The 57,490-nt window shown below is 72.4% G+C and carries 51 protein-coding genes (2 of these 51 cut by a window edge); 34 read left to right on the top strand and 17 right to left on the bottom strand.

The features are described from left to right. Window positions 1-871, bottom strand: the 5' portion of a protein-coding gene (locus AC1RSJ_RS03285; protein WP_493116908.1) for a class I SAM-dependent methyltransferase. It extends 305 nt beyond the left edge of the window; 871 of the gene's 1,176 nt are visible here — the first part of the coding sequence; it begins with the start codon at window positions 869-871; the stop codon falls past the left edge of the window. A gap of 128 nt (window positions 872-999) precedes the next feature. On the opposite strand from AC1RSJ_RS03285, the gene groES reads away from it, so the two are divergent. The 18 genes from groES (at window position 1,000) to AC1RSJ_RS03375 (ending at window position 21,682) form a co-directional block, all read left to right on the top strand. Then, window positions 1,000-1,296, top strand: coding sequence for a co-chaperone GroES (gene groES, locus AC1RSJ_RS03290; protein ID WP_493116909.1), 297 nt, complete (start codon window positions 1,000-1,002; stop codon window positions 1,294-1,296). A 142-nt stretch (window positions 1,297-1,438) separates the two neighbouring features. Further along, window positions 1,439-2,356, top strand: coding sequence for an EamA family transporter RarD (rarD, locus tag AC1RSJ_RS03295; protein ID WP_493116910.1), 918 nt, complete (start codon window positions 1,439-1,441; stop codon window positions 2,354-2,356). A gap of 149 nt (window positions 2,357-2,505) precedes the next feature. Continuing rightward, a complete protein-coding gene (locus tag AC1RSJ_RS03300) occupies window positions 2,506-3,837 on the top strand; it encodes an ABC transporter substrate-binding protein (RefSeq protein ID WP_493116911.1) in 1,332 nt (443 codons plus the stop codon). A gap of 92 nt (window positions 3,838-3,929) precedes the next feature. Further along, window positions 3,930-5,270, top strand: coding sequence for a branched-chain amino acid ABC transporter permease (locus AC1RSJ_RS03305; RefSeq protein WP_493116912.1), 1,341 nt, complete (start codon window positions 3,930-3,932; stop codon window positions 5,268-5,270). Window positions 5,271-5,286: 16 nt separating this feature from the next. Beyond that, window positions 5,287-6,273 carry a branched-chain amino acid ABC transporter permease gene (locus AC1RSJ_RS03310; protein ID WP_493116913.1) on the top strand — a complete coding sequence of 329 codons (987 nt, stop codon included), beginning with the start codon at window positions 5,287-5,289 and terminating at the stop codon, window positions 6,271-6,273. Continuing rightward, window positions 6,270-7,268: an ABC transporter ATP-binding protein gene (locus AC1RSJ_RS03315; RefSeq protein ID WP_493116914.1), complete on the top strand. Its 999-nt coding sequence runs from the start codon at window positions 6,270-6,272 to the stop codon at window positions 7,266-7,268. The genes AC1RSJ_RS03310 and AC1RSJ_RS03315 overlap by 4 nt, the downstream gene beginning before the upstream one ends. A 2-nt stretch (window positions 7,269-7,270) precedes the next feature. Further along, window positions 7,271-8,017, top strand: a complete 747-nt coding sequence (locus AC1RSJ_RS03320) for an ABC transporter ATP-binding protein (protein WP_493116915.1) — start codon at window positions 7,271-7,273, stop codon at window positions 8,015-8,017. A gap of 125 nt (window positions 8,018-8,142) precedes the next feature. Then, on the top strand, window positions 8,143-9,645 hold the full coding sequence (guaB, locus tag AC1RSJ_RS03325) for an IMP dehydrogenase (protein WP_493116916.1): 1,503 nt from the start codon (window positions 8,143-8,145) through the stop codon (window positions 9,643-9,645). Between the two features lie 92 nt (window positions 9,646-9,737). Continuing rightward, window positions 9,738-11,426: an ABC-F family ATP-binding cassette domain-containing protein gene (locus tag AC1RSJ_RS03330; protein WP_493116917.1), complete on the top strand. Its 1,689-nt coding sequence runs from the start codon at window positions 9,738-9,740 to the stop codon at window positions 11,424-11,426. 45 nt (window positions 11,427-11,471) lie between these two features. Then, complete coding sequence (locus AC1RSJ_RS03335) at window positions 11,472-12,590, top strand: carboxypeptidase-like regulatory domain-containing protein (protein ID WP_493116918.1); 1,119 nt, start codon at window positions 11,472-11,474, stop codon at window positions 12,588-12,590. Between the two features lie 88 nt (window positions 12,591-12,678). Next, a complete protein-coding gene (locus tag AC1RSJ_RS03340; RefSeq protein WP_493116919.1) occupies window positions 12,679-13,803 on the top strand; it encodes a GuaB3 family IMP dehydrogenase-related protein in 1,125 nt (374 codons plus the stop codon). 190 nt (window positions 13,804-13,993) lie between these two features. Then, window positions 13,994-15,751, top strand: a complete 1,758-nt coding sequence (locus AC1RSJ_RS03345) for a glycerol-3-phosphate dehydrogenase/oxidase (protein ID WP_493117215.1) — start codon at window positions 13,994-13,996, stop codon at window positions 15,749-15,751. Window positions 15,752-15,936: 185 nt separating this feature from the next. Next, on the top strand, window positions 15,937-16,482 hold the full coding sequence (locus AC1RSJ_RS03350; RefSeq protein WP_493116920.1) for a cation:proton antiporter regulatory subunit: 546 nt from the start codon (window positions 15,937-15,939) through the stop codon (window positions 16,480-16,482). A gap of 2 nt (window positions 16,483-16,484) precedes the next feature. Continuing rightward, the gene (locus AC1RSJ_RS03355; RefSeq protein WP_493116921.1) at window positions 16,485-17,984 is read left to right on the top strand and encodes a cation:proton antiporter; all 1,500 of its coding nucleotides are present in this window, start codon (window positions 16,485-16,487) and stop codon (window positions 17,982-17,984) included. Further along, the gene (locus AC1RSJ_RS03360) at window positions 17,962-18,828 is read left to right on the top strand and encodes an SURF1 family cytochrome oxidase biogenesis protein (protein ID WP_493116922.1); all 867 of its coding nucleotides are present in this window, start codon (window positions 17,962-17,964) and stop codon (window positions 18,826-18,828) included. The genes AC1RSJ_RS03355 and AC1RSJ_RS03360 overlap by 23 nt, the downstream gene beginning before the upstream one ends. Window positions 18,829-18,832: 4 nt before the next feature. Further along, window positions 18,833-19,273, top strand: a complete 441-nt coding sequence (locus AC1RSJ_RS03365) for a DUF3817 domain-containing protein (RefSeq protein ID WP_493116923.1) — start codon at window positions 18,833-18,835, stop codon at window positions 19,271-19,273. Further along, window positions 19,270-20,844, top strand: coding sequence for a glutamine-hydrolyzing GMP synthase (guaA, locus tag AC1RSJ_RS03370; protein ID WP_493116924.1), 1,575 nt, complete (start codon window positions 19,270-19,272; stop codon window positions 20,842-20,844). The genes AC1RSJ_RS03365 and guaA overlap by 4 nt, the downstream gene beginning before the upstream one ends. A gap of 4 nt (window positions 20,845-20,848) precedes the next feature. Beyond that, the gene (locus AC1RSJ_RS03375; RefSeq protein WP_493116925.1) at window positions 20,849-21,682 is read left to right on the top strand and encodes a nucleotidyltransferase domain-containing protein; all 834 of its coding nucleotides are present in this window, start codon (window positions 20,849-20,851) and stop codon (window positions 21,680-21,682) included. Window positions 21,683-21,736: 54 nt separating this feature from the next. Here AC1RSJ_RS03375 and AC1RSJ_RS03380 read toward each other — a convergent pair whose 3' ends face one another. The 3 genes from AC1RSJ_RS03380 to AC1RSJ_RS03390 are packed head-to-tail and all read right to left on the bottom strand — an operon-like array spanning window position 21,737 to window position 24,117. Beyond that, window positions 21,737-22,540, bottom strand: coding sequence for a Bax inhibitor-1/YccA family protein (locus tag AC1RSJ_RS03380; RefSeq protein ID WP_493116926.1), 804 nt, complete (start codon window positions 22,538-22,540; stop codon window positions 21,737-21,739). Window positions 22,541-22,548: 8 nt separating this feature from the next. Next, a complete protein-coding gene (locus AC1RSJ_RS03385) occupies window positions 22,549-23,073 on the bottom strand; it encodes a hypothetical protein (RefSeq protein WP_493116927.1) in 525 nt (174 codons plus the stop codon). Between the two features lie 3 nt (window positions 23,074-23,076). Further along, on the bottom strand, window positions 23,077-24,117 hold the full coding sequence (locus AC1RSJ_RS03390) for a hypothetical protein (protein ID WP_493116928.1): 1,041 nt from the start codon (window positions 24,115-24,117) through the stop codon (window positions 23,077-23,079). 93 nt (window positions 24,118-24,210) lie between these two features. On the opposite strand from AC1RSJ_RS03390, the gene AC1RSJ_RS03395 reads away from it, so the two are divergent. Beyond that, window positions 24,211-25,200 carry a glycerophosphodiester phosphodiesterase family protein gene (locus tag AC1RSJ_RS03395; protein WP_493116929.1) on the top strand — a complete coding sequence of 330 codons (990 nt, stop codon included), beginning with the start codon at window positions 24,211-24,213 and terminating at the stop codon, window positions 25,198-25,200. Between the two features lie 211 nt (window positions 25,201-25,411). Here the strand turns inward: AC1RSJ_RS03395 and AC1RSJ_RS03400 are convergent, their stop codons facing one another. Then, window positions 25,412-26,281 carry an endonuclease domain-containing protein gene (locus AC1RSJ_RS03400; RefSeq protein ID WP_493116930.1) on the bottom strand — a complete coding sequence of 290 codons (870 nt, stop codon included), beginning with the start codon at window positions 26,279-26,281 and terminating at the stop codon, window positions 25,412-25,414. A gap of 331 nt (window positions 26,282-26,612) precedes the next feature. On the opposite strand from AC1RSJ_RS03400, the gene AC1RSJ_RS03405 reads away from it, so the two are divergent. Beyond that, entirely contained in the window at window positions 26,613-28,982 is a 2,370-nt protein-coding gene (locus AC1RSJ_RS03405) for an ATP-dependent helicase (RefSeq protein ID WP_493116931.1), read from the top strand. Window positions 28,983-28,988: 6 nt separating this feature from the next. On the opposite strand, the gene AC1RSJ_RS03410 is transcribed toward AC1RSJ_RS03405, so the two are convergent. Then, window positions 28,989-29,657: a hypothetical protein gene (locus tag AC1RSJ_RS03410; protein ID WP_493116932.1), complete on the bottom strand. Its 669-nt coding sequence runs from the start codon at window positions 29,655-29,657 to the stop codon at window positions 28,989-28,991. Window positions 29,658-29,999: 342 nt separating this feature from the next. Here AC1RSJ_RS03410 and AC1RSJ_RS03415 point away from each other — a divergent pair, with 342 nt between their 5' ends. Together AC1RSJ_RS03415 and AC1RSJ_RS03420 are read left to right on the top strand one after the other, a co-directional pair. Continuing rightward, window positions 30,000-32,033 carry a purple acid phosphatase family protein gene (locus AC1RSJ_RS03415; RefSeq protein ID WP_493116933.1) on the top strand — a complete coding sequence of 678 codons (2,034 nt, stop codon included), beginning with the start codon at window positions 30,000-30,002 and terminating at the stop codon, window positions 32,031-32,033. Between the two features lie 99 nt (window positions 32,034-32,132). Next, complete coding sequence (locus AC1RSJ_RS03420) at window positions 32,133-33,236, top strand: WxL protein peptidoglycan domain-containing protein (protein ID WP_493116934.1); 1,104 nt, start codon at window positions 32,133-32,135, stop codon at window positions 33,234-33,236. Window positions 33,237-33,248: 12 nt separating this feature from the next. Here the strand turns inward: AC1RSJ_RS03420 and AC1RSJ_RS03425 are convergent, their stop codons facing one another. Next, a complete protein-coding gene (locus tag AC1RSJ_RS03425; RefSeq protein ID WP_493116935.1) occupies window positions 33,249-34,541 on the bottom strand; it encodes an MFS transporter in 1,293 nt (430 codons plus the stop codon). A gap of 9 nt (window positions 34,542-34,550) precedes the next feature. Next, window positions 34,551-35,363, bottom strand: a complete 813-nt coding sequence (locus tag AC1RSJ_RS03430) for an oxygenase MpaB family protein (protein ID WP_493116936.1) — start codon at window positions 35,361-35,363, stop codon at window positions 34,551-34,553. A 155-nt stretch (window positions 35,364-35,518) separates the two neighbouring features. On the opposite strand from AC1RSJ_RS03430, the gene sucC reads away from it, so the two are divergent. The 5 genes from sucC (at window position 35,519) to purH (ending at window position 41,379) form a co-directional block, all read left to right on the top strand. After that, complete coding sequence (sucC, locus tag AC1RSJ_RS03435) at window positions 35,519-36,682, top strand: ADP-forming succinate--CoA ligase subunit beta (RefSeq protein ID WP_493116937.1); 1,164 nt, start codon at window positions 35,519-35,521, stop codon at window positions 36,680-36,682. 33 nt (window positions 36,683-36,715) lie between these two features. Beyond that, window positions 36,716-37,615 (top strand): succinate--CoA ligase subunit alpha, encoded by a 900-nt coding sequence (sucD, locus tag AC1RSJ_RS03440; protein WP_493116938.1) that lies wholly within the window; start codon window positions 36,716-36,718, stop codon window positions 37,613-37,615. Window positions 37,616-37,774: 159 nt separating this feature from the next. Then, window positions 37,775-39,178, top strand: coding sequence for a cell division protein PerM (locus tag AC1RSJ_RS03445; protein ID WP_493116939.1), 1,404 nt, complete (start codon window positions 37,775-37,777; stop codon window positions 39,176-39,178). A 9-nt stretch (window positions 39,179-39,187) separates the two neighbouring features. Beyond that, on the top strand, window positions 39,188-39,775 hold the full coding sequence (gene purN / locus AC1RSJ_RS03450; RefSeq protein WP_493116940.1) for a phosphoribosylglycinamide formyltransferase: 588 nt from the start codon (window positions 39,188-39,190) through the stop codon (window positions 39,773-39,775). Then, window positions 39,772-41,379: a bifunctional phosphoribosylaminoimidazolecarboxamide formyltransferase/IMP cyclohydrolase gene (purH, locus tag AC1RSJ_RS03455; protein WP_493116941.1), complete on the top strand. Its 1,608-nt coding sequence runs from the start codon at window positions 39,772-39,774 to the stop codon at window positions 41,377-41,379. Before purN ends, purH begins: the two co-directional genes overlap by 4 nt. A 33-nt stretch (window positions 41,380-41,412) precedes the next feature. On the opposite strand, the gene AC1RSJ_RS03460 is transcribed toward purH, so the two are convergent. Beyond that, entirely contained in the window at window positions 41,413-42,387 is a 975-nt protein-coding gene (locus AC1RSJ_RS03460; RefSeq protein WP_493116942.1) for an ATP-grasp domain-containing protein, read from the bottom strand. Window positions 42,388-42,792: 405 nt separating this feature from the next. On the opposite strand from AC1RSJ_RS03460, the gene AC1RSJ_RS03465 reads away from it, so the two are divergent. The 5 genes from AC1RSJ_RS03465 to AC1RSJ_RS03485 all read left to right on the top strand — a co-directional run bounded on the left by AC1RSJ_RS03465 (window position 42,793) and on the right by AC1RSJ_RS03485 (window position 49,864). Next, window positions 42,793-43,461: a response regulator transcription factor gene (locus AC1RSJ_RS03465; protein WP_493116943.1), complete on the top strand. Its 669-nt coding sequence runs from the start codon at window positions 42,793-42,795 to the stop codon at window positions 43,459-43,461. Then, entirely contained in the window at window positions 43,458-45,335 is a 1,878-nt protein-coding gene (locus AC1RSJ_RS03470; protein WP_493116944.1) for a sensor histidine kinase, read from the top strand. The genes AC1RSJ_RS03465 and AC1RSJ_RS03470 overlap by 4 nt, the downstream gene beginning before the upstream one ends. 330 nt (window positions 45,336-45,665) lie before the next feature. Then, window positions 45,666-47,507: an ABC transporter ATP-binding protein gene (locus AC1RSJ_RS03475; RefSeq protein WP_493116945.1), complete on the top strand. Its 1,842-nt coding sequence runs from the start codon at window positions 45,666-45,668 to the stop codon at window positions 47,505-47,507. Continuing rightward, entirely contained in the window at window positions 47,504-49,312 is a 1,809-nt protein-coding gene (locus tag AC1RSJ_RS03480; protein WP_493116946.1) for an ABC transporter ATP-binding protein, read from the top strand. Before AC1RSJ_RS03475 ends, AC1RSJ_RS03480 begins: the two co-directional genes overlap by 4 nt. A gap of 99 nt (window positions 49,313-49,411) precedes the next feature. After that, complete coding sequence (locus tag AC1RSJ_RS03485) at window positions 49,412-49,864, top strand: VOC family protein (protein WP_493116947.1); 453 nt, start codon at window positions 49,412-49,414, stop codon at window positions 49,862-49,864. Between the two features lie 36 nt (window positions 49,865-49,900). Here AC1RSJ_RS03485 and AC1RSJ_RS03490 read toward each other — a convergent pair whose 3' ends face one another. Together AC1RSJ_RS03490 and AC1RSJ_RS03495 are read right to left on the bottom strand one after the other, a co-directional pair. Further along, entirely contained in the window at window positions 49,901-50,212 is a 312-nt protein-coding gene (locus tag AC1RSJ_RS03490) for an MGMT family protein (RefSeq protein ID WP_493116948.1), read from the bottom strand. A gap of 23 nt (window positions 50,213-50,235) precedes the next feature. Beyond that, the gene (locus AC1RSJ_RS03495) at window positions 50,236-50,691 is read right to left on the bottom strand and encodes a GNAT family N-acetyltransferase (protein ID WP_493116949.1); all 456 of its coding nucleotides are present in this window, start codon (window positions 50,689-50,691) and stop codon (window positions 50,236-50,238) included. A gap of 173 nt (window positions 50,692-50,864) precedes the next feature. Between AC1RSJ_RS03495 and AC1RSJ_RS03500 the strand changes: the two genes are divergently transcribed. Beyond that, window positions 50,865-52,079 (top strand): NADP-dependent isocitrate dehydrogenase, encoded by a 1,215-nt coding sequence (locus AC1RSJ_RS03500; protein WP_493117216.1) that lies wholly within the window; start codon window positions 50,865-50,867, stop codon window positions 52,077-52,079. Between the two features lie 66 nt (window positions 52,080-52,145). Here the strand turns inward: AC1RSJ_RS03500 and AC1RSJ_RS03505 are convergent, their stop codons facing one another. The 6 genes from AC1RSJ_RS03505 to AC1RSJ_RS03530 form a co-directional block, all read right to left on the bottom strand. Further along, window positions 52,146-52,721 carry a YdeI/OmpD-associated family protein gene (locus tag AC1RSJ_RS03505; protein ID WP_493116950.1) on the bottom strand — a complete coding sequence of 192 codons (576 nt, stop codon included), beginning with the start codon at window positions 52,719-52,721 and terminating at the stop codon, window positions 52,146-52,148. A gap of 69 nt (window positions 52,722-52,790) precedes the next feature. Beyond that, complete coding sequence (locus AC1RSJ_RS03510; protein ID WP_493116951.1) at window positions 52,791-53,213, bottom strand: hypothetical protein; 423 nt, start codon at window positions 53,211-53,213, stop codon at window positions 52,791-52,793. 167 nt (window positions 53,214-53,380) lie between these two features. Then, window positions 53,381-53,797, bottom strand: a complete 417-nt coding sequence (locus AC1RSJ_RS03515) for an Hsp20/alpha crystallin family protein (RefSeq protein ID WP_493116952.1) — start codon at window positions 53,795-53,797, stop codon at window positions 53,381-53,383. A gap of 193 nt (window positions 53,798-53,990) precedes the next feature. Continuing rightward, complete coding sequence (locus AC1RSJ_RS03520; RefSeq protein ID WP_493116953.1) at window positions 53,991-55,571, bottom strand: FAD-dependent oxidoreductase; 1,581 nt, start codon at window positions 55,569-55,571, stop codon at window positions 53,991-53,993. Beyond that, on the bottom strand, window positions 55,568-56,449 hold the full coding sequence (locus AC1RSJ_RS03525; protein ID WP_493116954.1) for an FAD:protein FMN transferase: 882 nt from the start codon (window positions 56,447-56,449) through the stop codon (window positions 55,568-55,570). The genes AC1RSJ_RS03520 and AC1RSJ_RS03525 overlap by 4 nt, the downstream gene beginning before the upstream one ends. After that, the gene (locus AC1RSJ_RS03530) at window positions 56,446-56,901 is read right to left on the bottom strand and encodes a hypothetical protein (protein WP_493116955.1); all 456 of its coding nucleotides are present in this window, start codon (window positions 56,899-56,901) and stop codon (window positions 56,446-56,448) included. Before AC1RSJ_RS03530 ends, AC1RSJ_RS03525 begins: the two co-directional genes overlap by 4 nt. A 281-nt stretch (window positions 56,902-57,182) precedes the next feature. Between AC1RSJ_RS03530 and AC1RSJ_RS03535 the strand changes: the two genes are divergently transcribed. After that, window positions 57,183-57,490: the start of a S8 family serine peptidase gene (locus AC1RSJ_RS03535; RefSeq protein ID WP_493116956.1), read on the top strand. It continues 3,367 nt past the right edge of the window; the window shows 308 of its 3,675 coding nt (coding positions 1-308); the start codon lies at window positions 57,183-57,185; the stop codon falls past the right edge of the window.

Genomic DNA, 57,490 nt, shown 5'->3' on the forward strand with positions numbered 1-57,490 from the left:
GGTCGCCCACGAGGCGGGCGCGGATGACGGCGCCGTCCGGCTCGTACAGCCAGCCGCCCAGCGGACCGGGCTCCTCGTCCTCGGAGTCCGCCGGGGCGGTGAGCTCGTCCGCCGCGCCCTCGGACAGCACGAGCGCCGAGCGGCCGATGCCCGGGCGGGCGAGCGCGCCCGACCAGATCGCGAGCTCGACCACCTCGCGCCCCTCCGACACCCACTGCGCCTCCATGCCCTCCGGCAGCAGGTCGCGGTCGAGCCCCGGGCCGAGCTTGATGCCGGCCGGCAGTCGGCGGGCGAGGTCGAACGCGAAGTCGAGCGACGGCGACCAGTCGGCCGGGTCCGCGAGCCGGCGCGCGCCGCTGCGGCGTGCCGGGTCGAGCCAGACGGCATCCACGGCGGAGAGGTCCGCGTCCTCCGCGGAGCCCGCCAGCACGCGGGCGGCAGGGAACGGCGCGAGGTTGTAGGTCGCGACCGCGGCCGTCACCTCGTCCCGCTCCACCGCGGTCACGTCGAGGTCGAGCCCCGCGAGCGCGAGCGCGTCCGCCCCGATGCCGCAGCCGAGATCCGCGACGCGGCGCAGGCCGGCCTCGGCGAAGCGTCCCGCGTGCAGGGCCGCCACCCGCAGCCGCGTCGCCTGCTCGAGCCCGTCGGCGGTGAACAGCATCCGCGCGGCGAACGGCCCGAGCTTCGCGGCCGCGCGCTCGCGGAGGCGGGCCTGCGACAGCACCGCGGCGACGAGCTCGGGGGAGTGCCCGGCGGCCCGGAGAGCGGACACGGCGCCCACCACGTCGTGCCGGTCGGCGGACGCGCCCACCTCGTCGAGCAGCCGGAGCCCCTCGGGGGTGAGCAGCTCGCGCAGCGTGCCGGCATCCACGCGGCCACGATACGCGGGAGCGGATCTGGCACTCGCATTGAACGACTGCTAACGACGCGCTAGAGTCGTCCCTGGCACTCTCGCACGGAGAGCGCCAACGGACTTTGAGGAAAGAAGAGGTCTCCGCAGTGTCGGTCTCCATCAAGCCGCTCGAGGATCGCATCGTCATCCGCCAGGTCGACGCCGAGCAGGTCACCGCCTCCGGTCTCGTCATCCCGGACACCGCCAAGGAGAAGCCGCAGGAGGGCGAGGTCGTGGCCGTCGGCCCCGGTCGCGTCGACGACAACGGCAACCGCGTGCCCGTCGACGTCGCCGTGGGCGACATCGTGCTCTACTCCAAGTACGGCGGCACCGAGGTCAAGGTCGGCGGCGAGGACCTCCTCGTGCTGTCGGCCCGCGACGTGCTCGCCGTCGTCGAGCGCTGATCCGCTTCAGCAGCACCGCTCGTCACGAGCTCCGCGCCCCGCGCGCACCGAGAACGGCCCCGCCGGCATCCGCCGGCGGGGCCGTTCCGCGTCCGGGGGCCGCGCGATCCGGGGCCGCTTCCCCCGGCGCTAGCCTGAGCCGGTGAGCGCGCCCCGAACCGACCGCGCCGCACCCGGGGGCCTCGCGCTCGCCGTCGGCTCGTATCTCATCTGGGGCTTCCTCCCCGCCTTCTTCCTGCTCCTCGCGCCCGCGGGCCCGTTCGAGGTCGTCGGCTTCCGCATCCTGTTCGCGCTCGCGTTCTGCGCGCTGCTGCTCACCGTGCTCCGCGGCTGGGGTCCGCTCCTCGCGCTCCGCCGACGCCCGCGGGTGCTGCTGGCGCTCGGCGCGGCCGGCGTGCTCATCTACATCAACTGGACGGTGTTCGTCCTGGCCTCGCTCACCGGCCACGTCGTGGAGGGCTCGCTCGGCTACTTCATCAATCCGCTCGTCACCGTGCTGCTCGGCGTGATCGTGCTGCGGGAGCGCCTGCGGCCGGCCCAGTGGGCGGCGGTCGGCCTCTCCGCCGCGGCGGTGATCGTGATCTCGGTCGGCTACGGCCAGGTGCCGTGGATCTCGTTGGCGCTGGCCGGCTCGTTCGGCCTCTACGGCTTCGTCAAGAAGCAGCTCGGCGGCGGCGTCGACGCGCTGAGCGGCCTCGCCGTGGAGACCGCCTGGCTCACGCCGGTCGCGATCGCCCAGCTCGTCGTCGTGCAGGTGGTCGACGGGCTGACGTTCGGCGCGGACGGCCCGGTGCACGTGCTCCTGCTCGTGCTGGCCGGGCCGGTGACGGCCGTGCCGCTCCTGCTCTTCGCCGGCGCCGCGCGACGCCTCCCGCTCGTGCTCCTCGGGCTCACGCAGTACCTCACGCCGGTGATGCAGCTGCTCTTCGGCGTGCTGATCCTGCACGAGCGGATGACGGCCGAGCGGTGGGTCGGCTTCGCGATGGTGTGGCTCGCGCTCGCGGTGTTCACGTTCGACCAGCTGCGTGCCGCACGGGCCGCTCAGGTCACGGCCCGTTAACGATTGCGCCGCAAGACGGGAACGGACGCGTTTCGAAAAGAATCGGTCACATCCCGGAAACAAGGTCAGGGCTAAGGTGCATGCACGGCCGTCGGCGTGGACACGCCCTCAGCCCCTCCCCTGCATCACCTGCACAGAAAGGGTCCCACGTGACCGAACGAAACTGGCGCGCACGGCTCGTCGCCGGCGCAGCCGGAGCGGCGGCCATCGCCCTCCTCGTCGCTGGCTGTTCGACCGGCTCGGACACCGCCTCCGGCGACAAGTCGGGCGACACCGGGTCGGCGAAGGCGCTGACCGCGGCGAAGGAGTGCGCGTCGTCCGACGACTACTCGACGACGTTCAAGCTCGGCACCTTCCTGCCGCTCACCGGAAGCCTGGCCTACCTCGGCCCCGCGGCGATCTCCGGCAGCGGCGAGGCCCTGAGCGAGATCAACGAGGCCGGCGGCGTCAACGGCGCCCCTGCCTGCGTGATCGCGACGGACTCGAGCGACACCGACAACCCGACCATCGGCGACGCGTCGATCAAGAAGCTGCTCCAGGCGAAGGTCTCCGCCGTCCTGGGCGCCGAGTCCTCCAGCGTCACCAAGAACGTGATGGACCAGGTCTTCGCGGCCGAGACCGTCATGCTCTCGCCGGCCAACACGGCCGACGATCTGTCGGGCGTCTCCCCCTGGTACTTCCGCACCGCCCCGGCCAACTCGGTCGAGGCGAACGCGCTGGGCAACCAGATCCTCAGCGACGGCCGCACCAACGTGGCCTTCCTCACCTTCAACGACGCCTACGGCATCAACCTCCGCGACGGGATCCAGAAGACCGTCGAGGGCGGCGGCGGCAAGGTCGTCTACGGCGCATCGGGAGCCGGTCAGGACTTCCCGAGCACGGAGACGAACTTCGGCTCGATCGCCAGCGCGGTCCTCGCGACCTCGCCGGACGCCATCGTCATCGTCGCGTTCGACCAGACGAAGGCGATCATCCCCGCCCTCGTGCAGGCCGGCTGGGACATGAAGGACAGCTACCTCGTGGACGGCAACTTCGCCGACTTCTCGAAGGACTTCGACTCAGGCACCATGACCGGCGCCCAGGTGACGTCGCAGGGCGTCTACCCGAACAAGGACTTCCGCGAGACGCTGAACGCCTGGTACCAGAAGAACTCCAAGAAGTCGGTCGACGACTTCGGGTACGGCGCCGAGTCGTACGACGGCGTGATGCTGATGGCCCTGGCGGCGCAGAAGGGCGGCGCGTCCGACCCGGCGACCATCAAGGACAACCTGCACGCGGTGTCCGGTGCGAGCGGCGGCGAGGAGTGCAAGACCTACAAGGACTGCCTCGCCCTGCTGAAGGACGGCAAGGACATCCACTACGTGGGCGTCTCCGGCGTGGGGCCGTTCAACGACCTCAACGACCCGTCCACCGGCTACATCTCGGTCTACAAGTACAAGGCCGACGGCTCCTACGAGTGGGTGAGCTCGGTCAAGGGCTGATCTGTCATCGACCTGCGGGGCCCGGAGCGATCCGGGCCCCGTGGGCCGCCCAGCCGATCCGACCCTGACCAGACCCCACGGGAGGTCCCCCCGTGCGCATCCGACGCACCGTGCGGCTCGCCGCACTCCTGATCGTCGGCGGAGTCCTCGCCGGAGCACTGTCGCTCCTCGGCGCCGACACCGCCACCGCGGCCCCGGTGCCGCGACCCGTCACCGCCGCCGAGGTCGATCTGACCTGTCTGCCCGGCCCGACCAACGGCTGCATCAAGGGCACGCTGCGCGACGCGGACGGCGACGCCATCGCCAAGGCGAAGATCGCCGTCACCGGCCCCGAGGGCGATGACGTCACCGCCACCACGAACAAGGCGGGCCAGTTCGGCTTCACCGTCGACGCCGAGGGCTCGTACACGATCGCGCTCGACACGAAGACCCTCCCGAAGGGCCTCAAGGTCGCGGAGCCGGAGCTCACCCGCGACGTGAAGTTCCAGTTCCTCGCCGCAGCGGTGTTCGCCATCGAGGGCACGCAGAGCGGCGACACCGCGCCGACCGCGGCGAGCAGCGCCTTCGCGAACCGGCTCTGGCAGCAGGCGGCCTCCGGCCTCCGGCTCGGCCTGCTGCTCGCCCTGGCGTCCATCGGCCTCTCGCTGGTCTACGGCACCACCGGCCTGGCGAACTTCGCGCACGCCGAGCAGGTGACCCTCGGCGGCGTGCTCGCCTACGGCTTCGCCCGCGGGCTCGGGCTCAACCTGATCCTCGCGATCGCGCTCTCCGTCGTGATCTGCGCGATCACCGGCTATCTCCAGGACAAGTTCATCTGGGCCCCCCTGCGCCGCAAGGGCCTCGGGATCAGCCAGCTCATGATCGTCACGATCGGCCTCTCGCTCGCGCTGGAGTACGTGTTCCAGTACTTCATCGGCGGCGGCACCGTGGCCATCACGACCGCGATCGAGAAGAACGTGGGCCCGCTGACCCCGTCGTCGTACGTGTCGATGGCCATCGCGGCGGTCGTCCTCGTGGCGGTGGGGCTGTTCCTCATGTTCACCCGCATCGGCAAGGCCACCCGCGCCGTGTCCGACAACCGGGCGCTCGCGGCAGCCTCCGGCATCGACGTCGACCGCATCATCCGGCTGGTCTGGATCATCGGCACCGGCCTCGCCGGCCTCGGCGGCGTGCTCTACACGATCGTCATGCACGGCGTCCGCTGGGACACCGGACTGCAGATCCTGCTGATGATGTTCGCCGCGGTGACCCTCGGCGGGCTCGGGACGGCGTTCGGCGCCCTCATCGGCTCGCTCATCATCGGCATGGTCGTCGAGCTGTCCAACATCGTGCTGCCGAGCGACCTGAAGTACGCCACGGCACTGTTCATCCTCATCGTCATCCTCGTCTTCCGGCCCCAGGGCATCCTGGGGCGGCGGGCGCGGGTGGGCTGAGCGGAAAGGGACCCCCATGGACTTCCTGGGAGATCTGCTCGTCGATTTCGGGCAGTCGGCGTTCTCGCCGATCACGGCGGCGTTCATCATCGCCGCCATCGGCCTCAACGTGCACTTCGGCTTCACCGGACTGCTGAACTTCGGGCAGGCGGCCTTCATGCTGGTCGGCGCCTACGGCTTCTCGATCAGCCAGAAGTTCGGTGCGCCGCTGTGGCTCGCGGTGATCATCGCGGTCGTCGCGACCGCCCTGTTCGCCCTGCTGCTCGGCCTGCCGACGCTGCGGCTGCGCGGCGACTACCTCGCGATCGTGATGATCGCGGCGGCGGAGATCGTGCGAATCGTCGGGGCGAACTCGGTGCTGCAGCCCCTCACCGGCGGCGTGCTCGGCGTGCCGCGCGCCAGCTACGCGAAGGAGTTCGAGTCGCTCTCGCCCTTCGCCGGCGGGGTGGCGCATATCGGGCCCTACAGCAAGCCGTGGACGGCGGGCGGCGACAGCATCTGGCTGCGCCTCGTCGCGTTCGGCCTGGTGATCCTGCTGGCGCTGCTCGTCTGGCTCGTGACGCGCGGGCCGTGGGGCCGGGTGCTCAAGGCGATCCGCGAGGACGAGGATGCCGCGCGCAGCCTCGGCAAGGACGTCTACGCCCGCAAGCTGCAGGCGCTCGTGGTCGGCGGCGTGATCGGCGGCTTCGGCGGCATGGTCTACGCGCTGTCCGCCTCGGTGCAGCCGGACTCGCTCGGCCGGACGACGACCTACCTGGTCTGGACCTGTCTGCTCCTCGGCGGCGCGGCCACCGTGTTCGGCCCGATCCTCGGCAGCGTGATCTACTTCGTCGGCCGCATCGCGATCCAGGACATCGCGGCCGAGTTCATCCCGCCGTCGATCATGAACTCCCAGCAGGTTCCGCAGTTCACGTGGATCCTGGTGGGTGTCGGCCTCATGCTGCTGGTCATCTTCCGGCCGCAGGGCATCCTCGGGAACCGGAAGGAGATGGCGTTCGAATGACGGACACCACGGAGCGCATGGCGCACGGATTCCCGTACCCGTTCGACCGGCCGGCGCTGCGCGCGGAGCTGGCGCAGATCGAGCGGGTGCCGGGGGTCGCCAAGCCGGACCCGATCCTCCGCGTCGACAACATGGAGCGCCACTTCGGCGGGCTCAAGGCCGTCGACGTGGGCCACCTCGAGGTGCAGCGCGGCGCGATCACGGCCCTCATCGGCCCGAACGGCGCCGGCAAGACCACGTTCTTCAACCTCATCACCGGCTTCGACAAGCCGAGCCCGTCGAGCACGGGCGCGACCGGGTGGGAGTTCAACGGCAAGTCGCTGCGGCACACGGGCGCGGCGTCGGCCGCACGACTCGGCATGGTTCGCACGTTCCAGCTCACCAAGGTGCTCTCGCGCATGACGGTGCTCGACAACATGATGCTCGGCGCCCAGGACCAGCGCGGCGAGAGCTTCTTCCTGTCGTTCCTCAAGCCCCTCTGGGGTGCGAAGGACCGCGAGATCCGCGAGCGCGCGCTCGAGCTGCTGCAGCGCTTCAAGCTCTACGAGAAGCGGGACGACTACGCCGGGAGCCTGTCCGGCGGCCAGCGCAAGCTGCTCGAGATGGCGCGGGCGCTCATGTCCGATCCGTCGCTCGTCATGCTCGACGAGCCGATGGCCGGCGTGAACCCGGCGCTGACGCAGTCGCTGCTCGACCACATCCAGGAGCTTCGGAACGACGGCACCACCGTGCTGTTCGTGGAGCACGACATGCACATGGTGCGCTTCATCTCCGACTGGGTGGTGGTCATGGCCGAGGGCAAGGTGGTCGCCGAGGCGCCGCCTGCCGAGGTCATGAAGGACCCGGCCGTGGTCGACGCCTACCTCGGCGCGCACCACGACACCGATCTCGGCGACGACGCGCTGCTGGCGGAGGGCGAGTCGATGGACGCGCTCGTCGCCGAGGGCAAGGGATCGACGCCGCGGCGCGGCCGCGGCGCGACAGGGAAGGACTGACCATGGCCGACACCGGCACCCCGGTCATCGAGGCGAAGGACCTCGTCGCCGGCTACCTCCCCGGCATCAACATCCTCAACGGCTGCAACATCACCGCGAACGCCGGCGAGCTCATCGGCATCATCGGCCCGAACGGCGCCGGCAAGTCGACGCTGCTCAAGGCGCTGTTCGGCCTCGTGCCGGTGCGCGGCGGGCACGTGAAGCTCAAGGGCGAGGACATCACCAACCTCAAGGCGAACAAGCTCGTGCAGCAGGGCGTGGCGTTCGTTCCGCAGACGAACAACGTGTTCCCGTCGCTGACCATCCAGGAGAACCTGGAGATGGGCATGTTCCTCCGGCCGAGGGAGGTCAAGGACCGCCTCGAGGTCGTCTTCGACCTGTTCCCGGTGCTCGAGTCGCGCCGCTCGGTGCGCGCCGGCGGCCTGTCCGGCGGCGAGCGGCAGTCCGTCGCGATGGCGCGGGCGCTCATGATGAACCCGTCGGTGCTCCTGCTCGACGAGCCGTCCGCCGGCCTCTCGCCGGTGCGCCAGGACGAGACCTTCATCCGCACCCGCAAGATCAACAAGACCGGCGTGACCGTGATCATGGTCGAGCAGAACGCCCGCCGCTGCCTGCAGATCTGCGACCGCGGCTACGTGCTCGACCTCGGCAAGAACTCGCACTCCGGCACCGGCCGCGAGCTGGCGAACGATCCGAAGGTCATCGAGCTGTACCTCGGCACGCTGGCCGAGGACGTCAGCCACACCTGATCCGAACAGCCCGCCGCGCCGCCGCGTCCGGCGGCGCGGCGCGCGCGGATGTAGCATTCCGTATCCGGTTCCACCGCCGCAGCCGGGCCCCTCGCCACCCTGCTCTCGAAGGACTCCACGGACGCATGGATCAGCCGGACCCGTTCGGTTTCATCGGACTCACCTACGACGACGTGATGCTCCTGCCCGGGCACACGGACGTCATCCCCAGCGAGGCGGACACCTCGACCCGCCTCACCCGCCGCATCCGGCTCGCCTCGCCGCTCGTCTCGAGCGCGATGGACACCGTCACGGAGTCGCGGATGGCGATCGCCATGGCCCGCCAGGGCGGCCTCGGCGTGCTGCACCGCAACCTCTCCATCGACGACCAGGCGACGCACGTCGACAAGGTGAAGCGCTCGGAGTCGGGGATGATCTCGAACCCCGTCACGACGACGCCGGACGCGTCCGTGGCCGAGGTCGACGCGATCTGCGGCCAGTTCCGCGTCTCCGGCCTGCCGGTCGTCGAGGCCGACGGCACGCTCGTCGGCATCATCACCAACCGCGACATGCGCTTCGTCTCGCCGTTCGAGAAGGAGTCGACGCTCGTCCGCGACGTCATGACGAAGACCCCGCTCATCACCGCGCCCGTCGGGATCGACCCGGACGACGCGATCGCGATCTTCGCCCAGCACCGCATCGAGAAGCTGCCGCTCGTCGACCCCGCCGGCCGCCTCGGCGGGCTCATCACGGTCAAGGACTTCGAGAAGACGGAGAAGTACCCGAACGCGACGAAGGACGACGCCGGTCGCCTCCGCGTCGGCGCCGCGATCGGCTTCTTCGGCGACGCCTGGGACCGTGCCGGCGCGCTGCTCGACGCCGGGGTGGACGTGATCGTCGTCGACACCGCGAACGGCGACTCGGCCGGCGTGCTCGACATCATCCGCCGTCTCAAGGCCGACCCCGCGTTCGCCGGGGTCGATGTGATCGGCGGCAACGTGGCCACCCGCTCCGGCGCGCAGGCGCTCGTCGACGCGGGCGCCGACGCCATCAAGGTCGGCGTCGGACCGGGCTCGATCTGCACCACCCGCGTCGTCGCCGGCGTCGGCGTGCCGCAGGTGACCGCGGTCTACGAGGCCTCCCTCGCCGCGCGCGAGACCGGCATCCCGGTCATCGCCGACGGCGGCCTGCAGTACTCGGGCGACATCGCGAAGGCGCTCGTCGCCGGCGCCGACTCCGTCATGCTCGGCTCGCTGCTCGCCGGCACGGACGAGAGCCCGGGCGAGCTGGTCTACGCGAACGGCAAGCAGTTCAAGAACTACCGGGGCATGGGCTCGCTCGGCGCGCTGCAGACCCGCGGCAAGAAGACCTCGTACTCGCGCGACCGCTACTTCCAGGCTGACGTGCCGAGCGACGCGCAGCTCATCCCCGAGGGCATCGAGGGCCGCGTGCCCTACCGCGGCGCCCTCGCCGCGACCGTCTACCAGCTCGTCGGCGGCCTCCGCCAGTCGATGTTCTACGTCGGCGCGCGCACCATCGACGACCTGAAGATGAACGGCCGCTTCGTGCGCATCACGCCGGCGGGGCTCAAGGAGTCGCACCCGCACGACATCCAGATGACCGTCGAGGCGCCGAACTACACGCGCTGACCCGGCCGCTCTCGGCTAGTCTGGTCGGCTCGCCGTCCGGCGGGCGTCCCTCCCTCGCGGGAGCGGGCCTCCGATCGGGACGGGAGCCGGCCATGCCGCACATCGATGTCGCGGGCGTCTCGCTCGCCCTCGACGACGGACGGCCGCTGCTCGACGACGTCTCGTTCCGGGTCGGCGAGGGCAGCACGTCGGCGCTGATCGGCGCGAACGGCGCCGGCAAGTCCACGCTGCTCCGGCTCATCCGAGGGGCCGCGCGTCCGGACTCCGGGGTGATCTCGCTCGACGGCTCCCTCGGCGTGATGCGCCAGTTCATCGGGCAGGTACGCGACGACTCCACGGTCGAGGACCTGCTCGTCTCCGTCGCGCCGCCCGCCGTCCGCACCGCCGCGCGGACCCTCGCCCGCGCGGAGGAGGCGATCATGGAGCGCGACGAGACGGACACCCAGCTCGCCTACGCCTCGGCGCTCGCCGACTACGCGGACGCCGGCGGCTACGAGGCGGAGACGCACTGGGACACCTGCACCATCGCGGCGCTCGGCGTGCCGTGGGAGCGGGCGCGCTACCGGAAGGTCACGACGCTGAGCGGCGGCGAGCAGAAGCGGCTCGTGCTCGAGGCGCTGCTGCGCGGGCCGGACGACCTGCTGCTGCTCGACGAGCCCGACAACTACCTCGACGTGCCCGGCAAGCGGTGGCTGGAGGAGTCGCTCCGCTCGACCCCGAAGACCGTGCTGCTCGTCAGCCACGACCGCGAGCTGCTCGCCCGCGCCGCCGACCGGATCGTCACGCTCGAGCTCGGGCCCGCCGGCAGCACGGCCTGGACCCACGGCGGCGGCTTCGGCAGCTACCACGCCGCCCGCGACGAGCGGATGGCGCGGCTCGAGGAGCTGCTGCGGCGCTGGGACGAGCAGCACGCGAAGCTGCGCGCGTTCGTCGCGGCGATGAAAGTCAAGGCCACCGCGAACGACGCGTTCGCCCCGAAGTACCAGGCGGCGAAGACCCGGCTCAAGCGCTTCGAGGACGCCGGGCCGCCGCAGGCGCGGGCGGTCGAGCAGCACGTGCGGATGCGCCTCGCCGGCGCGCGGACGGGCCGACGGGTCGTCGTCGCCGAGTCGCTCGAGCTGACCGGGCTGATGGCGCCGTTCGACCTCGAGGTCTGGTTCGGCGAGCGGGTCGCGGTGCTCGGCTCGAACGGCTCGGGCAAGTCGCACTTCCTGCGGCTGCTCGCGAAGGGCGGCACCGACCCGGAGCCGCGCGAGGGCCACCTCACCGAGATCGGGGCGGCGCTCGACCCGGTCGGGCACTCCGGCGTCGCGCGCCTCGGCGCCCGCGTCGTGCCCGGCTGGTTCGCCCAGGCGCACGAGCACCCGGCCATGGTCGGGCGGACGCTGCTCGACATCCTGTTCCGCGGCGACGACCACCGCGACGGCATGGGGCGGGAGGCCGCGAGCCGGGCGCTCGACCGCTACGGCCTCGCCGGCGCGGCGGAGCAGACGTTCGAGTCGCTCAGCGGCGGCCAGCAGGCCAGGCTGCAGATCCTGCTGCTCGAGCTCAGCGGCACGACGCTCCTGCTGCTCGACGAGCCGACCGACAACCTCGACCTCGTGTCGGCGGAGGCGCTGCAGGACGCGCTCGAGCGCTTCGAGGGCACCGTGCTCTGCGTGACGCACGACCGCTGGTTCGCCCGCGGCTTCGATCGCTTCCTGGTGTTCGGCCAGGACGGGCGGGTGTTCGAGTCGGCCGAGCCGGTGTGGGACGAGGGCCGCGTCGCGCGCGCCCGCTGAGCTGCCGGGGGAGACATCCGGCGACCGTCGGCCTACGCTGTGCGGGTGAGGAGACAGCGCGTTCTACCGGTCGCGGGGGCGGCGCTCCTCGCGGGCGCCTTCCTGCTCTCCGCGGCCGCGCCGGCATCGGCGGCACCCGGCGCGCGCGGGGGTGCGTACAGCACGACCTCGAGCGCGGCGGCGACCATCACCACCGCGTCCGGGTTCCCGAGCGCGACCTTCACCACGACCGACCCGTCGCCCGGCGACCCGGCGAGCCAGACCCTCAGCGCGAGCACCCCGCCCGGTGTGATCTACGGCACCTCCGCCGGCTCGTCGCCGCTGGCGTTCCACTCCACCGCCACCACGACGACGACGGTCGTGACGTTCGCGTCGGCGACCCCGGCCACGCGCTGGTCGTTCGTGCTCGGCGACGTCGACGCCGAGACGCTGCTCGTCTCGGCGTCCGGGCCCGGCGGACCGCTCACGCCCGCGCAGCTCGGCTTCGAGGCCGCCTTCAACGCGTTCGGTGCGGCGCCGCCCGCCGACGCTCCGACCTGGAACGCCACGACGGGCGAGCTCCGTGGCAACACGAGCGACACCACGGGCGCGGATGCCTGGTTCAGCCCGACCGTGCCGGTCACCTCGATCACCCTCGTCTCCACGCGCATCAGCGCGACGGGCAACCCGGTTGCGTACCTCTGGATCGCGGCGCAGACCGCCAGCCTGGCCGGCCGCGTCGTCGACACGGCCGGAGCGCCGGTGCCGGCCGCGACCGTGACGGTCACCGCCGCCGACGGGTCGCCGCTGCCCGGACCGCCGGTCACCGCGACGACGGATGCCTCGGGCGCGTTCGACATCCCCGCGATCGCGCCGGTGCCGGTCGCGGTGAGCGCCCTGGCCGCGGGCCGCCCGGCCGGGCCCGTCGTCGTGGTGCAGCCGGCGCCGGACGCGGCCGCCCCCGCCCTGCTCGTGTATCCGACCGCGGTCGACCTCGTCGTCGCGGACCCGGTCGTCGCTCCGCCCGTGACGCCGGTCGCCCCCGCGGCGCCGGCCGCACCGCAGCTCGCGGAGTCGGGCGTCGACGTCGGCGTGCCGACCGCCATCGGCGGCATCGTGCTCGGCGCCGGCGTCGTGCTGCTGGCTGTCTCGGCGGTGCGCCGCCGCGGTTCCCGCCGGGGCTGAGTCCCGGGCTGAGTCCCGGGCTGACCCCGGCGACTCGGCTGGGGATCCGCCCGGCCGGCGCCGTGACCCCACCCTCTAGGCTGGGGCGGTGAGCGACATCATCGAGGTCGGACGTTCGAAGCGGGCCCGGCGGGCGTACGCGTTCGACGACATCGCGATCGTGCCGTCGCGGCGCACCCGCGACCCGCAGGACGTCAGCGTGAGCTGGACCATCGACGCCTTCACGTTCGAGATCCCGGTGATCGCCGCGCCGATGGACTCCGTGGTGAGCCCGGAGACGGCGATCGCGATCGGCCGTCACGGCGGACTCGGCGTGCTCGACCTCGAGGGCGTCTGGACCCGCTACGAGGACCCGCAGCCGCTGCTCGACGAGATCCGCGCGCTGCCGGCCGACGAGGCCATCGCCGGGATGCAGCGGATCTACTCCGAGCCGATCAAGCCGGAGCTCATCACCGCGCGTCTCGCCGAGATCCGCGCCGCCGGCGTGCCCGTGGCCGGCGCGCTCACCCCGCAGCGCACCGCCGAGCTGTCGCGCACCGTCGTCGATGCAGGCGTCGACCTCTTCGTCATCCGCGGCACCACGGTCAGCGCCGAGCACGTGTCGAAGACGACCGAGCCGCTGAACCTCAAGGAGTTCATCTACGAGCTCGACGTGCCGGTGATCGTGGGCGGCGCCGCGACGTACACCGCCGCGCTGCACCTCATGCGCACGGGCGCGGCGGGCGTGCTCGTCGGCTTCGGCGGCGGCGCGGCGTCGACGACGCGGGCCAGCCTCGGCATCCACGCGCCGATGGCCACCGCGGTCGCGGACGTCGCGGCGGCGCGCCGCGACTACCTCGACGAGTCGGGCGGCCGCTACGTGCACGTCATCGCCGACGGCGGACTCGGCACCTCGGGCGACATCGTCAAGGCGGTCTCCATGGGCGCCGACGCCGTCATGCTCGGCTCGACCCTGGCCCGCGCCGCGGAGGCTCCCGGCCGCGGCTGGCACTGGGGCGCCGAGTCGTGGCACGCCGAGCTGCCGCGCGGCAACCGGGTCGAGGTCGGCACCTCCGCTCCGCTCGAGCAGCTGCTGTTCGGCCCCTCGTCGCTCGCCGACGGCCGCCTCAACCTCATCGGCGCCCTGCGCCGGGCGATGGCCACCACCGGCTACTCGGACCTCAAGGAGTTCCAGCGCGTCGAGGTCGTCGTCGCGCCGTACCAGCAGTCCTGACGGCCGCCGCGGCTGGACGCCTCCTGCACGTTCGTGCGGGTTCGCCTCCGGGCTGGCCGCCGCGACCGCGCGCCGTCCTAGCCTGGTGCCGACTCGGATGGATGAGGAGGTCCCCGTGGCCAGCAGCGGCAATTCCGTCTCGCGATCGAACCGTCTCGGCCCGGAGGAGCGCACCGCCGCCCTCGCGAGCATGCGGGATCGCGAGCTCGACATCCTCGTCGTCGGCGGCGGCATCGTCGGCTCCGGTGCCGCGCTCGACGCGGTCACCCGCGGCCTGCGCACCGGCCTGGTGGAGGCGCGCGACTTCGCCTCCGGTACCTCGAGCCGCTCGTCGAAGCTGGTGCACGGCGGCATCCGCTACCTCGAGCAGCTCGACTTCAAGCTCGTGCGCGAGGCGCTCATCGAGCGCGGGCTGCTGCTGCAGCGGATCGCGCCGCATCTCGTCAAGCCGGTGCGGTTCCTCTACCCGCTGACGAAGCCGGTCTGGGAGCGGTTCTACATCGGCACAGGCATGCTCATGTACGACGCGTTCTCCTGGTCGGGCGGGCGCCCGCCGGGGGTGCCGCACCACCGGCACCTGTCGAAGTCGCAGATGCTGCGGGCCATGCCCGGCCTGCACAAGGACGCGTTCGTCGGCGGCCTGACCTACTACGACGCCCAGGTCGACGACGCGCGCTACGTCGCCGAGCTCGCCCGCACCTCGAGCTTCTACGGCGCCCACGTCGCCAGCCGCGTGCGCGTGGAGGGCTTCCTCAAGGTGGGGGAGCGCGTCGTCGGCGTGCAGGCCCACGACCTGGAGACCGGCGAGCGCTTCGAGATCCACGCGAAGCAGGTCGTCAACGCGACCGGCGTCTGGACCGACGACACGCAGGCCATGGTCGGCACGCGCGGCCAGTTCCGTGTCCGCGCCTCGAAGGGCATCCACCTCGTCGTGCCGCGCGACCGCTTCCAGTCGAAGATCGGCATGATCCTCCGCACCGAGAAGAGCGTGCTGTTCGTCATCCCGTGGGGCCGGCACTGGCTCATCGGCACGACGGACACCGACTGGGACCTCGACAAGGCGCACCCGGCCGCGACGGCGGCCGACATCGACTACCTGCTCGAGCACATCAACAAGGTGCTCGCCGTGAAGCTGACGCGTGAGGACGTCGAAGGCGTCTACGCGGGACTCCGGCCGCTGCTCGCCGGCGAGAGCGAGCAGACCAGCAAGCTCAGCCGCGAGCACATCGTGGCGCACACCGCGCCCGGCCTCGTCGTCGTCGCGGGGGGCAAGTGGACCACCTACCGCGTCATGGCGAAGGATGCCGTCGACGAGGCCGTCGCCGCGCTCGACGGGCGCTGGTCGGATTCCGTCACCGAGAACATCGGCCTGCTCGGCGCCGAGGGGTACCAGGCCGCGTGGAACAAGCGGCGCAAGATCGCCCGGCGCTTCGGCGTGCACACGGTGCGGATCGAGCACCTGCTCAACCGCTACGGCGTGCTCGCGGACGAGGTGCTCGACCTGCTCGTCGAGCGCCCCGAGCTCGCGGAGCCGGTGCCGGGCGCCGACGACTACATCCAGGCGGAGGTCGTCTACGCGGCGACCCACGAGGCGGCCCTCCACCTCGAGGACGTGCTCGCCCGCCGCACCCGCATCTCGATCGAGGCCTGGGACCGCGGCGTGTCCGCCGCGCCGGTGGCGGCCGCGCTGATGGGACGGGAGCTGGGCTGGAGCGGCGAGCGCATCCAGGAGGAGGTCGACAACTACCTCCGCCGGGTGGCCGCCGAGCGCGCGAGCCAGTTGGAGCCGGACGACGCGTCCGCCGACCGGGTCCGCCTCGAGGCCCCGGACATCTCCACGATCGCGGCGCTGCCGAGCGCCGCGGACGGGCCCGTGCTCTCGACCGCGCCGGATGCGCCGGTCGCGCGGAAGCCGCGCGCGAGCCGCGCGAAGCCCTCCGCCTCCTGATCGGGGCCGTGGTTCCGAATCCGGACGGTTCCGGCGGTCGCGGATAGACCGAGCCGCCTCCGGCGCCCTGCTGGTCCGTCCGCCTCCGGCGCCCTGCTGGTCCGTCCGCCTCCGGCGGAACGTCCAGCCCGTGGTCGAGCCCCTGCCTAGACTGAGTGCATCCCCTCAGCTAAGGAGCATCCCCCATGGTCGACGTCCGACGGGTCAAGCTCCCGGGCGTGGGTGTTCTGCACACCTTCGTCACCGACGACGGCGGCAAGGTGGGCGTGATCACGCATCGCTCGGGGCATTCCGACCTCATCACCTTCTCCGACTCCGACGACGGCGGCGACGCCACGAAGGTGTCCCTCCGACTCGACGAGGACGAGGCGCACACCCTCGCCGAGCTGCTCGGCGGCACCCGCATCACCGAGTCGCTCAGCGCGCTCGACTCGCTGCCCGGCCTCAGCATCGACTGGTTCACGGTCGACTACGAGGACCACATCGCCGGCCAGGAGCTCGGCAGCCTCGCCACGCGCGGGCTGGTCGGGCTCACCGTCGTCGCGATCGTGCGCGGCGAGTCCGCGAACCCCGCGCCGGCCGACGACTTCCGCGTCTTCCCGGGCGACACGCTCGTCGTCGCGGGCAGCCCGGAGAAGGTCGCGAAGGCGTTCACCTTCTACCGCACCGGTGAGCTCAAGCCGAAGACGCCCGTCGACAGCGCGGCCGCCGGCTCCGCCTCCGGGGGCTGAGGGTGGAGCACGCCGGTGGCGAGCTGCTGACCCTCGGGGTCCTGTTCGTCATCGCCTACGTGCTCGGGCGACTCGGCAAGCTCGTCGGCCTGCCGGCGATCCCGATCTACATGCTGGTCGGGCTGCTCGCCAGTCCGCACTCGCACTTCTTCCCGCTGAGCTTCGAGGCCGCCGACGTCGAGCTCGTCGCCGTGTTCGGCCTCATCCTGCTGCTGTTCAACCTCGGGCTCGAGTTCGATCAGGACGAGTTCTTCGGCAACGCCGGACGGCTGCTCATCTCGGGCGGCTCGCGCCTGGTCGTGAACATGGGCGTGGGCTTCGGCTTCGGCCTCTGGGTCGGCTGGGGCACGCGCGAGGCGCTGATCATCGCCGGGATGACGGCGACCTCCTCCAGCGCGATCATCACGAAGCTGCTCATCGAGCTGCGCCGCCTCGCCAACCGCGAGACGCCGATGATCCTGGGCATCGCCGTGCTCGAGGACATCTTCGTCGCGGTCTACCTGGCGATCGTCTCGGTCGTGCTCAGCGGCAAGACCGACCCCGGTCCGATCGTGCTGCAGCTCGGGCTCTCGTTCGGCTTCCTCGTCGTCATGTTCGCGATCGCGAGGTGGGGCGGCAGATTCGTCTCCCGGCTCGTGAACACCCGCGACGACGAGCTCTTCACGATCCTGTTCTTCGGGCTCGCGGTCGCGTTCGGCGGCATCGGCGAGCTCATCGGCGTCTCGGATGCGATCGGCGCGTTCCTCATCGGCCTCGTGCTCGGCGCCACCCGCTTCCGGGAGCGGATCGTGCAGTTCGCGCTGCCGCTGCGCGACGTGTTCGGCGCGTTCTTCTTCCTCAACTTCGGGCTCGCGCTCGACGTGCGCGACTTCGGCGGCGTCGCGATCCCGGTGGTCGTGGCCGTGGTGCTCACGCTCGTCGTCAACACGGCGATGGGGCAGTTCGTCGGCTGGCTCAACAAGCTCACGCCCGCCGAGGGCTTCAACGCGAGCGCGATGCTGCAGAACCGCGGCGAGTTCGCGCTGATCCTCGCGACCCTGGCGACCGGCGCGGGACTGGACTCCCGGCTCACGCCGTTCGCGGGACTCTACGTGCTCGTCATGGCCATCGTCGGACCGGTGCTGTCCGTCAACTCGGAGAAGATCGGCGCCCTCGTCTTCCGGCGCCCGCAGCGGCCCACCCGGGTCGCCGATCCGGCGCGCGACGTCGAGCTCGCGCTCGCCGAGGCGGCGATGCGCGGCCAGCAGCCGAGCGAGCCCGTCGATGAGGGGCAGGACGTGCTCGAGGAGCGGCTGGAGGATGACGCCGAGGATGCGCGGGGCTCCCGCGTCGCGCAGAGCCGCGCCGAGCTGATGCCGCGGAGCGCCTCCGTGCCGGTCGACGACATCGAGGAGCTCGAGCTCGACGACGCCGACGCCCTCCGGATCGCCGAGCAGGCCATGGAGCAGAGCGACGCCGATCCGGAGCGGAGGATCGTGCGTGAGCGCGACCCCGAGTACTGACGCGCGCGGCGCGCTCGTCGAGCCCCCGTCGTTCTGGCGCACCGCCGTCCGGCCCCGCTGGATCGCGGCGCTGCTGCTCGCGCTCGCCGTGGCGGCCGGCTTCGCCGCGCTCGGCCAGTGGCAGATCGGCCGCGCGGCCGAGACCGCCGTGGTGCACGAGACGGACGACGGCCCGGTGCGGCCGCTCGCCGACGTCGACCGCCCGCAGACCGGCGTGACCGGCGAGGAGGGCGGCTCGCTCGTCTCGATCAGCGGCCGCCTGGTGCCGGGCGACACCGTGCTGCTGCCGGACCGCCTCCGCGTCGGCTCGGCCGATCCGCTCGGCGGGAGCCACGGCTGGTGGGTGGTCGGGCACGTCGTCGACGGCGACGGCGACTCGCTCGCCGTCGCGCTCGGCTGGGCGGCGACGCGCGCTGAGGCCGTCACGGCCCGCGACGCGATCACCGGCGCCGCGGCCGAGTGGTCGGGTCGCTACCTCCCGCCGGAGTCGCCGGACTCGGACGAGGTCGAGTCGGGACGGTTCTCGGCGATGGCCACCGCCTCCCTCATCAACTCGTGGAAGGACGCCGGTCCCGCCTACTCCGGCTACCTCGTCGCCGATCGGCCGCTCGCCGGACTGGAGCGGATCGTCGCCCCGCCGCCGGAGCAGGAGTCGTCGCTCAACCTGCTCAACCTCTTCTACGCGGCCGAGTGGGCGCTGTTCGCCGGGTTCGCCGTCTACCTCTGGGTGCGCCTGGTGAAGGACGCCGTCGAGGCCGAGACGGAGGCCCGCACGAACGGGGGAGCGGCCGCCGGCGCGGCCCCCGGCACCGAGCGGGCGCCCGGTTCGACGCCCGTAGAATAGGGCCATGCCCCTCGGCCCCCGGCCCGCCGACCTCCCCTGGCTCCGCCGCGCGGTGCAGGTCTACAAGGTCTCCTCCATCATCACCGGCACGCTCCTCATCGTGCTCGGCGTCGTGTCGTGCATCCGCTGGTTCGCGTTCTCGGACATCTACCTCGGCCCGCGCGGCCTCTACCTCGCCGAGCCGCACTCGCTCGGCGGCGGCGTGAACCTGACGACGATCATCCTGATAATCCACGGCTGGTTCTACGTGCTCTACGTGGGCCTCGACTTCGTGATGTGGCGGCTCGCGCGCTTCTCGTTCGGCCGCTTCCTCTTCATCGCGCTCGGCGGGATCATCCCGCTGCTCTCGTTCTTCCTCGAGCGCCGGGTCCCCCGGCAGGTCGAGGCCATCATCCGGCGCGCCGAGCAGCCCTCGGCCGCCCCGACCGTGGAGACCGCCGCGTGACCGACGCTCCGTCAGCCCGTCCCGTCCTCGTCGTCGACTTCGGCGCCCAGTACGCGCAGCTCATCGCACGTCGCGTGCGCGAGGCCAGCGTCTACAGCGAGATCGTGCCGCACACGATCACCGCGGAGGAGATCCGCGCGAAGGATCCCGCGGGCATCATCCTCAGCGGCGGCCCGTCGAGCGTGTACGAGGAGGGCGCGCCGAGCTTCGACGCGGGCGTCTGGGACCTCGGCATCCCGACCCTCGGCATCTGCTACGGCTTCCAGGTGATGGCGCAGCAGCTCGGCGGCGAGGTGGCGCACACCGGCCAGCGCGAGTACGGCTCCACCCGCGTGCACGTCGCCGAGCCCGGCGCCCTGTTCGGCGGCCAGCCCGAGGAGCAGGTCGCGTGGATGAGCCACGGCGACAGCGTGCAGGCGGCCCCCGAGGGCTTCGCCGTGCTCGCGAGCACCGACACCATCCCGGTCGCCGCGTTCGCCGACGACGCCCGCCGCCTCTACGGCGTGCAGTGGCACCCGGAGGTGAAGCACTCCGAGCACGGCCAGGACGTGCTCGAGCACTTCCTGCACGAGGCCGCCGGCATCCCCGCCGACTGGAACAGCGGCAACGTGATCGCCGAGCAGGTCGAGCGCATCCGCGCCCAGGTCGGCACCGGCCGGGTCATCGCGGCGCTCTCCGGCGGCGTGGACTCCGCGGTCGCCGCGGCGCTCGTGCACGAGGCGATCGGCGACCAGCTCGTCTGCGTCTTCGTCGACCACGGGCTGCTGCGCCAGGGCGAGCGCGAGCAGGTGGAGCAGGACTACGTCGCCTCCACCGGCGTGCGGCTCGTGACCGTCGACGCCGTCGACCGCTTCCTCGACGCGCTCGCCGGCGTGAGCGACCCGGAGGAGAAGCGCAAGATCATCGGGCGCGAGTTCATCCGCGTCTTCGAGCGCGCGCAGGCCGACCTCATCGCCGAGGCGGCGAGCGAGGGCGACCCGATCGGCTTCCTCGTGCAGGGCACGCTCTACCCGGATGTGGTGGAGTCCGGCGGCGGCACCGGCACCGCGAACATCAAGAGCCACCACAACGTCGGCGGGCTGCCCGAGGACCTCGAGTTCGAGCTCATCGAGCCGCTCCGCGCGCTGTTCAAGGACGAGGTGCGGGCGATCGGCCGCGAGCTCGGGCTGCCCGAGGCGATCGTCGGCCGCCAGCCGTTCCCCGGTCCCGGCCTCGGCATCCGCATCGTCGGCGAGGTGACGCGCGAGCGGATCGAGCTGCTGCAGCAGGCGGACGCGATCGTGCGCGCCGAGCTCACCGCCGCCGGCCTCGACCAGGAGATCTGGCAGTGCCCGGTCGTGCTGCTCGCGGACGTGCGCTCGGTCGGCGTGCAGGGCGACGGCCGCACGTACGGGCACCCGATCGTGCTGCGTCCGGTCAGCTCCGAGGACGCCATGACGGCCGACTGGACCCGGCTGCCCTACGACCTGCTCGCCCGCATCTCGAACCGCATCACGAACGAGGTGGCCGGCGTCAACCGGGTCGTGCTCGACGTCACGTCGAAGCCGCCGGGGACGATCGAGTGGGAGTAGCCCCGTGAGGGCGGTGCCGGCGGACCTCGATGCGGAGGTGGTCGCCGAGATCGACGCGCGCCTCGACGGCATCGAGGCCGACGGCGGGACCGACGAGGGCGGGATCGGCGGCGAGCTCGAGCGTGCCGAGGTCGTGTGGGCGATCGAGAGCGGCAGCCGTGCGTGGGGCTTCCCGTCGCCCGACAGCGACTACGACTGCCGCTTCCTGTTCGTGCGCCCGAACGACGCCTACCGCTCGCTCTGGCCCCGACGCGATGTGCTCGAGACGCCGCTCGACGCCGTGTTCGACGTGAACGGCTGGGACCTCGCGAAGGCCATCCGCCTGCTCGTGAAGGGCAACGCCACGCCCGTCGAGTGGCTGCGCTCGCCGATCGTCTACCGCGGCGACCCGGCGCTCCGCGATCGGATGCTCGCGCTCGCCGACGACGTCGTGGAGCGCCCGGCGATCGGGCGCCACTACCGGCACGTCGCGCTGCAGCACCGCGACGGCGCCGGGTCGCTCAAGCGCTTCTTCTACGCCCTGCGTCCGGCGGTGGCGCTGCGCTGGCTGCGCGTGCATCAGGATCGGGTCGTGCCGCCGATGGCGCTGCCGCAGCTCGTGGCGGAGTCGGACGTGCCGGACGCGATCGCGGTGCGGGTCGCCGAGCTCATCGAGCTGAAATCGCGGACCCGCGAGATGGGCGCCGAGCCGGCGCCGGCCGCCCTGGTCGAGCTCGTCGCCGACGAGATCGAGCGCGCGGCGGTCTTCGAGGACGTCGCGCCGCGCGATCCGTCGGCGAGCCGCCGCCGCGCCGATGCGTGGTTCGCGGCCGAGCTCGACCTCCGGCCGGCCCGCTGAGACGGCGACGGGCGCCCGGCCGGAGCCGGGCGCCCGTCGTGCATCAGGCCGAGGTCAGCGTCTGCCGGTGAGCAGCGCGACGAGGCGGAGGATCTCGAGGTAGAGCCAGACGACCGTCAGCATGAAGCCGAAGGCGGCCGCCCAGGCGAACTTGCGCGGGGCGCCGTTGCGCACGCCCTGCTGCACGCTGTCGAAGTCGAGGATCAGCGAGTAGCAGCCCAGCGCGACCGCGAGGATGCCGAGCGGCACGCCGAGCGGGATGCCCGTGTTGCCGATCTCGATGCTGCGGGCGCCGAACATGCTGTCCGTGACGCCGGTGAACATGAGCACGACGTTGACGAGCGAGAACGCGACGTAGCCGAACATCAGCACGAGGAAGACGCGGGTCGTCCGCTTGGAGGCCCGCACCTTGCCGCTCGCGAACAGCGCGAGCGTCACGCCCACGACCGCGAGCGTGCCGAACACGGCCATCGGCACGACGCCCTGGCCGAACACGTCGGCGTAGATGTTCGAGATGCCGCCGACGAACACGCCCTCGACGGCCGCGTAGGCGAGCACCAGGGCGGGCACCGGATTGCGCTTGAAGATGTTGACCAGGGCCAGCACGAAGCCGATGATGCCCGCCGGGATCGCGAGCACCGGCACGAACCAGCCGACCGCCGCGCCGACCAGGAGGATGCCGAAGGAGATCGCCGTCTTGACGATCGTGTCCTCGTACGTCATCCGCCCCATCTGGTCCGGGGTGGCGGAGGGGATGTCGAGGTGCTGCTGCATCTCGCCGGGCGTGGGGACCGGCGGCGCGTAGCCCCGATCGGAGAACGCCGGGTTCCGCGAGAACGCGGGGTTGCTGTTGGCCATGCTGAATTCTATTCGGGAGCGGCCGGTGCCCGCCTGGCAGAGACCTGGGATGCCAGCACGCGTGCGCTGAGAGCCCCCGCCCCCAGCGCGGCGCCCTCGATGACGAGCGCGGGCAGCATGGCGGTGTAGCCGCGCACCGCCGCCGCGATGACGACCGCGGCGCCGACCGGGATGACGGCGGAGACGAAGGCGGCGACGGGCGGCCGGTGCCGCACCAGCATCCAGCACAGGTAGGGGATCGCCAGCACCGCGAGGAAGCGCGGGCCGGTCAGCAGCAGCCAGCAGGCGAGCGTCGAGGGCACGGCGGCGGTGAGCCGCCGCCAGCCGTCCGCCGGCAGGATCGCCCAGCCGACCATGTGCGGCACGGTGCCGAGCAGGGCCAGCAGCTGGAAGGTGTCCGCGCCCGCGATGCAGACGCCGCCGGACACGATGAGCGCGAGCCCGATCCAGAGCCGCTCGGAGTAGCCGCCCCAGCGGAGGGGGAGCGCGCGCGTCGGCTCGGCCCACCGGCTGCGCGCGTCGCCGTCCGCCATCGCTCAGCGTCCCAGCAGGTCGGGCAGGACGCTGGTCGCGATCCAGAACGCCGCGACCAGCGCGACGACGACGATCGCGGTCACCGGAACGCCGCGCCGCAGTCGACGTCCGCCCGGCGCCACCAGGCCCTGCGCTCGGCCGTCCGGCATCCGGTCGTCCGCATAGCGCTCCGTCTGCGACAGCGCCTTCGCTCCGACGGTGTCGACGATGCGGGCGACGCGGGTCCAGGTCGCGGGCGCGGTGAGGTCGAGCGGCTCCGACGAGTACGCGAACAGCCAGTCGTCGACGATCTCGACGTCGAACGACGCCGCCTCGTCGATGAGGAGCGCCATGAGATCGGGCGTGAAGACGTAGAGCGCGTCGCGCTCGTAGTCGGACGGGCAGTACAGCGTGAAATACCGGTCGAAGTCGCCCTCGAGGGAGAGCACCTGATCCCGGGCGAGGCTCGCGGGGAGATTGGTGCCGCCGAAGATGCCGTTGTTGCTCCGCGCGTCGAGCACCATGTTCGGCAGGCGACGGTCGAGCCGCAGCGCCAGGTAGCCCCAGTCGTGCGTCGTGCGGTTCTTGCCCGAGCCGGTCGTGTACGTGAGCGCGCCGACATCGGTGAACCGCGGCGCGGCACCCGTCACGTGCTCGGTCAGGCGCCGGTTGCCGCCGACCTGGAAGATCGCGCCCGGGTAGGCCGGCGCCGGCTCGTCGGCGCCGAAGACCATCCCGTTCGCGCGCGCGAAGCGGTCGATCAGCGCCCGACGCCGACCACGGCCCAGCATGGCCGCGAACTGCGCGCCGACGACGAGCAGCACGACGATCGGCACGGCGACCGCGAGCAGGCCCCCGACCGGCGACGGCGCGGCACCCGTGCCGAGGCGGAGGAGCCCCGGGGCGAACAGTCCGAACCAGAGCACCAGGATCAGCACGCCCCCGACGAGCGCCGCGATGCCGCCGAGGCCCGCGAGGACGCCGGCGCCCGATCGCCGTCGCCACTCCGCGATCTCGGCGCGGCTGATCGGCGCGGTGAGCGGGGCGAGGTCGAGGGCGGGCATCCGTCAGCGCACCCATCCAGCGGTCTCGGACGGGGCGGTCGGGCGGGGCATGCCGGACATTCTGCCGTCATCCGCGCTGACTAGGGTGTCGCCGTGCCTACGCCCCTCGTCATCGGCCACCGCGGCGCCAGCGGCTACCGTCCCGAGCACACCGCCGCCGCCTACGACCTCGCGTTCGCGCTCGGCGCGGACCTCGTCGAGCCGGATGTCGTGGCCACCCGCGACGGCGTGCTCGTGATCCGCCACGAGAACGAGATCTCGGGCACGACGGATGTGGCGAGCCGGAGCGAGTTCGCGAAGCGCCGCACCACGAAGCAGATCGACGGCGCGGCGGTCACCGGCTGGTTCACCGAGGACTTCACCTGGGACGAGCTCGCGACGCTGCGCGCGATCGAGCGGCTGCCGCAGCTGCGTCGCGGATCCGCCCGCTTCGACCGGCGCTTCCAACTGCTGCGCCTCGAGGACCTGGTCGCGCTCGTCGACCGGGCGTCCGAGCGGCACGGCCGCGAGCTCGGGCTGGTGGTCGAGATCAAGCACGCGACGTATTTCGCCTCCGCCGGCCTGCCGCTCGACGAGCTCGTCGCCGACGCGCTCGCCGGCTGGGGGTCGCGCGACCGGCTCGTGGTCGAGAGCTTCGAGCAGGGCGTGCTCGACCGTCCGGCGGTCCGCGAGCTGGACGCGCGCCGCGTGTACCTGATCGACGCGAAGGGCGCGGCGGCGGACCTCGTGGCCGCGCACGGCAAAGGGGCGCCGACCTGGGCGTCGCAGCTCGCGCCGGACGGGCTCGCCCGGCTCGCCGAGTCGGTGGACGGCGTCAGCGTCGCGAAGTCGTACCTCGACGAGCGGCGCGACGAGACGCCGGCCGCGCTCGTCGCGCGCATCCACGCGGCGGGCCTGGAGTGCTTCACCTGGACGCTCCGCGCCGAGAACAAGTTCCTGCCGAAGCCGCGCCGCATCGGGGGCGAGAAGTCAGACCCCGGCGACTGGCTCGCCGAGTTCCGCCGCCTGCTCGACACGGGCGTCGACGGGGTCTTCGCCGACCAGCCCGACCTCGCGGTGAGCGCGCGGGACGACCGGGGCTGACCACGCCGCGGGCGTCGGCGGCCCCGCGGTCGTGCGGTGCCCATGCGCCGAACCGGCTTTCAAATGAAGGAGCTGTCCGTGGTGCGGCCACCGAATGAAGGAATCGCCGGCAGCGTGGCGATGGATTGCGGCGTCATGACCGGGTTGCGGCCCGGACTTCCTTCATTCGGCAGAGGGACCGGCTGATTCCGGTGACCTCCGGACGGTGTCATCACCAACGGTGGTCGCCGCGAAGCACCACCGATTCGACGGTCTCGAACAGGAGCCGTGGCTCGAGCTCGGCCTGCAGCGCGCTGAATCGCAGCGGCAGGTAGCCCTCGCGGACGGCCGCGGCGTCACGACGGCGGTCGCGCTCGAACGCGTCGGACCCGCCGTGGTGCGCTCGGCCGTCGATCTCGACTACGAGGCGGTCTCCGACGACGAAGTCGACACGACCGACTCCGACGATCGGGACCTGGCGGCGGATCCGGGAAGCCGGTCTGATGGTTCGGATGACCTGCCAGGCGAGGGTCTCCGCCCCCGATTCGCAGACCCCGTCGAGATGCCCGAGATGCGCTCGCACACGTTCGGGGGCGTCGTCGAGCACCCGCGACCATGCCGTGCGGAGCGACGGTCGGAGGCGCAGGACGGAGTCGACCGACGCAGCCGCTCGGTCGATCGGAAGGCAGCGGATGACCTGCGCCAGCGCGGTCGGGATCGGCGAGCGCAGCCGCGCGGGATCCTCCGATCGCGTCCAATGCACGGTCACGTCGTCGAGCGTCGCCAGCCGACGGACCTTCGAACTCGGGCTGCGGAGCCGGCAGGCGTTCGCGGGTACCTCGATGTGCAGCGGATCGTCGAGCGGCACCCATCCGCCCGCCGCGCGGACGACCGAACTGCAGCCGAGGCGGCCGCCGACCCGCAGGGCCGCGATCGTTCTCGGATCGGTGGACGGCAGCACGTACCAGCCCTGACGAGCTCGGACGATCCTGCCGGCCGATGCCGCGGCGCTCAGTTCCGGTCGTGTCGCGCCGGCACCGTAGAGCTCGGATGTCGCGGCGAGTCCGCCGAGTCGGCGGATCTCGCGGATGAGATCGGTCACGCGCCGAGGGTTCCGGTCGGAGGTGCTCGCGCGCGCCACCTCATCGTCGGCTGGGGATGGATCGGGGTATCCGAGTCCGGTGGAGGAGCGGGTGCCCGCTGCCGAATGAAGGACTTTCGGTCGATGCGGCCGCTTCATCCGAGGACAGATCGCACCCGACGAGGTTTCTCCTTCATTCGGCAGGCCGACGCACAACGGACTCCTTCATTCGGCAGCAGGGCGGCACCAGAGCGGCATCAGCGCTGCAGTCGGACGGCTACCTGGCCACCCGACTGCAGCACCCGCTGACCACGCCGCGGGCGTCGGCGGCCCCGCCTAGACTCGCTGTGCCATGACCTTCGCCCTCGACGGACTCGAGCCGCCCGCCCCCGCCGTCGACGAGAGCCTGCTGGCCGGACTCAACCCGCAGCAGCGTGCGGCGGTGCTGCATCGGGGTCCCGCGCTGCTCATCGTCGCCGGAGCCGGCTCCGGCAAGACCAGCGTGCTCACCCGGCGCATCGCCGGGCTGCTGTCGACCCGCGAGGCGTGGCCGAGCCAGATCCTCGCGATCACGTTCACGAACAAGGCCGCGGCCGAGATGCGCGAGCGCATCCGCGCCCTGGTCGGCGCCGAGCGCGCCGAGGGCATGTGGATCTCGACGTTCCACTCCGCCTGCGTGCGCATCCTGCGCCGGCAGGCCGAGGCGTTCGGCCTGTCGCCGAGCTTCACGATCTACGACACCGCCGACAGCCGCGCGCTGCTCAAGCGGATCATCAAGGAGCTGGATGCCGACACGCTCGGCTACACGGTCGGCGGCGCCGCGGCGCGCATCTCGAAGCTGAAGAACGAGCTGCAGGACGTCGAGACGTTCGCCCGCAACGCGAACTTCGACGACCCGAAGGAGGCCGCGTTCGTCGAGATCTTCCGCCGCTACACCTCCGGGCTGCAGCGCGCGAAGGCCTTCGACTTCGACGACCTCATCGCGCAGACGGTCTACCTGTTCCGCGCGTTCCCGGAGGTCGCTGCCCTCTACCAGCGCCGCTTCCGCCACGTGCTCGTCGACGAGTACCAGGACACGAACCACGCGCAGTACGCGCTGATCCGGGAGCTCGTGCGGGCCGTGAAGCCGCAGCACGTGCCGGCCGACACCCGCATCGCCCGCGGCCCGGACGGCGGCATCCCGGGCGCCGCGCTGACCGTGGTCGGCGACTCCGACCAGTCGATCTACGCGTTCCGCGGTGCCGACATCCGCAACATCGTCGAGTTCGAGCGCGACTTCCCCGACGCCGAGGTGGTGCTGCTCGAGCAGAACTACCGCTCGACGCAGAACATCCTCGACGCCGCGAACTCGGTGATCGCGAACAACTTCGACCGGGTCGCGAAGAACCTCTTCACCGACACCGGATCCGGCGACAAGATCACCGGGTACACCGGCTACTCCGCGCACGACGAGGCCCAGTTCGTGGCGGACGAGGTCGACGAGCTGCGCCGTGGCGGCACCGGGCTCGACGACATCGCGGTGTTCGTGCGCACCAACTCGCAGACCCGGCCGCTGGAGGAGATCTTCATCCGCTCCGGCATCCCGTACCGGATCCCCGGCGGCACGAAGTTCTACGAGCGCGCCGAGATCAAGGACGCGATGGCGTACCTCGTGCAGGTCGTGAACCCGGCCGACGACCTCGCGCTGCGTCGGGTGCTCAACGTGCCACGGCGCGGCATCGGCCCGGCCACGGAGGCGGCGCTGCAGGCCCAGGCCGACCGGCTCGAGGTGCCGCTGCGCGACGCGCTCCGCGACGCCGAGCAGCTCGGGCTCGGCCCGAAGGTGACGAAGGCGATCCTCGAGCTCGTCGAGCTGCTCGACCGCGAGAGCGCGCGGGCCGCGACGGCGGCGCCCGCCGACATCCTCAAGTCGCTGCTGCAGGGCACCGGCTACGTCGCCGCGCTCCGGGCGACCGGCGACGCGCAGGACGAGGCCCGCGCCGAGAACCTGGAGGAGCTGCTCGCGCAGACGCGGGAGTTCCGGACGGCGAACCCGGAGGGCGTGCTGCTCGACTTCCTCACCAACGTCGCGCTGCTCGCCGCTGCCGACGAGATCGAGGACGACGACGGCTCCGTCTCGATCATGACGCTGCACACGGCGAAGGGCCTCGAGTACGACACGGTGTTCCTCACCGGCGTCGAGGAGGGCCTGCTGCCGCACCAGATGTCGGCGGGGGAGCCCGGCGGAGTGCAGGAGGAGCGGCGGCTGTTCTACGTCGGCGTGACCCGCGCGAAGCGGCTGCTCTACCTGTCGCTGGCGATGACGCGCGCGCAGTTCGGCGACACGAACGTGGCGCTGCCGAGCCGCTACCTGCAGGAGATCCCGGCGGAGCTGATCGACTGGCGGCAGTCGCCGGGCATGGCCAACTCGCGCGGCGGCACGCAGCCCCGAGCGCTCAACGCCCGGCGCGACGGCGGCCGCGAGCGGTTCAGCTACGCGCAGTCCCTGCCGACGGCGCCAGTGCGCGAGAAGCGCGAGTGGACGAACCCGGTCACCGGCAAGGTGCGCGACAACGGCGACCTGACGCTGGAGGCGGGCGACCGCATCCGGCACGCCGACTTCGGCGAGGGGCGCGTCACCGTGGTCACCGGGCAGGGCGCGAAATCGATCGCCGAGGTGCAGTTCGACTCGGCCGGCCGCAAGAAGCTGCTCATCAAGATCGCGCCGATCGAGAAGCTCTGACCGCGGCTAGTCGATCCAGAGCACGATCCCGCGGAGGTCCTTCAGCACCGCGGCGACCCCGGCCCGGACCGCCGCGTCGCAGCGCTCGGCGGTGAAGCTCGCGGGGTCGTAGTGCGACGACGTGCCGAGCCCCTCGCCGCGGAACGAGGCGCCCGTCCAGTCCACCGCGGTGACGTTCCCCGTCGGCTCCGCCACCTCGGCGCCGAGCACGAGGAACTCCTGGTCGAGGTGGTTCGCCGTCACGGTCGCCAGCGGGTCGATGAGGTCGTCGCCCGCGGTGATGATGAGGTCCGGCTCGAGGTCCATCGCCTCGACGATCGCCGGGATGAGATCGCCGTCCGCGACCACGGTCTTCAGGCTCACGCCCTCCGCCTCCGCCCAGCGGCGCACCGCGCCCGAGACGGTCCGGGCCGGCTTGTCCTGCTCGGTCGTCAGCAGCACGACCCGGTAGCCGGGCGCGGGGCGCACGTCGTCCCATGAGCCCGCGACCGGGTCGATCGTCGCCTCCGGGCTCGGCGCGGCGCTCGGCTCGAACCCCGGCTTCAGCTCGCCGACCGCCGTCGGGGCCGGCCGCGACCGCGACCAGTCGTCCGATGCGCAGGCGCTGAGCGCGACGGCGAGGCCGGCGACGAGAGCGAGGGCCGTCAGGGCGACGGTCCGTGGGCGTGCACGCACGGGGATCCTTCTCGAGCGGGGGATGCCGGCGGGCGCAGGCACGCTCGATCCTCCCGCGCCGCCTCGATGCGGGATCGCCGGGGGAGCGAGGGTTCGACGTCCGTTCACCTCCGCGCCGCCGTCCGTTCGCGGGCGCCGTCGGCCGCCGAGCGGCTCCGACGCCGTCGTCGCCCGCCCGCCCGCCGACCGTGCGCCGGGTGCACGTTCTGGGCGTCCTCTCAGGGTTCGGGCGGTGGCAACCCGGGCAGCGCGAGCCGTTCCCCGGACGTTCATCCGGCGACCGGAGCGTGAGCCCCGCACCACCCTCTCCCCGACCCCACCCCGAACAGGAAACGGACACCCATGTCTGCCCCCTCCCTCCCGGATGCTCCGCGGCCCTTCCGCCGTCGCGCCTCCGTGGTCCTCACCGCCGCGGCGCTGTGCTCGGCGGTCGCCCTCGGCGGCCTGCTCGCCGCCCCGGCCTACGCCGCCGACACCGCGGCGACGTCGTCGGGCATCGTGCTCGGCGTCGGCGCCGACGAGTCGCAGCGCATCCTCACCTGGTACACCACGGGCGACACCGCCCAGGTCGTGCAGCTCGCCCCCACGGCGCAGCTCGTGAGCGGCGAGTTCCCGGCCTCCGCGGTCACGTTCTCGGCGACCGGCGGTGCGAACATCGCCTCGAGCGGCGGCTTCAACCGCCACGCGACGGTCTCCGGCCTCAAGGAGAACACCGCGTACTCCTACCGCGTCGGCGCGACCGGCGCCTGGTCGAGCACCTACGCCTTCAAGACCCAGTCCTTCGACGGCGCGTTCGACTTCCTGTTCTACGGCGACCCGCAGATCGGCTCGTCGGGCGACACCGCCCGCGACGGCGCGGGCTGGGCCGACACGCTGAACGTGTCGCTCGCCGCCAACCCGAACGCGGAGCTGCTCGTCTCGGGCGGCGACCAGGTCGAGACCGCGAACACCGAGTCGCAGTGGGACGCCTTCCTCGGCTCCGGCTCCGACAAGCTGCGCCAGTACCCGTGGGCCGCCACCATCGGCAACCACGACGTCGGCGGCAAGGCCTACGACCAGCACTTCTCGACGCCGAACACCGACCGCAGCGCGGCCTACTACAAGGGCGGCACCGCGGGCACCGGCACGGAGTCGGGCGGCGACTACTGGTACATCTACAAGGACGTGCTGTTCATCGACCTGAACAGCAACTCCTACGCGAACGGCGCGACCAACGGCAGCGGCGGCGACGACGCGCACGTGGCGTACGTCACCGACGTCGTGAAGAAGCACCAGGCCGAGGCCAAGTACACCGTGCTCGTGTACCACCACGCGATCTACTCGCCGGCGGACCACGCGCAGGACGCCGACAACCAGCAGCGCCGCGTCGACTTCCCGACCGCGTTCTCGAAGCTGGGCGTCGACCTCGTGCTGCAGGGCCACGACCACAGCTACTCGCGCAGCTACGAGATCAAGGACGGCGCGAAGGCCAACGCGGCGGAGACGCCCGGCCAGGCCGACGTCTACCCGGGCCCCGGCGGCGTCATCTACGTGACGGCGAACTCGTCCTCGGGCTCGAAGTACTACGACATCACGAAGCCCGTCGCCCCCGGCACCACCGGCTCGAACGGCGCCACCAGCGCCACGAGCGGTGCCGGCAACGGCGCCGACCCGCTGAACTCGGCGAACTACTGGTACAACTCGGTGCAGAACCAGGAGCACGTCCGCACGTACACCAAGGTGCAGGTCCAGAAGGACCAGCTCGTGGTGCAGACCGTGCGCAGCGGCACCTGCGACGCGCCGAACGCGGCCGTCGAGCTGAAGAAGGTCGCGTGGTGCGGCCCGAACAGCGGCGCCTCCGCCGCCCAGCCGGTCGGCTCGGTCGTCGACTCCGTCGCCATCCACCAGAACCACGGCAGCGGCCAGGACATCCAGGTCACCGTGCCGGAGCCGGCTCCGGGTGAGTTCGGCTGGACGATCGACGGGCGCAACGGCCTCGTCGACCTCGGCACGGCCGTCGACAAGGACGACTACTTCCAGGCGCTCGGGCAGATCAACCCGATCGCCGTCTCCGACAGCCGCCGCTCGCTCGCCCCGTGGTCGATCTCGGCCTCGGTCGGCGACTTCCAGGACGGCACCAGCACCTTCTCCGGCAAGTACCTCGGCTGGACCCCGAAGGTGACGCAGGCGGGCGCCGGTGCGACCGCCGGTGCTCCGGTGAAGTCGGGCTACGACGCCGGCAGCGGCCTCTCGGTCTCGCAGGTGCTCGGCTCGGCGACCCAGGGCCACGCCCGCGGCACGGCCAAGCTCGGCGCGGATCTGGACCTGAAGTTCCCGACCGACGTCGCCAAGGGCAGCTACCGCGCCACCCTCACCATCACCGCGCTCAGCAGCTGAGCCGACCGCCCGCGCTCGCCGCGGGCAGCCGGTGGGGCGGATGACAGACGGCATCCGCCCCACCGGCGCATCCGCTTCCCCCACCTCGAGGACCGAACCATGAGCACCCCCCGATCCATCAGCATCCGCGGCATCGCGCCGGCCTCCGCCGCGCTCGCCATCGTCATCGGGGCGGGGGTGCTCGTGCCCGCCACGGCGGCCTCGGCGGCCGACGACCCCGTGACCTGGACCGTGCGCACCGGGTCGAACGACTTCGGCGCCGACCGGACGAGCTTCGACTACACGCTCGCGCCGGGCACGAACGCGCAGGACTCCCTCGTCGTGGCGAACAAGGGCGACGAGCCGCTCGAGCTCGGCGTCTACGCCGCCGACGGCTTCACGACGGAGGGCGGCCGTTTCGACATCCTCCCCGCCGGCGAGACCTCGAAGAACGTCGGCGCCTGGGCCGTGCCCTCCGATCGGACGGTCACCGTGCAGCCGGGCGCGACGGCCGAGGTGCCGTTCACGGTCGACATCCCCGCGAACGCGACGCCCGGCGACTACGCCGGCGGCATGGTGACGTCGCTGGTGCAGGGCGACGCCGCCCAGGGCATCAACGTCGACCGCCGCCTCGGCATCCGGATGTCGGTGCGCGTGAGCGGCGACGTCACGCCCGCCCTCGCCATCGAGCACGCCGCCGTCACCTGGAACGGCGGTCTCAACCCCTTCGCCGGAGGCGACGCGACCGTGAGCTGGACGCTGCACAACACCGGCAACGCGGCCCTCTCCGCGGAGCAGGGGGCGACGCTGTCCGGACCGTTCGGCTGGTTCCCGATGCGGGCCGGCGCCGTGGCCGACGCGCCCGAGCTGCTGCCGGGGGAGTCGTGGAAGGTCACGACGACCGTGCGCGACGTGCCGGCCCTGTTCGCGCTGTTCGCGACGCCCACCGTGACGCCGCTGCTCACCGACGCGTCCGGATCCACCGCGCCCATCGACGCGATCTCCGCAACCGCCGGCGGGCCCGCCGTGCCGTGGATGCTGCTGATCGTGCTCGCGCTGCTCGCCGGCGCCGTCGTGCTCCTGGTCCGAGGCCGCGGCCGCCGGTCGGACCTGCGCCAGGCGCGCGAGGACGCCCGCGTGCAGGAGGCCGTCGAGCGCGCGCTGGCCGACCAGGAGGGCGCGGTGCCCGCCGAGAAGGCGACCGCGGGCGCGACCGAGGACTGAGCTCCGGGGCGGTCAGGTCGCCGGGTCGGTGTCCGGCGTGACGGCGACCTGGCCGGTCTCGACGTCGACGCTCGCGTCGGGGTCGATCGAGGGGCGCCGTCCGCGCACGACGAGCACGACCGAGAGCAGCGCGACGGCGACCACGAGCAGCGCGACCGCGTCGATCGCGACGGCGCCGGACGCGCCGACCAGGCCGCCGAGGATGCCGATGAGCACGCCGCTGCCGAGGCGGAAGCCGTTCGCCGTGATGCCGAAGGCGCCGATGAAGCGGCCGCGGCGCTCCGGCGGCGCCTCGAGCTGCACGAGGGTCTGCGACATCGACGACGAGATGATGTTGCCGACGCCGGCGACCAGCAGGGCGCCCACCGAGAGCCAGAAGCTCCGCGAGACCGCGAAGACGAGCACGGCGCCGGCGAAGACGATGGTCGCGATGATCGCGAGCCGGGTCGACGCGCGGATGCGGCCGACGGCCTCCGTCGTGACGCCGCCGATGACGGCGCCCGCCGACATCGCCGCGACGAGCACGGCGTAGCCGGGGCCGGACTCGCTCTCGCCGAGCAGCTCGCCGAACTCCGGGAACAGCGGCAGCAGCGCGACGCCGATGAACAGGCCCACCGCCCCCTGCAGCAGCATCGCCACGAGGATCGACGGGTACCTCGGCACCTCCCGCAGCACGTCGGCCACATCGCGGAGCCGGACGCGCGGGCGCGGCGCGCTGTCGCGCACGTGCCCGGTGAACGGCACGATCAGCAGGTAGATCCAGAACGGCAGGTAGAGGGCGATGTTGATGAACATGCCGATCGCCGGGCCGACCGCGAAGATCAGGATGGCCCCGAAGGCCGGGCCGACGAGCTGGCCGAGCGTCATGCCGGTCGCCATGAGCCGCACGGCGCTCGGCAGGTCCTTGCCGCCGACCATGTCGTAGAGCATGAGCTGATCGGCCGGGCCCCAGAAAGCGCTCGCGATGCCGTGGACGAGCAGCAGGATCACGACGTGCCACGGCTGCAGGCTCCGGGTCGCGAGCAGGATGCCCCACGCGATCGACACGGAGATGAAGAGCAGGCCGGAGAACTGGATGATCCGCCGGCAGTCGAAGCGGTCGGCGAGCCCGCCGATCTGGATCGAGAACAGCAGGTGCGGCGCCCAGTGCGCGATCACCGCGAAGCCGGCCAGCAGCGGCGAGTGGAAGTACTGCCACATCGCCCAGTAGGTGATGGCGTGCTCCATGTTGTCGCCGGCCATCATCAGCGAGCCGCCGACGAGGTAGCCCTTGTACCAGCGGGCGCGCAGCGCGGCGAATCTCACCGTCCGAGCCTAGGACCGCGCGGGTCCGGCATCCGACCCGTTGCCGTCCGCGTGCCGCGGCGCCCGCCCGGCGTGCCGGGCGAGGCCGGCGAGCAGCCGCCGCGACGGCAGCTCGCGCAGGCGCCGGGGTGTGACGCGGAGCACGCCGCCGAGCAGCGCCATCGCGGCGCCGAACCGGCGGGCGCGGGCCGCGGACCACGGCAGGCCGTAGGCGCGGCGCACCTCGTCCGGCAGCAGCCCGGCGGTCACCAGGCGGCCGAGCGGCATCGCCGCCCGCAGCCAGAGCGGCCCGACCCGCGGTCGCAGCAGCTGGCGGCAGACCGCGCGCGCGTCCTCGCCGACCTCGAGCGAGGCGAGCGTCGACGACCAGTACGCCTCGAACGCGGCAGCGTCGACCGGCCAGTCGGCGCGCGGCACCTGCAGCGCGGCGCCGAGGTCCCCGAAGCGGGTGAGCACCTCGGCCGCGAGCGGCGCCGGGAGCGGGCCGTCGATCCGCTCGTGCACGCGCACCGCGGTCCAGAGCAGCGTCGCCGCGACCCAGCGCTGGTGCCGCGGATCGCGAGCACCCGGCACGCCGGCGTGAGCCCGATCGACGGACCCGGCGGCCAGGCCCGCCAGCCGGTCGTCCGCGAGGCTCACCGCGTACACGTAGCCGAGCGTCGAGCGGAGGCGCCGCACGGGATCCCGCGCGAAGGCGCTGTGCTCCGCCACCCCGCGCGCGACGACCGGATCGGCCAGCTGCAGCAGGATCGCCGCGCCGCCGCCGAGCACGAGCGCGCCGTCCGCGGCGAAGCGCTCGAACGCCGGGCTGCGGGAGGGCATGGAGCCGATGCTCCCACCCGCGCTCGGGAGCCGGCCGCGGTCCGAGCCGTCCATCCCGGGGCGGTAGAGTTCCGGGCGGGAGATCTCTCGATATCGAACTATCTCGGCGTCGAGACACCCGCGACCGCGAACGAGCCGACGGAAGAAGCACCAGCGTGGATCTTTTCGAGTACCAGGCCCGCGACATCTTCGAGAAGCACGGGGTCCCCGTGCTCGCCGGGATCGTCGCCGACACCCCGGAGGAGGTGCGCGCGGCCTCCGAGCAGCTCGGCGGCGTGACGGTCGTCAAGGCCCAGGTCAAGACCGGCGGGCGCGGCAAGGCCGGCGGCGTGAAGGTGGCGAAGACCCCGGACGACGCCGAGGCCGCCGCGAAGGCGATCCTCGGCCTCGACATCAAGGGCCACGTCGTCAAGCGCGTCATGGTCGCCGCGGGCGCCGACATCACGGAGGAGTTCTACTTCTCCGTGCTGCTCGACCGTGCGAACCGCTCGTACCTCTCGCTGTGCAGCTACGAGGGCGGCATGGAGATCGAGGAGCTCGCCGTCGAGCGCCCCGAGGCCCTCGCCCGCGTCGAGGTCGACCCCGCCACGGGCATCACGCTCGAGAAGGCCACGGAGATCGCGATCGCCGCGAAGTTCCCCGAGGAGCTCGTCGGCAAGGTCGCTCCGGTCTTCGTGAAGCTCTACGACGTGTTCACCGCCGAGGACGCGACCCTGGTCGAGGTGAACCCGCTCGTGCTCACCGGCGCCGGCGACATCGTCGCCCTCGACGGCAAGGTCTCGCTCGACGAGAACGCGGACTTCCGCCACCCGGACCACGCGGAGCTCGAGGACAAGGACGCGGCCGATCCGCTCGAGGCGAAGGCGAAGGCCAACGACCTCAACTACGTCAAGCTCGACGGCCAGGTCGGCATCATCGGCAACGGCGCCGGGCTCGTCATGTCGACGCTCGACGTGGTCGCCTACGCGGGCGAGGCCCACGGCGGCGTCAAGCCGGCGAACTTCCTCGACATCGGCGGCGGCGCCTCGGCGACCGTCATGGCCAACGGCCTCGACGTCATCCTCGGCGACCCGCAGGTGAAGAGCGTGTTCGTGAACGTCTTCGGCGGCATCACCTCCTGCGTCGCCGTCGCGAACGGCATCGTGCAGGCGCTCGAGATCCTCGGCGACGCGGCGACCAAGCCGCTCGTCGTCCGCCTCGACGGCAACCAGGTGGAGGAGGGCCGCGCAATCCTCGCCGGCGCGAACCACCCGCTCGTCACCCTCGCGACCACCATGGACGACGGCGCCGACAAGGCCGCTGAGCTCGCCGCCCGCTGACCCGCACCGAGATCAAGGACTGAGAGAAACAGAATGTCGATCTTCCTCACCAAGGACTCGAAGGTCATCGTCCAGGGCATCACCGGCGGCGAGGGCACCAAGCACACCGCCCTCATGCTCAAGGCCGGCACGCAGGTCGTCGGCGGCGTCAACGCCCGCAAGGCCGGCACCACGGTCGAGCACACCGCCGCCGACGGATCGCCCGTCTCGCTGCCCGTCTTCGGCTCCGTGAAGGAGGCCATCGAGGCCACCGGCGCGGACGTCTCCATCGCCTTCGTGCCGCCGGCGTTCACCAAGGACGCCATGATCGAGGCCGTCGACGCCGAGATCCCGCTGCTCGTCGTGATCACCGAGGGCGTGCCCGTGCAGGACACCGCCGAGGCCTGGGCCTACGCGAAGGCCAAGGGCACGACGCGCATCATCGGCCCGAACTGCCCCGGCATCATCACGCCCGGCGAGTCGCTCGTCGGCATCACGCCGGCCACGATCACCGGCAAGGGCCCGATCGGCCTCGTGTCGAAGTCGGGCACGCTGACCTACCAGATGATGTTCGAGCTGCGCGAGATCGGCTTCTCGACCGCCATCGGCATCGGCGGCGACCCGGTCATCGGCACCACGCACATCGACGCGATCGCCGCGTTCGAGGCCGACCCGGAGACGAAGGCCATCGTGATGATCGGCGAGATCGGCGGCGACGCCGAGGAGCGCGCCGCCGACTACATCAAGGCGAACGTGACGAAGCCGGTCGTCGGCTACGTCGCCGGCTTCACCGCCCCGGAGGGCAAGACGATGGGCCACGCCGGCGCCATCGTCTCCGGCTCCGCGGGCACCGCGCAGGCGAAGAAGGAGGCCCTCGAGGCCGCCGGCGTCAAGGTCGGCAAGACGCCGAGCGAGACCGCCGACCTCATGCGCGAGATCATCGCGGGGCTCTGACACCCGCCGCCGGCTGAGGAGGGCCGTCCACGGCCCGTCTCGAAGCCCTGTGTCTGCAGACCTGGACTTCGAGACGGCCGCGGTCGGCCTCCTCAGCCATCGTCGTCTCACCCGGCGGGGCACCCCGGCGGCGCCGCGGCGCTCGCGTAGCCTCCCTCCGTGACCCGCCGACTCACCCTCCTGTTCGCGGCCTTCGAGGCCGTGCTGGTGGCGGGGATCGGCGTGGCGATCCCGCTCGTGCCGCTGACGATCCTGTGGGCCGTGCAGTACGGCTTCGGCCCCGACTGGATGGTCGTCTGGCGCATCGCCGTCGACTCCTGGCTCGTCGGCCACGGCGTCGACATCACCGTGACGCTCGACCCGCAGCTCGCGGCGGCGCTCGGGCAGACGACCGCCGAGCCGCTGCGCATCACCATCGCCGCGCTCGGCTTCGCGCTGCTCACCCTGCTGCTCGGCTCGCGCGCCGGCCGCCGCATCGCCGAGACGGGGCACCGGCTGCTCGGCACCGTCACGGCGGCGGTCGTGTTCGGCGTGCTGGCGGAGGTGCTCGCCCTGTTCGCGCTCCGAGCCGACGCCCGGGTCTCGCTCTGGCAGAGCGCCCTGCTGCCCACCCTCGTCTTCCTGCTCGGCATCGGCGCAGCCGTGATCTCGGCCGAGATCGACGACGCGGTCGACGGCGTGCCGGAGCGGCGGATGTCGCTGCGGGCGTGGATCGGACGCCTCGCGCCGCTGCCGCGCGGCGTCGTCGCCGCGGTCATCCGCACCGGCCTCGGCACTGCGGCGATCGTGCTCGCCGTGTCGGCGCTGCTCGTCGGCGGGCTCATCGTCGGCCACTACGTCGACCTGATCCGCCTGTACGAGGCGCTGCACGGCGACTGGGCCGGCGGTCTCGCGCTGACCATCGGCCAGCTCGCGCTGCTCCCCGACCTCGTGATCTGGGCGTCGTCGTGGCTGGTCGGCCCCGGGTTCGCCATCGGCGTCGGCTCGTCGGTCTCACCGCTCGGCACCGCCCTCGGCCCGCTGCCGGCGATCCCGGTGCTCGGCGCCGTGCCGGTCGGCACGCCCGCGTTCGGCTTCGTCGGGCTGATCGTGCCGGTCGCCGCCGGCTTCCTGGCGGCGGTCGGCGCGCGCGGCAGCCTCCGACGCGCGCTCGGCGGCGCCCCGGCCGGGCGGTGGATGGCGCTCGTCGCGGTCGCCGGCGGCGCGCTCTCCGGCCTCGTGCTCGGGCTGCTGTCGTGGGCGGCCTCCGGATCGGCCGGCCCGGGACGCCTGTCGCAGGTCGGGCCGGATCCGCTGGCCGTCGGACTCTGGGCGGCCCTGGAGTCGGCCGTGGCCATCGGCATCGGCCTCGCGGCGTCGGGCGTCGGCCGCCGGGCCGACGGCCCTGGGCTCCGCGAGCGGGTCGCCGACCTGCTGCCGGAGCGCGCCGTCGACGCCGACCGCGACGAGCCGGAGACCGGGCCCGACCGCGAGCCGCAGCTCAAGCGCACGCCGCGGCGGCACGCCGAGGACGACGTGGACACCGCCCCGGTGCCGACGATCCCGCCCTCGTCCGGCCGCTAGGCTGGCCGGGTGCTCCGGCTCGTCGTCCTCATCTCCGGGGGCGGCTCCAACCTCCGGGCCCTCCTCGAGGCGGCGGAGGACCCCGGATTCCCGGCCCGCGTCGTCGCCGTCGGCGCCGATCGCGACGCCGACGGGCTCGCGCACGCGGAGGAGTTCGGCATCCCGTCGTTCTCCGTCGCGTTCTCCGCGTTCCCGGACCGCGAGGCGTGGGGCGACGAGTTCCTCGCCCAGATCCGCCAATGGCAGCCGGACCTCGTCATCCTGTCCGGCTTCATGCGGCTGTTCCCGCCGCGCGTCGTGCGCGCGCTGAGCCCGGCGATGATCAACACCCATCCCGCCTACCTGCCGGAGTTCCCCGGAGCCCACGGCGTGCGCGACGCGCTCGCCGCCGGCGTGACGGAGACCGGCGCCAGCGTGATCGTGGTCGACGACGGCGTCGACACCGGCCCGATCCTCGCCCAGGAGCGCGTGCCCGTGCTGCCCGGCGACACCGAGGACAGCCTGCACGCCCGCATCAAGCCCGTCGAGCGCCGGCTGCTGCTGCAGACGGTGCTCGACATCGCGACCGATCGCCTCGACCTGAAGGAGCTCGCATGAGCGGCCCCACCCGCGACCCCGCCGACCTGCGCCCCCGCGACATCGTCCCGATCCGCCGCGCGCTGCTGTCTGTGAGCGACAAGAGCGGCCTGCTCGAGCTGGCCGCCGAGCTCGCCGCGCAGGGCGTCGAGATCGTCTCGACCGGCTCGACCGCGAAGACGATCGCGGACGCCGGGCACCCGGTCACCGAGGTCGCGACCGTCACCGGGTTCCCGGAGTCGCTCGACGGCCGCGTGAAGACGCTGCACCCCGCCGTGCACGCGGGCCTGCTCGCCGACCTCCGCCTCGAGGACCACGAGCGCCAGCTCGGCGAGCTCGGCATCCAGCCGTTCGAGCTCGTCGTGGTCAACCTGTATCCCTTCGTCGAGACCGTCGCCTCCGGCGCGCGCGGCGACGACGTCGTCGAGCAGATCGACATCGGCGGCCCGGCCATGGTCCGCGCCTCGGCGAAGAACCACGCCAACGTCGCGATCGTGGTCGAGCCCGGCCGCTACGACGAGGTCATCGCCGCGCTCCGGGTCGGCGGCACCACCCTCGCGCAGCGCCGGCGCCTCGCGGCGGCCGCGTTCGCGCACACCGCCTCGTACGACACCGCCGTGGCCGCCTGGATGGGCGAGCACGCGGGCGTCGACGCCCTCGCCGGCGGCGCCGAGAAGGCCGCTGACGACCTCCCGCCGCGGCTCGCCTTCTCCGTCATGCGCGCCGCCTCGCTGCGCTACGGCGAGAACGCGCACCAGCAGGCCGGGCTGTACCCGCTCGCCGGCGCGGCCGGCATCGCGCAGGCGACGCAGCTGCACGGCAAGGAGATGTCGTACAACAACTACGTCGACGCGGATGCCGCCGTGCGGGCCGCCTACGACTTCGACCGCCCCGCCGTCGCGATCATCAAGCACGCGAACCCGTGCGGCATCGCCGTCGGCCGCGACATCGCGTCGGCGCACCGCGCCGCGCACGACTGCGACCCGGTGTCGGCGTTCGGCGGCGTGATCGCCGCGAACGCACCCGTCACCCTCGCCGCCGCGGAGTCGATCGTCGACATCTTCACGGAGGTCGTGGTCGCTCCCGACTTCGAGCCCGAGGCGCTCGCCGTGCTGCAGTCGAAGAAGAACCTGCGACTGCTCCGGCTGCCGCAGGGCTTCGCCCCGGTCGCGACGGAGCTGCGCCAGATCTCGGGCGGCTTCCTCGCGCAGACCGCGGATCACCACTTCGCGCCCTCGACCGAGTGGACGCTGGCCGCCGGCGAGCCCGCCGACGCCGAGACCCTCGCCGACCTCGAGTTCGCCTGGACGGCCTGCCGCGCGGTGAAGTCGAACGCGATCCTGCTCGCCTCGCACGGCGCCTCCGTCGGCATCGGCATGGGCCAGGTCAACCGGGTGGACTCCTGCCGGCTCGCCGTCGACCGCGCAGCCGACCGGGCGCGGGGGAGCGTCGCGGCGAGCGACGCCTACTTCCCGTTCGCCGACGGCCCCGGCATCCTGCTCGACGCCGGCGTGCGCGCGATCGTGCAGCCGGGCGGCTCGGTGCGCGACCAGGAGACGATCGACGCGGTCGCCGCGGCCGGCGTCACCATGTACTTCACCGGCGAGCGGCACTTCTTCCACTGAGTCCGGCGGCCGCCGGACGCAGTGTCGGCGGGGTCAGGCGCGGCGCTGGGCCGTCAGGGCGTCGTCGCGCACGCTGAGCGCGTCGACGACCGCCTGCGTGATCGGCCAGCCGGTGAGCTCCTCGAGCAGCAGCCAGCGCGGCGCGGGGTCGAGGTCGAGGAAGCGGTGCACGCCGTCGGGCCCGCGGCGGAGGTCGACGGCGGCGGTGACGAGGCCGAGCCGCGCCATCGTGCGGTCGATCGCCTCGACGAGGCCCTGCGGCAGGATCGTCGGCCGCACCGCCTCGTCGTCGGCCAGCAGGTCGTGCGGCAGGTCCGCGGCGTGCTCGCCGAACTCGACGGCGAAGTGGGCGCCGCCCACGACGATGACGCGGATGTCGGGGCCGGGCACGAACTCCTGCAGCACCGTCTCGGCCGGCGCCGACGCCACGCGGTCGACCAGGTCGTCCTCGCCGAAGACCGGCGAGCAGCCGCCCCAGTCGTCCGCACGCCGCACGAGCGGCTTGCTCACGAGGCCGGCGGCGAGGTTCGCGGAGCGGAACGCGACGGCCGCGGCCGGGTCGCGGGTCACGAGCGTGGCGGGCACCGGGAGGCCGGCGGCGGTCGCGGCGGCCCACTGGCGCGGGCGGCGGCGGCCGATGTGATCGCGGACCGGGTCGTTGATCCAGTCCAGCTCGAGGGAGGCGGTGACGCTCTCGAACGACTCCATCGACTCCATCGGCGCACCGTCGAGCTCGGCCAGGACGGCGAGGTCGCGGCTCAGCACGGGCGCGTGGCGGCGGCGCCAGAAGCCGGTCGTGGCCGCGTCGAGGTCGATCGCGGGGCCGCGGCGGCCGGCGACGTGGAGCCGGCGGCGCAGGCCGCGGGCGGGATCGATCTCCAGCTCGACGGCGGTATCGGAGGAGAGGCTCGGGACGTCGACGAGCGCGACCTCGCGCCCGGCGTCGAGCAGGAGGTCGACGACCGCGCCGGCGTGGTCGTCGTCCGGCGGGCTGACTGCGAGGATCAAGAGAAGGTGCCTAGGTGGTCGAACCGAGGTGCGCGCCCGCCGGGACCGGCTCGGGGAGCTGGTCGAGGACGAGGAGCGGACCGATGCCCGGCCCCCGGGAGCTCGCGAGGAGTCGGGTCTCCTCCGCCAAGCTCCCGGGCGCCGGACGGGACGAGTCGGTCGACCTGGCCAGCATCCGCCGGAACGCGTCGAGGACGCGCGTCGGATCGGGTGGAGTGCTGGCCGCGGAGCCCTGGACGTCAGGCATTCCGGTCGTTCTCCGTTCGGTTGGCGCCGTCTGGGGCGGCGCGTACTGACAAAATGGCGGAACGGTCTGTACCCGGTCATCCGGGCGGGCCCTGAACGCGGCTAGTGTTCCTCTCAGCTATCGAACGCCTGCCGTCGACGTCGACAAGGAAGCGAGACATGAGCGACACCCGCACCACGCCCCTCCGGGTGGCGGTCGCCGACGACGCGATGCTGCTCCGCGAGGGCATCGGCAAGGTCCTCGTCGACGGCGGCCTCGAGGTCGTCTCCTCCGTCGGATCCGGCGAGGAGCTGGTCGCGGAGGTGCTCGCCGGCGGCGTCGACGTCGCCGTGCTCGACATCCGGATGCCGCCGAGCTTCCGCGACGAGGGCATCGCCGCCCTCGAGCGGCTGCGCGAGCGCGGGTCCACGATCGGCGTGCTGCTGCTGTCGATGTACGCGACGCCCGAGTACGCGATGCGCGCGCTCGCCGCCGGATCCGGCACCGGCTACCTGCTCAAGGAGCGGGTCTCCGAGCCGCGCACGCTCGTCTCCGCGGTGGAGACCGTCTCCAGCGGGGGCTCCGTCGTCGACCCGGAGGTCGTCGGCCAGCTCATGCAGCGCCCGCGCGTCGACGGCCCGCTGGCCTCGCTGACCGCACGCGAGCTCTCCGTGCTCGAGCTCATGGCCCAGGGGCACTCCAACGCCGGCATCTCGCGCGGGCTGTTCCTCGGCGTCAAGACGGTCGAGACGCACGTGCGCAGCATCATGCAGAAGCTCGGCCTCGAGGACACCCCGGACAACCACCGCCGCGTGCTCGCGGTACTCGCCTACCTCGGGTCGCGATGACCGCGGACGCCATCGCCCCGGCCCGCGTGGACTCGCGGTCGGGGATGACGGCGGGGGCGTGGACGGTCTGGATCGCGGTCATCGCGTTCGGCCTCGCCCTGAACCTGATCATGCAGCTGCTCGGCTGGGCGCTGACGCCGCCGATCAACCGGCCGGAGGAGTCGTACACGACCCTGCACGCGGCCGTGCCGTGGGCGTTCGCGATCTCGGCCGTCGTCGGCCTGCAGCTGGGCGAGCGGCGGCTGCCGATCATCCTCATGGTCGCGTTCGTCTACCTCTGGATCCCGCAGCTGTTCTTCTCGGCGATCGCCTACTTCGGCTACGTCTGGCCGATCGTGCGCAGCATCGACCTGCTCTGGGCGCTGCTGCTCGGGATGATCGCGCTCGCCTATCCGCGCGGCCGGTTCAGCGGACGGGTCGATGCGGTCATCGTCGGGGTCGGCATCGCCATCTCGGTGATCCGCGCGATCGCGGTGCTCGTGGCGGACGCCTCCGAGAACACCGCCTGCCTGTGCAGCCCGAACGCGTACGCGCTCGTCGGCGACAGCGAGACGTTCTACCTGATCGACCTGACCTACCGCATCTGCGGCGCCGTGATCGTCGCGGTCGTCGCCGGCCGGCAGTTCTGGCGCTGGGCGCGCGGCAGCTCGCCGGCCCGCAGCGTCGCCTTCGTCATGCCGGTCGGCCTCGTCGCCTGGCTGCTCGCGCTCATCGTCGAGGCCGTGAGCTACACCGCCTCCAACCCGGCGCTCACCGACGACCGCAGCTTCGTCACGCGCAGCCACACGTTCGAGCCCGTCAGCATCATCTCGCTGTTCGCGGTCGCCTCGATCCCGATCTGCTACATCGCCGGCAGCGTGCACCTGCGCAACACGCGCGGCCGTGTCGCCGACCTCATGAGCATCACGCGCGACGGCGTCGACCGCCGCTCGTGGCGCGAGACGCTGTCGAAGACGCTCCGCGACCCGAGCCTCGAGGTCTTCTGGTGGGACTGGGCGATCGGCGGCTACCGCGACGAGGACGGCGACCCGGTCGAGCTGCCCGTGGAGGGCGACGAGCCGACCCGGACGCTGCTGCCGATCACGGCCGGCGACGGATCGCCGATCGCCGTCATCCGCCACGACCGCGCGCTCGCCGAGAACGAGCGGCTGCTCGACGGCGTGTCGACGGCGCTCCGGCTCACCCTCGACAACGGCCAGCTGCGCGGCGAGATCGAGCGAACGCTCGAGCAGGTGCGCGAGTCGCGCCAGCGCATCGTCGAGGCGGGCGACGAGGCCCGCAAGCGGCTCGAGCGCGACCTGCACGACGGCTCGCAGCAGCAGCTCGTCGCGCTCGCGATGCAGCTGCGCACGGTCATCACCGCGGCCCGGAGCGGCGGCCAGGACGGCATCGCCGACGAGCTCGAGCAGCTGCTCGGGCGGCTGTCGGTCGCGCTCCGGGAGCTCCGCGAGCTCGCCCGCGGCATCCATCCGACCGCGCTCGTCGAGGGCGGGCTGGCGCTGGCGCTGCCGGAGCTCGCCTCCCGCTGCCCGGTGCCGGTCGTGGTCGACGTCGAGCTCGACGGGCGGATCCCGGAGCTCGTCGAGGCGACCGCCTACTTCACGGCGTCGGAGTGCCTCGCGAACATCGCCAAGCACTCCGAGGCGCGGCAGGCGTGGCTGCGGGCCGAGAGCGACGGCGACACGCTGCGGCTCACGGTGCGCGACAACGGCCGCGGGGGCGCCGGCGGCGAGGGCGGCTCCGGCCTGGTCGGGCTCGCCGACCGCGTCGAGGCGCTCGGCGGCAGCTTCGGCGTGCGCAGCCCGATCGGGGAGGGAACCACGATCGTCGTGGAGCTCCCGCTTGCCGTCGCCGCCGAAGCGGGTCTAGGCTGAAAGGCTGCTCCGGTCACCGCCGGAGCGACCGACCTGCGAACGGAGGCATCATGTCCACGATCGAGCCCGCACAGCCCGCTGTGTCCGCCCGCGTCGTCCTCGGCGCCGCCGCCCGCGGTCGCACCGGACGGCCGTAGCGGCGGCCCGTCCCTCTCGGCGGCCCCCGTCCACGCGACGGGGGATCGCAGCATCCGACCCTCGATGACGATCCGGACGCGCGCGTGATCGCGTGCGCCCGCCAGCACTGGATGAATCGTGCCAACACCCCTTCCCGCTGACCGTTCTCCCGACCCCGGGCGCCGCGGAACCGTACGGACGCTGCTGCGTCTCATGCCGTTCCTGCGACCCGCCCGGCCCCGCATCATCGGCGGCATGTTCGCCGCCCTCGGCGCCGGGGTGGTGACCCTGATCATCCCGCTCGTGCTCCAGCAGCTCGTCGACGGCCCCCTGCACGAGAAGAACGTGCAGTCGGCCGCGATCTGGGCCGCCGCCGGCCTCGTGCTGCTCCTCGGCGTGGGCGAGGCGGTCTTCATCGCCGCGCGCCGCTGGCTCGTGCTCGAGCCGGGCACGCAGGTCGAGGCCGACATGCGCAACACGCTCTACCGGCGCCTGCAGGACCTGCCGGTGGCGTTCCACGACCGCTGGCCGAGCGGCCAGCTGCTCTCGCGCGCCATGAGCGACCTCAACCTGATCCGCCGCTGGCTGGCGTTCGGCATCGTGCTGCTCGTCGTGAACATCGTGACGATCCTCATCGGATTCGGCGTGCTGTTCACCTACAGCTGGCAGCTCGGGCTGCTCTTCCTCATCCTGTCGATCCCGGTGTGGATCTACGGGTACGCGTTCGAGAAGCGCTACTCGAAGGTGGCGCGACGCAGCCAGGACCAGCAGGGCGACCTCGCCACCGCGGTCGAGGAGAGCGTGCACGGCATCCGCGTGCTCAAGGCGTTCGGCCGCGGCCGGCACTCGCTGGAGAAGTTCTCGAAGCAGGCGGAGGACCTCCGCGGCACCGAGATCGAGAAGGCCCGCGCTGTGGCCGGCATCTGGTTCTGGCTGATGCTGATCCCCGACGTCGCCTACGCGCTCTCGCTGCTGGGGGGCATCGTGCTCACCTGGCAGGGGACCATGACCCTCGGCCAGCTCGTCGGGTTCTTCTTCACCGCCACCGTGCTGCGCTGGCCGATCGAGTCGATCGGCTTCCTGCTGTCGATGACGTTCGACACCCGCACCGCGGTCGACCGCCTCTACGAGGTGCTCGACGAGGAGAACCCCATCCAGGACCCGGCGTCGCCGTCGACGGTCACGGACGCGCGCGGCCGCCTCGTCTTCGAGGACGCGCACTTCCGCTACCAGGACTCGCCGGCGCAGTACCCCGACGTGCTCAACGGCATCGACCTCGCGGTCGAGCCGGGCGAGACGATGGCGCTCGTCGGGCTCACGGGCTCCGGCAAGACGACGTTGACCGCCCTCACCACGCGGCTCTACGACGTCACCGGCGGCCGCGTCACGATCGACGGCGTCGACGTGCGCGACCTCACCCGCGAGGAGCTGCGCAGCCACATCGCGATGGCGTTCGAGGACGCGACGCTGTTCTCGGCCTCGGTGCGCGAGAACGTGCTGCTCGGCCGTCCCGACCTGGAGCTGCCCGGCAACGAGGCGGAGGCCGAGCGCGTGATGCAGGAGGCGCTCGACATCGCGCAGGCCGGGTTCACCCGCGACCTGCCCGATGGCGTCGACACGAAGGTCGGGGAGGAGGGGCTCAGTCTCTCCGGCGGCCAGCGTCAGCGCCTCGCGCTCGCGCGCGCCGTCGCCGCGAACCCGGAGGTGCTCGTGCTCGACGACCCGCTGTCGGCGCTCGACGTCGACACGGAGGCGCTCGTCGAGGCGGCCCTGCGCCGCGTGCTCGCGACGACCACCGCGCTCATCGTCGCCCACCGCCCCTCGACCGTCATGCTGGCGGACCGGGTGGCGCTGCTCGAGAACGGCCGCATCACCGACGTGGGCACCCACTCGGAGCTGCTCGGCCGCAACGAGCACTACCGCTTCGTGATCTCCTCGCTCGACGAGGAGCAGGAGGCGCGCGAGAAGCACACCCAGACGGGTGCGCTCGACATCATCCCGGACGACGCGTCGTTCGATCCGGATCCCGTCGCAGCGAGGGAGGGACGCGAATGAGCGTCACGGGAGTCGAGGGCGAAGAGCGCCAGGACTACACGAAGGACGAGAACCGGCAGATCCGCCGGCGCTCGCTGCGCCTGCTCGGCGTGCTGCTCAAGCCGCTGAAGCGGCGCCTCATCGTCACGTCGATCGTGGTGATCGCGTGTCAGCTCGTCGGCGTCGCCGGACCGCTACTGATCGCCTACGGCATCAACAACGGCATCTCGGCGCTGACCGACGACGGCGACTGGCAGCCGACGCTGTTCGCGGTCATCGCGTACCTGGCGTCGGCGGTGCTCGGCGCCGTGCTCATGCAGCAGTACCAGATCTCGGCGGCGAAGATCAGCCAGGCCGTGCTCATCGACCTGCGCAAGCGGGTCTTCGACCACGCCCAGCGGCTGAGCCTCGAGTTCCACGAGAGCTACACGTCCGGGCGCATCATCGCGCGCCAGACGAGCGACCTCGACTCGGTGCGCGAGCTGCTCGACTCGGGCCTCAACGGCCTGATCCGCGGCGTGCTCTACGTGGTGTTCACGGCGGTCGCGCTCGTCTCGCTCGACTGGGTGAGCGGCATCATCGTCGCGGTCGCGCTCATCCCGCTGTCGTTCCTGGCGCGGTGGTTCCAGAAGAACTCGCAGCGGGCCTTCCGTCTCACGCGCGTCGCGTCGGCGCGGGTGATCGTGCACTTCGTCGAGACGATGACGGGCATGCGCGCAGTGCAGGCGTTCCGCAAGGAGCAGCGCAACGAGCGCGAGTACGGCGACCTCGTCGAGGACTACCGCGTCGCGAACAAGCGCACCATGCGCCTGTTCGGCACGTTCGAGCCGGGGCTCATCCTCATCGCGAACGTCGCGGTCGCGGTGGTGCTGCTCTCGGGCGGCTTCCGCGTCGCGGCCGGCACCCTGATGATCGGCAACCTGGCGGCGATCGTGCTCTACACGCGCCGCATCTTCGACCCGATGCAGGACATGACGATGTTCTACAACTCGTACCAGTCGGCCGCGGCCGCGCTCGAGAAGATCTCGGGCGTGCTCGAGGAGGTGCCGAGCGTGCCGGACCCGCGCGATCCGATCGCGCTGCCGCGGGCGCGCGGCGAGGTCGAGTTCGACGACGTCACCTTCGCCTACCGGGCGGATCGCGTCATCCTGCCGGAGTTCTCGCTCATGATGCCGGCGGGGCAGACCATCGCCCTCGTCGGATCGACGGGCGCCGGCAAGTCGACGCTGGCCAAGCTGGTGTCGCGGTTCTACGACCCGAGCGAGGGCGCCGTGCGGCTCGACGGCGTCGACCTGCGGGAGCTGCGGCCGCGCGACCTGCGTCGAGCGATCGTCATGGTCACCCAGGAGGCGTACCTGTTCTCCGGCTCGGTGTCGGAGAACATCGCGCTCGGCAAGCCGGACGCGACGTTCGACGAGATCCGCGACGCCGCCAAGGCGGTCGGCGCGCACGAGTTCATCATGGCGATGCCCGACGGGTACGACACCGACGTGAACAAGCGCGGCGGGCGCGTCTCGGCGGGACAGCGGCAGCTGCTCTCGTTCGCGCGCGCGTTCCTCGCCGACCCCTCGGTGCTCATCCTCGACGAGGCGACGGCGTCGCTCGACATCCCGTCGGAGCGGCTCGTGCAGGAGGGCCTGCAGACCCTGCTCGCGGGACGGACGGCGATCATCATCGCCCACCGGCTGTCGACCGTCGCGATCGCGCACCGCGTGCTCGTGATGGAGCACGGCCGCATCGTCGAGGACGGCACGCCCGACGAGCTCATCGCCGGCACCGGCCGCTTCGCGCAGCTGCACGCGGCCTGGCGGGACTCGCTGGTCTGATCCGCGTCACGGGATCCGGGTCGGGCGCGAGCCCGCCCGGATCCCGCGGATCGCCGACCGGCGGTGGACAACCGGGACCGCGAAGTGGACACTGTCCACATGACTGTCCGGGAGCTGTCCACCTGCCTCTGGTTCGACGACGACCTCGAGGAGGCGCTCGCCCTCTACGAGCGCATCTTCGGCGACCTCCGTCGCGTCCATCCCGATCAGCTCGATCCGGCGACCGGCCGGCTGCTCGCGGCGCGCTTCGAGCTGGCCGGACGGCCGATGGTCGCGGTCCAGGGCGGCCCCGGACCGCGGCACACCGAGGCGATGTCGCTCTACGTGCTCGTCGAGGGCGGCCAGGCCGAGGTCGACCGCATCTGGGACGCCTTCATCGCCGACGGCGGCACCGAGTCGCAGTGCGGCTGGCTCGCCGACCGCTTCGGCATCTCGTGGCAGATCGTGCCGGTCGAGCTCGAGGACGCGATGACCGGGTCCGATCCCGAGCGGGCCGCCTCGGTGTTCCGGTCGATGCTCACGATGCGGAAGATCGTCATCGCGGAGCTGTGAGCCGCGGCTCGGAAGTCCCGGCAGCCCCGCCGGCCGCTACGGCGTCCAGCCGGCCGCGGCGAGGTCCACGCGGAACACGGTCTCGTCCCGGTTCCAGCGCAGCGGGGTCCCCTCGGCACGGTAGTGCTGCAGCGCGCGCTGCTCGTGATCGACCGCCGGATGCCCGGAGGCGCGGACGACCCGCCACCACGGCACGTCCGACCCGGAGTACGCCATCACCTGGCCGACGCCGCGCGCTGCGCGCGAGCCGATCGCGGCCGCCACGTCGCCGTAGCTCATCGCGCGTCCCTCCGGGATCGCCGCGACCACGTCGAGCACGCGCGAGACGAAGTCGTCGGCAGGCGGCATCCGGATCGCTGGGAGGGCTCGGCTCAGAGGTCGAGCGCGCCGAGGTTCTCGCCGTACGGCGTCTCGCCGATGACGTGGAAGCCGACCGCCTGGAAGAACCGCTCGGGACCGGCCTCGCCGGACTCCCACACGACGGTGATGCGGTCGAAGCCGCGGCGGCGCGCCTCCTCCGCGAGGGCGAGCACGGCGAAGCGGCCGACGCCGGCGCCCTGGGCGTCGGCGGAGACGTTGATGCGCCAGAGCGCGGCGCGGAGGAAGTCGTCCGTCGCCTCGGCGTCGAAGTTGCCCATGATGTAGCCGACGACCGAGCCGTCCCCGTCGACGACGACGCGCGGCCACGAGTTCGAGGGCGAGATCTTGTCCTCGTAGTGCGTGTAGGTCTCCGGCGCGAGGAACGCCTCCTGGCCCGGCTTCATGGTCAGGCTGTTCGCGGCGGCGATCGTCTGCGCCGACAGCTCCTCGAGTCTCAGATCCGCCATGGTCGCAACCCTAACCCGGGCGGAACCCCGAGCGGTACGCCCCCGCGATGAACGTGCCGGGCACCCGTCGGGAGGCCGCTCGGGTACTATTTATCTTGACATCGAGATATCTCGCCGGCGCGATAGGCTGACCGGCGGCAGTTGACGACAAGCGAAACAGAGGCGATTCCGTGGTGGAGAAGATCAAGGTCGAGGGCACCGTCGTGGAGCTCGACGGCGACGAGATGACCCGCATCATCTGGCAGTTCATCAAGGACCGCCTCATCCATCCGTACCTCGACCTCACGCTCGAGTACTACGACCTCGGCATCGAGCATCGCGACGCGACCGACGACCAGGTCACCATCGACGCGGCCCACGCCATCCAGAAGCACGGCGTCGGCGTCAAGTGCGCCACCATCACCCCCGATGAGGCGCGTGTCGAGGAGTTCGGCCTCAAGAAGATGTGGCGCTCGCCGAACGGCACGATCCGCAACATCCTCGGCGGCGTGATCTTCCGCGAGCCGATCGTCATCTCCAACATCCCGCGTCTCGTGCCGGGCTGGAACAAGCCGATCATCATCGGCCGCCACGCCTTCGGCGACCAGTACCGCGCCACCGACTTCGTGTTCGACGGCCCCGGCACCCTGACCCTCTCGTTCCAGCCCGAGGGCGGCGGCGCGGCCCAGTCGTTCGAGGTGTTCCAGGCGCCGGACGGCGGCGTGGCGATGGCGATGTACAACCAGGACCCGTCGATCCGCGACTTCGCCCGCGCCTCGTTCAACTACGGCCTCTCGCGCGGCTACCCGGTGTACCTCTCCACGAAGAACACGATCCTCAAGGCCTACGACGGCCGCTTCAAGGACCTGTTCCAGGAGGTCTTCGACGCCGAGTACGCCGAGCAGTTCGCGGCCGCCGGCATCACCTACGAGCACCGCCTCATCGACGACATGGTCGCCTCGGCCCTGAAGTGGGAGGGCGGCTACGTCTGGGCCTGCAAGAACTACGACGGCGATGTGCAGTCGGACACCGTCGCGCAGGGCTTCGGCTCGCTCGGCCTCATGACCTCGGTGCTGACCACGCCCGACGGCAAGGTCGTCGAGGCGGAGGCCGCGCACGGCACGGTCACCCGCCACTACCGGCAGCACCAGGCCGGCAAGCCCACGTCGACCAACCCGATCGCCTCGATCTACGCCTGGACGCGCGGCCTCGCGCACCGCGGCACACTCGACGGCAACCAGGCGCTCATCGACTTCTCGACCACCCTCGAGGACGTCGTCGTCAAGACCGTCGAGAGCGGCAAGATGACGAAGGACCTCGCGATGCTCGTCGGTCCCGACCAGGAGTGGCAGACCACCGAGGACTTCCTCGCCACGCTCGACGCGAACCTCAGCGCGCGCCTGGGCTGACCCTCCGGGATGCGGTCGCAGGAGCCCCGGACGCCGACGGCGTCCGGGGCTCCTCCGCGTCACCGGTCAGGCCAGCGGGTCCTCGCCCGCCGCGAGCCGGGTGGCGTAGAGCTCGGCGCGGCGCTCGCGCGACTCCGGCTTCTTGAGCTGCCCGACCCGGAAGATCAGCGCCCAGCGGACCGTCGACCTCAGGGTCGCGAACGCGGCCGCGGCGGCCGGACGCGCGTCGAGCGCCGCCTGCAGCTCCGGCGGCACCGGCGCGTCCTTCACGCGGTAGGCGGCATCCCAGCGGCCGTCCGCCTTCGCCCGGTCGATCTCCGCGTGGCCGGCGTCGCGCATCCGCCCGGCCGCGATGAGCCGCTCGACGTGCTCGCGGTTGATCTGCGACCACGGGCTGGCGCGGCGGCGCGGGGTGAACGCCTGCTCGACCGCGTCGTCATCGTGCCGGGCGACCTGGCCGTCGATCCAGCCGAAGCAGAGGGCCACGTCGAGCGCCTCCGGGTAGCGGATGCCGGGGATGGTCGCCGCCTTCTTCAGCAGGATGAGGCGCACCCCGCCGTCCGGCGGGTCCTGCTCGAGGAACCGCTCCCAGTCCGCGGGGTCGGTGAAGCGGAGCAGCGGCTTGTCGGCGAAGGCGACCACGGCGCCAGGCTAGCGGCGGGGTCCGACCCGGTGACGGGACGGTGCGCGAGCGGCATCACCCGGCCTGCGTCACTCCAGCTTGCTGCAGGTGTCCGCGAGCGCCGAGAACTGGGTCCTGGTGGTCTCGAACGCCGTCTGGAGCGCCGCCGGATCCGCCGTCGTCGGGTCGGCGGCGACCGCCTCGAGCTTCGTCGTCAGGTCGCCGAGCGAGGTGGACGCGGACTCGGCCGAGCTCTTGATCTCGGCGTTCTTCAGGTCGGCGACGGTCGCGTCGAACGTCGACTTCGCGTCCTTCAGGTCCTGCACCGCGGCGGCCGGATCGGTCTGCACGCTGTCGGCGGCGGACTGCAGCTGCGCCGACACGTCCGGCAGCTTGCCGGCCAGGGTCGCGCAGGACTGCACCTTGCCGTCGGGGGCGAGCGCGCTGCATCCGGCGAGGGCGACGACGAGCACGGCGCCGGCGAGTGCGGCGGGGAGTCGGGTGGCGATCACGGGGGCTCCTCGGTGGGTCGGTGGCTCGAGCGTACCGAGGGAGTCTGGGCATGCGACGAGGCCCGGACGTGGGGGCGTCCGGGCCTCGTGGGTGCGCATCCGCGCGGGTGCGGCCGGAGGGAGCGGCGGCGGGGCGCCGGCGGCAGGGGAGCCGTCCGGCGTCCGGGTCAGGCCGCGGCGGCCTCGGGGGCCGGGGCGGCGGTCTCCACCGGTGCGGTCTCGACGGGGGTGCCGGTCGCGATCTCGACCCTGCGCGGCTTCGCGGCCTCGCTCACCGGGATGACGACGCTGAGCACGCCGTTCTCGTAGCTCGCCGAGATGGCGGCGGTGTCGATCGTGCGGCCGAGGGTGAAGCGGCGCTCGACGCTGCCGCTCCAGCGCTCGCGGGTGATCCAGGTCGCGCCGTCGGCGGGACGGGCGGCGCGCTCGGCCTTGACGGTGAGCAGCTGGCCGTCGACGCCGAGGTCGATGCTGGCCGGGTCGACGCCCGGGAGCTCGACGGCGAGGACGTAGTGGTCGCCGTCACGGTAGGCGTCGGCGGGCATGCGGCGCATGGAGCGCACGGCCTCGGGGTAGGTGATCATGGGTGGACTCCTGACTTGAGTCGCCTTGACTCAACTGCGATCAAATTAGCACTCGGGGTCGGCGAGTGCTAACGATCGGGGGCCGTGCTCGCGCAGGGCGAACGCAGCCGATGCCGAGTGCGCACCGTCGTGGCGACCGCGTACTCACGATGGTGCGCAGTCGCCACCCGCGTGCGCGCGGCGAGTCCGGAGGTCAGTAGCCGATGAAGGCGTCCGTGTGCACGCGGCGGACGCCCGCGCGGCGCAGCGCGGGACGCAGCGCGGCGATGAGCGCGGGCGGGCCCGAGAGGTACGCGGTGCGGCCGCGGGCGTCCGGCACCGCCTCGAGCAGGCGGTCGGCCGTGAGCGGTCCCGCGCCGAGCCAGGTCCAGTGCTCCGGCATCCGCTTCAGGGGCTCCGGCGCGACGAGCAGCACGCGCGCGCCGCTGCGGCCGAGCTCGACCGCGTAGGCGATGTCGTCGGTCGACGACACCGAGTAGACGACGACCGTGTCGCGGGTGATGCCCGCGATGCGGTCGTGCTCGAGCTGCGAGACGAACGGCGTCACGCCGATGCCGCCGGCGACGAGCAGCACCGGGCGGGACGCGTCGGCGGGCAGCAGGAAGTCGCCGGCGACGCCGGTCGCGCCGAGCACGGCGCCCTCCTCGAGCTCGAGCAGGCGCTGCTTGAAGCTCGACGAGCGCTCGGCGGGCACGCGGAGTCCGAGCCGCACCGGCGCCGTCGCGCCCGCCGCACCCGGGGCGGAGGCGATGCTGAAGGTGCGTCGGCGGCCGCGGTCATCGGCCCGGTGCGGCACCGTCAGCTCGAGGTACTGGCCGGGGCGGAACCGCACTGGCTCGCGCGGCGTGAACTCGAACTCCCACGCGGTCGGCGTGAGCTGCCGGCGCCCGGCGTAGACGAGGCGGATGCCGCGGCGGCGCGCCAGGACGGCCGCGACGACGTTGCCGATCAGCAGCGCCGACTCCGGCGCCGAGAGGTTGAGCTGCGGCGTGATGACGCCGAGGTCGGGGCCGGTCAGGGCGAACGGCAGGGCGACCGGCACGAGGCCCACCACGACCGCGACGACCACCTGCTGCCAGCGTCGCGGCGGCAGCGTCAGCGGCTCGGTGAGCATGAAGAACGCGAGGAACACGCTCGGCCCGATGAGCGCGAGGAAGACCGGATCGAGCACCGGGAAGCCGCTCGCGGCCGACTGGACGGCGCGCGCGCCGATCGCGACCACGAGGAACACCGCGACGACCAGCACGTGCCGGATGCGGGTCACGACGAGCAGCCCGAGCACGAGCACGAGCGGCAGCAGCAGCGGCAGGCCTCCCCACCAGATCGTGCTCTGCAGCCCGAGGCTGTGCACCGCGAACGCGCCGAACGCGGCCGGGTTGAGCACGTGCCGGCGGTGCGGGGCGATGAGGAACTTCGACGCGACGGCCAGGGTCGCGGCCAGCGCATCGGCGCAGAGGTGCACGAGGTCGAGGGCCGGCGGGAGCAGCAGGAACAGCAGGACGCCGGTGATCACCGCCGACTCCGCCTCGGCCCGCACCCTGAACAGCGCGCCGAACACCGCGTTGGCGAGGATCGACCAGCCGACCAGCACCACGGCGCTGACGAGGAAGGCGAGCGGCGGCGCGACGAAGCCGGACGACACGTCGGCCGGCGGCACGCTGAGCACGCCGACGGATCCGAGCACCGAGCCGACGACCGCGAGCAGCGCGACGGCGAACGTCACGAGCCGGTACATCGTCATCCGACCGAGCTGACGGTCGAGCCACGTGATCATCGGAAGACCTCCCCGGGGAACGACGGCGAGCTCTCCAGCCGGCCGTCCGCGTACATCCTGACCCAGTCCAGACGGCCCGGCGCCAGTGCGGCGGCGAGTGCGTCGCCGTCCGCGAAGAACAGTGCGGTGGCGGCGCCGTCGGCCGTCATCGCGTCGTCGGCGACCACCCAGGTCGCCAGCACCTCGCGCTCCGGCAATCCGGTCGTCGCGTCGAGGATGTGGTGAACGCCCGCCCAGGCGCGGCGGTCGCCCGCGCTCGCCGCCAGCGCGCGCGGGCCGGGCTCGGCGAGGCCGACGGCGCGGGACGGATCGCCGGGATGCTCGAGCGCGATCCGCTCGGCGCGTCCGGTGCCGGCGCCGCGGACGCGCAGGTCGCCGGAGGCGTCGACGACCGAGTCGGCGATGCCGTGCGACGCCAGCACCTCGCCGACGAGGTCGACGAGCAGGCCCTTGCCGGCGGCGCCGACGTCGAGCAGCGCGGGCCGCAGCAGGTCGAGCTCGAGCGCGTCCGCGTCCCAGGCGATGACGTCGTCCCACGCGGGCGCCGGCACCGGGGTGCCGGGCACGAGCCGGTAGGCGGCGTCGTAGCCGAGCGCCTCGAGGGAGCGGCCGACGAGCGGGCTCATCCGACCGCCGGTCGCGGCGTGGAGGCGGCGGTACAGCTCGAGCAGCGGGCCCGCCTCGTCCGGCAGACGACGGCGCCCGCCTTCCCGCGCCATCCGCGAGACGAGCGAGTCGTCGCGGAAGCGCGACCAGGCCGCGTCGAAGCGCTCGATGCGCTCGACCACCGCGGCGCGCGCGACGGCATCCGGATCGGCGGGCGTCTCGATCGACCAGTCCGTGCCGATCGCCTCGAAGCGCCAGCCGGAGGCGCTCACTGCGAGGCGAGCCCCGCGATCTGCTCGATCGCCTTCTTGAAGCCGAGGTGCGTCAGCGACGAGCCGGCGACGCGCGTGACGTCGTCGAGCTCGCTGAGCGACTTGCCGACGGAGACGTCGGAGATTCCCGACGCGAACCGGTCCTGGTAGTCCTTCGCGTTGCCGGAGGTCGCGTTGGGCAGCACCTCGATCTCGGTGACCTTCTGGTCCTTCAGCGTGAGCTTGACGTCGATCGAGACGCTGGACGAGTCGGGCGTCTGGTAGTCGCCGCTGCCGGCGTAGGTGCCGTCCTTATAGGTGGCGTCGGCGGAGACGCCGGAATCGGAGCCGGAGTCGGAGCCCGATCCGGTCGAGCCGGTGGAGGAGGCGCAGCCGGCGAGGGCGCCGACCAGGCCGAGGCCGAGGGCGGCCGCCGCGACGGGCCGCGAGGCGAGGGGGCGGAAGGCGGTCATGGGTCTCTCTCCCTGTCATCGGTGGATACCGGATCGGTGATCGGGGACTGGCCGGAGGCCGTCGGAGACGGACCCGCGAGTCCATTCTCACCGGGGAAACGAGAGCCGGGGGCCCGTGGTTCACCCCGTAACCGGGGGATGGCCGTGAGACCGCCATGAACGGGCCCGGAGGAGCAGACCGGGAAGACTACCCCCGCTCGGGGGACTTCGTTGCTACTGTGCAAAGAATCGCAGACCCGACTGCGGCTGTTTCTGTTCCATTTCCCAGAAGGAATGCAGATTTGAGAACACAGCTGCGCCGCCTCGCGGCGAGACGCCCCCTCCGCCTCCTGACGGCCGCCACCGCGGCCGCGGCGCTCGCCGCCGGAGGGATCGCCGTCGCCGGGGCCCCCGCGGTCGCCGCGCCGGCGCCCGTCGTGCCGGCGGCCGATCCGGCCGCGCACGCGGGCTCCACCCTCGCCGACCCGGCCGTCCCACTGACGGCAGGCCGGTACATCGTCACCGTCGCGGGCGACCCCGCCGCCTCCTACGGCGGCGGCGTGAAGACCTATGCGGCCACGAAGCCGAAGGCGGGCGGTCAGCTGAACCC

Source organism: Schumannella sp. GW821-FHT10F01 (assembly GCF_058809295.1).

What these genes read in the sequence shown, in the direction of transcription:
- AC1RSJ_RS03310 (WP_493116913.1), top strand. Translation starts at nt 5,287, where the DNA reads ATGGACTTCCTGGGAGATCTGCTCGTCGATTTCGGGCAGTCGGCGTTC.
- AC1RSJ_RS03315 (WP_493116914.1), top strand. Translation starts at nt 6,270, where the DNA reads ATGACGGACACCACGGAGCGCATGGCGCACGGATTCCCGTACCCGTTC.
- AC1RSJ_RS03320 (WP_493116915.1), top strand. Translation starts at nt 7,271, where the DNA reads ATGGCCGACACCGGCACCCCGGTCATCGAGGCGAAGGACCTCGTCGCC.
- guaB (WP_493116916.1), top strand. Translation starts at nt 8,143, where the DNA reads ATGGATCAGCCGGACCCGTTCGGTTTCATCGGACTCACCTACGACGAC.
- AC1RSJ_RS03330 (WP_493116917.1), top strand. Translation starts at nt 9,738, where the DNA reads ATGCCGCACATCGATGTCGCGGGCGTCTCGCTCGCCCTCGACGACGGA.
- AC1RSJ_RS03345 (WP_493117215.1), top strand. Translation starts at nt 13,994, where the DNA reads ATGCGGGATCGCGAGCTCGACATCCTCGTCGTCGGCGGCGGCATCGTC.
- AC1RSJ_RS03350 (WP_493116920.1), top strand. Translation starts at nt 15,937, where the DNA reads ATGGTCGACGTCCGACGGGTCAAGCTCCCGGGCGTGGGTGTTCTGCAC.
- AC1RSJ_RS03365 (WP_493116923.1), top strand. Translation starts at nt 18,833, where the DNA reads ATGCCCCTCGGCCCCCGGCCCGCCGACCTCCCCTGGCTCCGCCGCGCG.
- AC1RSJ_RS03380 (WP_493116926.1), bottom strand. Translation starts at nt 22,540, where the DNA reads ATGGCCAACAGCAACCCCGCGTTCTCGCGGAACCCGGCGTTCTCCGAT.
- AC1RSJ_RS03385 (WP_493116927.1), bottom strand. Translation starts at nt 23,073, where the DNA reads ATGGCGGACGGCGACGCGCGCAGCCGGTGGGCCGAGCCGACGCGCGCG.
- AC1RSJ_RS03390 (WP_493116928.1), bottom strand. Translation starts at nt 24,117, where the DNA reads ATGCCCGCCCTCGACCTCGCCCCGCTCACCGCGCCGATCAGCCGCGCC.
- AC1RSJ_RS03405 (WP_493116931.1), top strand. Translation starts at nt 26,613, where the DNA reads ATGACCTTCGCCCTCGACGGACTCGAGCCGCCCGCCCCCGCCGTCGAC.
- AC1RSJ_RS03415 (WP_493116933.1), top strand. Translation starts at nt 30,000, where the DNA reads ATGTCTGCCCCCTCCCTCCCGGATGCTCCGCGGCCCTTCCGCCGTCGC.
- AC1RSJ_RS03420 (WP_493116934.1), top strand. Translation starts at nt 32,133, where the DNA reads ATGAGCACCCCCCGATCCATCAGCATCCGCGGCATCGCGCCGGCCTCC.
- AC1RSJ_RS03430 (WP_493116936.1), bottom strand. Translation starts at nt 35,363, where the DNA reads ATGCCCTCCCGCAGCCCGGCGTTCGAGCGCTTCGCCGCGGACGGCGCG.
- sucD (WP_493116938.1), top strand. Translation starts at nt 36,716, where the DNA reads ATGTCGATCTTCCTCACCAAGGACTCGAAGGTCATCGTCCAGGGCATC.
- purH (WP_493116941.1), top strand. Translation starts at nt 39,772, where the DNA reads ATGAGCGGCCCCACCCGCGACCCCGCCGACCTGCGCCCCCGCGACATC.
- AC1RSJ_RS03465 (WP_493116943.1), top strand. Translation starts at nt 42,793, where the DNA reads ATGAGCGACACCCGCACCACGCCCCTCCGGGTGGCGGTCGCCGACGAC.
- AC1RSJ_RS03470 (WP_493116944.1), top strand. Translation starts at nt 43,458, where the DNA reads ATGACCGCGGACGCCATCGCCCCGGCCCGCGTGGACTCGCGGTCGGGG.
- AC1RSJ_RS03475 (WP_493116945.1), top strand. Translation starts at nt 45,666, where the DNA reads ATGCCGTTCCTGCGACCCGCCCGGCCCCGCATCATCGGCGGCATGTTC.
- AC1RSJ_RS03480 (WP_493116946.1), top strand. Translation starts at nt 47,504, where the DNA reads ATGAGCGTCACGGGAGTCGAGGGCGAAGAGCGCCAGGACTACACGAAG.
- AC1RSJ_RS03485 (WP_493116947.1), top strand. Translation starts at nt 49,412, where the DNA reads ATGACTGTCCGGGAGCTGTCCACCTGCCTCTGGTTCGACGACGACCTC.
- AC1RSJ_RS03490 (WP_493116948.1), bottom strand. Translation starts at nt 50,212, where the DNA reads ATGCCGCCTGCCGACGACTTCGTCTCGCGCGTGCTCGACGTGGTCGCG.
- AC1RSJ_RS03495 (WP_493116949.1), bottom strand. Translation starts at nt 50,691, where the DNA reads ATGGCGGATCTGAGACTCGAGGAGCTGTCGGCGCAGACGATCGCCGCC.
- AC1RSJ_RS03515 (WP_493116952.1), bottom strand. Translation starts at nt 53,797, where the DNA reads ATGATCACCTACCCCGAGGCCGTGCGCTCCATGCGCCGCATGCCCGCC.
- AC1RSJ_RS03520 (WP_493116953.1), bottom strand. Translation starts at nt 55,571, where the DNA reads ATGATCACGTGGCTCGACCGTCAGCTCGGTCGGATGACGATGTACCGG.
- AC1RSJ_RS03530 (WP_493116955.1), bottom strand. Translation starts at nt 56,901, where the DNA reads ATGACCGCCTTCCGCCCCCTCGCCTCGCGGCCCGTCGCGGCGGCCGCC.